General features: G+C 69.1%; 52 protein-coding genes and 4 tRNA genes (2 of these 56 only partly in view). 42 read left to right on the top strand and 14 right to left on the bottom strand.

Annotation, left to right across the window (positions count from 1 at the left end; genetic code table 11):
- The 17 genes from GDIA_RS15930 to GDIA_RS15850 form a co-directional block, all read left to right on the top strand.
- Positions 1-1,304, top strand: the 3' portion of a protein-coding gene (locus GDIA_RS15930) for a UDP-N-acetylmuramoyl-L-alanyl-D-glutamate--2,6-diaminopimelate ligase (protein ID WP_012227595.1). 160 nt of this gene lie to the left of the window's left edge; only the last 1,304 of its 1,464 coding nucleotides appear in the window; its start codon lies beyond the left edge, outside the window; its stop codon occupies positions 1,302-1,304.
- Positions 1,301-2,710 (top strand): UDP-N-acetylmuramoyl-tripeptide--D-alanyl-D-alanine ligase, encoded by a 1,410-nt coding sequence (locus tag GDIA_RS15925; RefSeq protein ID WP_012554800.1) that lies wholly within the window; start codon positions 1,301-1,303, stop codon positions 2,708-2,710. Before GDIA_RS15930 ends, GDIA_RS15925 begins: the two co-directional genes overlap by 4 nt.
- On the top strand, positions 2,710-3,801 hold the full coding sequence (gene mraY / locus GDIA_RS15920; RefSeq protein ID WP_012554799.1) for a phospho-N-acetylmuramoyl-pentapeptide-transferase: 1,092 nt from the start codon (positions 2,710-2,712) through the stop codon (positions 3,799-3,801). Before GDIA_RS15925 ends, mraY begins: the two co-directional genes overlap by 1 nt.
- Positions 3,798-5,195, top strand: coding sequence for a UDP-N-acetylmuramoyl-L-alanine--D-glutamate ligase (gene murD / locus GDIA_RS15915; RefSeq protein WP_012227599.1), 1,398 nt, complete (start codon positions 3,798-3,800; stop codon positions 5,193-5,195). The genes mraY and murD overlap by 4 nt, the downstream gene beginning before the upstream one ends.
- The gene (locus tag GDIA_RS15910; protein ID WP_012227600.1) at positions 5,195-6,358 is read left to right on the top strand and encodes an FtsW/RodA/SpoVE family cell cycle protein; all 1,164 of its coding nucleotides are present in this window, start codon (positions 5,195-5,197) and stop codon (positions 6,356-6,358) included. Before murD ends, GDIA_RS15910 begins: the two co-directional genes overlap by 1 nt.
- Positions 6,355-7,539 carry an undecaprenyldiphospho-muramoylpentapeptide beta-N-acetylglucosaminyltransferase gene (gene murG, locus GDIA_RS15905; protein ID WP_012554798.1) on the top strand — a complete coding sequence of 395 codons (1,185 nt, stop codon included), beginning with the start codon at positions 6,355-6,357 and terminating at the stop codon, positions 7,537-7,539. Before GDIA_RS15910 ends, murG begins: the two co-directional genes overlap by 4 nt.
- Positions 7,536-8,978 (top strand): UDP-N-acetylmuramate--L-alanine ligase, encoded by a 1,443-nt coding sequence (gene murC, locus GDIA_RS15900; protein WP_012227602.1) that lies wholly within the window; start codon positions 7,536-7,538, stop codon positions 8,976-8,978. The genes murG and murC overlap by 4 nt, the downstream gene beginning before the upstream one ends.
- Positions 8,975-9,967 carry a UDP-N-acetylmuramate dehydrogenase gene (murB, locus tag GDIA_RS15895; protein WP_043459454.1) on the top strand — a complete coding sequence of 331 codons (993 nt, stop codon included), beginning with the start codon at positions 8,975-8,977 and terminating at the stop codon, positions 9,965-9,967. Before murC ends, murB begins: the two co-directional genes overlap by 4 nt.
- Positions 9,964-10,911 (top strand): D-alanine--D-alanine ligase, encoded by a 948-nt coding sequence (locus GDIA_RS15890; RefSeq protein ID WP_012554796.1) that lies wholly within the window; start codon positions 9,964-9,966, stop codon positions 10,909-10,911. The genes murB and GDIA_RS15890 overlap by 4 nt, the downstream gene beginning before the upstream one ends.
- A complete protein-coding gene (locus GDIA_RS15885) occupies positions 10,912-12,060 on the top strand; it encodes a cell division protein FtsQ/DivIB (protein WP_012554795.1) in 1,149 nt (382 codons plus the stop codon).
- A complete protein-coding gene (gene ftsA / locus GDIA_RS15880) occupies positions 12,057-13,451 on the top strand; it encodes a cell division protein FtsA (RefSeq protein ID WP_012554794.1) in 1,395 nt (464 codons plus the stop codon). Before GDIA_RS15885 ends, ftsA begins: the two co-directional genes overlap by 4 nt.
- Positions 13,452-13,531: 80 nt before the next feature.
- Positions 13,532-14,971 carry a cell division protein FtsZ gene (gene ftsZ, locus GDIA_RS15875; protein WP_012554793.1) on the top strand — a complete coding sequence of 480 codons (1,440 nt, stop codon included), beginning with the start codon at positions 13,532-13,534 and terminating at the stop codon, positions 14,969-14,971.
- A gap of 197 nt (positions 14,972-15,168) precedes the next feature.
- Positions 15,169-16,194 (top strand): UDP-3-O-acyl-N-acetylglucosamine deacetylase, encoded by a 1,026-nt coding sequence (gene lpxC, locus GDIA_RS15870; RefSeq protein ID WP_012227610.1) that lies wholly within the window; start codon positions 15,169-15,171, stop codon positions 16,192-16,194.
- A 255-nt stretch (positions 16,195-16,449) separates the two neighbouring features.
- On the top strand, positions 16,450-17,409 hold the full coding sequence (locus GDIA_RS15865) for an outer membrane protein assembly factor BamD (protein WP_012554792.1): 960 nt from the start codon (positions 16,450-16,452) through the stop codon (positions 17,407-17,409).
- Positions 17,410-17,666: 257 nt separating this feature from the next.
- On the top strand, positions 17,667-19,379 hold the full coding sequence (gene recN, locus GDIA_RS15860) for a DNA repair protein RecN (protein ID WP_012554791.1): 1,713 nt from the start codon (positions 17,667-17,669) through the stop codon (positions 19,377-19,379).
- Positions 19,380-19,386: 7 nt separating this feature from the next.
- Positions 19,387-21,513 (top strand): NAD-dependent DNA ligase LigA, encoded by a 2,127-nt coding sequence (gene ligA, locus GDIA_RS15855; protein WP_012554790.1) that lies wholly within the window; start codon positions 19,387-19,389, stop codon positions 21,511-21,513.
- Positions 21,514-21,844: 331 nt separating this feature from the next.
- Complete coding sequence (locus GDIA_RS15850; RefSeq protein ID WP_012227616.1) at positions 21,845-23,182, top strand: hemolysin family protein; 1,338 nt, start codon at positions 21,845-21,847, stop codon at positions 23,180-23,182.
- A 108-nt stretch (positions 23,183-23,290) separates the two neighbouring features.
- Here GDIA_RS15850 and GDIA_RS15845 read toward each other — a convergent pair whose 3' ends face one another.
- The 5 genes from GDIA_RS15845 to GDIA_RS15825 form a co-directional block, all read right to left on the bottom strand.
- The gene (locus GDIA_RS15845; protein ID WP_012554789.1) at positions 23,291-24,199 is read right to left on the bottom strand and encodes an NAD-dependent epimerase/dehydratase family protein; all 909 of its coding nucleotides are present in this window, start codon (positions 24,197-24,199) and stop codon (positions 23,291-23,293) included.
- 18 nt (positions 24,200-24,217) lie between these two features.
- Positions 24,218-24,607: a cupin domain-containing protein gene (locus GDIA_RS15840; protein WP_012554788.1), complete on the bottom strand. Its 390-nt coding sequence runs from the start codon at positions 24,605-24,607 to the stop codon at positions 24,218-24,220.
- Positions 24,608-24,642: 35 nt separating this feature from the next.
- On the bottom strand, positions 24,643-25,185 hold the full coding sequence (locus GDIA_RS15835) for an RrF2 family transcriptional regulator (protein ID WP_012554787.1): 543 nt from the start codon (positions 25,183-25,185) through the stop codon (positions 24,643-24,645).
- 141 nt (positions 25,186-25,326) lie between these two features.
- Complete coding sequence (locus GDIA_RS15830; RefSeq protein ID WP_012554786.1) at positions 25,327-25,950, bottom strand: glutathione S-transferase family protein; 624 nt, start codon at positions 25,948-25,950, stop codon at positions 25,327-25,329.
- A complete protein-coding gene (locus GDIA_RS15825; protein WP_012554785.1) occupies positions 25,947-26,612 on the bottom strand; it encodes a Rieske 2Fe-2S domain-containing protein in 666 nt (221 codons plus the stop codon). Before GDIA_RS15825 ends, GDIA_RS15830 begins: the two co-directional genes overlap by 4 nt.
- A gap of 96 nt (positions 26,613-26,708) precedes the next feature.
- Here GDIA_RS15825 and pncA point away from each other — a divergent pair, with 96 nt between their 5' ends.
- The 6 genes from pncA (at position 26,709) to GDIA_RS15795 (ending at position 33,033) form a co-directional block, all read left to right on the top strand.
- Positions 26,709-27,299: a bifunctional nicotinamidase/pyrazinamidase gene (gene pncA / locus GDIA_RS15820; protein ID WP_012554784.1), complete on the top strand. Its 591-nt coding sequence runs from the start codon at positions 26,709-26,711 to the stop codon at positions 27,297-27,299.
- A 99-nt stretch (positions 27,300-27,398) separates the two neighbouring features.
- Entirely contained in the window at positions 27,399-28,541 is a 1,143-nt protein-coding gene (locus GDIA_RS15815; RefSeq protein WP_012227631.1) for a BMP family ABC transporter substrate-binding protein, read from the top strand.
- Complete coding sequence (locus GDIA_RS15810; RefSeq protein ID WP_012554783.1) at positions 28,534-30,135, top strand: ABC transporter ATP-binding protein; 1,602 nt, start codon at positions 28,534-28,536, stop codon at positions 30,133-30,135. Before GDIA_RS15815 ends, GDIA_RS15810 begins: the two co-directional genes overlap by 8 nt.
- On the top strand, positions 30,135-31,220 hold the full coding sequence (locus GDIA_RS15805) for an ABC transporter permease (RefSeq protein ID WP_012227633.1): 1,086 nt from the start codon (positions 30,135-30,137) through the stop codon (positions 31,218-31,220). Before GDIA_RS15810 ends, GDIA_RS15805 begins: the two co-directional genes overlap by 1 nt.
- Positions 31,217-32,155, top strand: a complete 939-nt coding sequence (locus tag GDIA_RS15800; protein ID WP_012554782.1) for an ABC transporter permease — start codon at positions 31,217-31,219, stop codon at positions 32,153-32,155. Before GDIA_RS15805 ends, GDIA_RS15800 begins: the two co-directional genes overlap by 4 nt.
- An 11-nt stretch (positions 32,156-32,166) precedes the next feature.
- Positions 32,167-33,033, top strand: a complete 867-nt coding sequence (locus tag GDIA_RS15795) for an aromatic ring-hydroxylating oxygenase subunit alpha (RefSeq protein WP_012554781.1) — start codon at positions 32,167-32,169, stop codon at positions 33,031-33,033.
- A gap of 9 nt (positions 33,034-33,042) precedes the next feature.
- Here the strand turns inward: GDIA_RS15795 and GDIA_RS15790 are convergent, their stop codons facing one another.
- On the bottom strand, positions 33,043-34,137 hold the full coding sequence (locus GDIA_RS15790; protein WP_012554780.1) for an ABC transporter substrate-binding protein: 1,095 nt from the start codon (positions 34,135-34,137) through the stop codon (positions 33,043-33,045).
- 142 nt (positions 34,138-34,279) lie between these two features.
- On the opposite strand from GDIA_RS15790, the gene GDIA_RS15785 reads away from it, so the two are divergent.
- A tRNA-Asn gene (locus GDIA_RS15785) sits at positions 34,280-34,355 on the top strand.
- Between the two features lie 204 nt (positions 34,356-34,559).
- On the opposite strand, the gene GDIA_RS15780 is transcribed toward GDIA_RS15785, so the two are convergent.
- Together GDIA_RS15780 and GDIA_RS15775 are read right to left on the bottom strand one after the other, a co-directional pair.
- Positions 34,560-35,966 (bottom strand): glycosyltransferase family 87 protein, encoded by a 1,407-nt coding sequence (locus GDIA_RS15780; RefSeq protein WP_012554779.1) that lies wholly within the window; start codon positions 35,964-35,966, stop codon positions 34,560-34,562.
- A 129-nt stretch (positions 35,967-36,095) separates the two neighbouring features.
- Entirely contained in the window at positions 36,096-37,376 is a 1,281-nt protein-coding gene (locus GDIA_RS15775; RefSeq protein ID WP_043459047.1) for an MFS transporter, read from the bottom strand.
- Between the two features lie 117 nt (positions 37,377-37,493).
- On the opposite strand from GDIA_RS15775, the gene GDIA_RS15770 reads away from it, so the two are divergent.
- The 10 genes from GDIA_RS15770 (at position 37,494) to GDIA_RS15725 (ending at position 43,763) form a co-directional block, all read left to right on the top strand.
- A complete protein-coding gene (locus GDIA_RS15770) occupies positions 37,494-37,859 on the top strand; it encodes a tRNA-binding protein (RefSeq protein WP_012227639.1) in 366 nt (121 codons plus the stop codon).
- Positions 37,859-38,341: a xanthine phosphoribosyltransferase gene (gpt, locus tag GDIA_RS15765; RefSeq protein ID WP_012554777.1), complete on the top strand. Its 483-nt coding sequence runs from the start codon at positions 37,859-37,861 to the stop codon at positions 38,339-38,341. Before GDIA_RS15770 ends, gpt begins: the two co-directional genes overlap by 1 nt.
- An 8-nt stretch (positions 38,342-38,349) precedes the next feature.
- Positions 38,350-39,300, top strand: coding sequence for an N-acetylmuramic acid 6-phosphate etherase (locus tag GDIA_RS15760; protein WP_012227642.1), 951 nt, complete (start codon positions 38,350-38,352; stop codon positions 39,298-39,300).
- Between the two features lie 14 nt (positions 39,301-39,314).
- A tRNA-Pro gene (locus GDIA_RS15755) sits at positions 39,315-39,391 on the top strand.
- Between the two features lie 26 nt (positions 39,392-39,417).
- A complete protein-coding gene (locus GDIA_RS15750) occupies positions 39,418-39,723 on the top strand; it encodes an ETC complex I subunit (RefSeq protein ID WP_012227644.1) in 306 nt (101 codons plus the stop codon).
- Positions 39,724-39,784: 61 nt separating this feature from the next.
- Positions 39,785-39,861 (top strand) — tRNA-Arg (locus tag GDIA_RS15745).
- 733 nt (positions 39,862-40,594) lie between these two features.
- Entirely contained in the window at positions 40,595-41,935 is a 1,341-nt protein-coding gene (locus GDIA_RS15740; RefSeq protein WP_012554776.1) for an MFS transporter, read from the top strand.
- A 121-nt stretch (positions 41,936-42,056) separates the two neighbouring features.
- Positions 42,057-42,146, top strand: a tRNA-Ser gene (locus tag GDIA_RS15735).
- Between the two features lie 60 nt (positions 42,147-42,206).
- Positions 42,207-43,007 carry an ABC transporter permease gene (locus GDIA_RS15730; protein WP_012227649.1) on the top strand — a complete coding sequence of 267 codons (801 nt, stop codon included), beginning with the start codon at positions 42,207-42,209 and terminating at the stop codon, positions 43,005-43,007.
- Between the two features lie 9 nt (positions 43,008-43,016).
- Positions 43,017-43,763: an ABC transporter ATP-binding protein gene (locus tag GDIA_RS15725; protein ID WP_012554775.1), complete on the top strand. Its 747-nt coding sequence runs from the start codon at positions 43,017-43,019 to the stop codon at positions 43,761-43,763.
- 42 nt (positions 43,764-43,805) lie between these two features.
- Here GDIA_RS15725 and GDIA_RS15720 read toward each other — a convergent pair whose 3' ends face one another.
- From GDIA_RS15720 to metX, 4 genes are all read right to left on the bottom strand, one after another.
- Positions 43,806-45,077 carry a DEAD/DEAH box helicase gene (locus GDIA_RS15720; protein WP_012227652.1) on the bottom strand — a complete coding sequence of 424 codons (1,272 nt, stop codon included), beginning with the start codon at positions 45,075-45,077 and terminating at the stop codon, positions 43,806-43,808.
- Positions 45,078-45,335: 258 nt separating this feature from the next.
- Positions 45,336-46,262 (bottom strand): glucosamine kinase nucleotide-binding domain-containing protein, encoded by a 927-nt coding sequence (locus GDIA_RS15715; RefSeq protein ID WP_012227657.1) that lies wholly within the window; start codon positions 46,260-46,262, stop codon positions 45,336-45,338.
- Positions 46,263-46,266: 4 nt separating this feature from the next.
- A complete protein-coding gene (gene metW, locus GDIA_RS15710) occupies positions 46,267-46,872 on the bottom strand; it encodes a methionine biosynthesis protein MetW (protein WP_012227659.1) in 606 nt (201 codons plus the stop codon).
- Between the two features lie 3 nt (positions 46,873-46,875).
- Positions 46,876-48,039 (bottom strand): homoserine O-acetyltransferase MetX, encoded by a 1,164-nt coding sequence (metX, locus tag GDIA_RS15705; RefSeq protein ID WP_012554774.1) that lies wholly within the window; start codon positions 48,037-48,039, stop codon positions 46,876-46,878.
- Between the two features lie 237 nt (positions 48,040-48,276).
- Between metX and GDIA_RS15700 the strand changes: the two genes are divergently transcribed.
- Positions 48,277-48,708, top strand: coding sequence for an OsmC family peroxiredoxin (locus GDIA_RS15700; protein ID WP_012554773.1), 432 nt, complete (start codon positions 48,277-48,279; stop codon positions 48,706-48,708).
- 34 nt (positions 48,709-48,742) lie between these two features.
- Here GDIA_RS15700 and aroC read toward each other — a convergent pair whose 3' ends face one another.
- Positions 48,743-49,816: a chorismate synthase gene (gene aroC / locus GDIA_RS15695; RefSeq protein ID WP_012227664.1), complete on the bottom strand. Its 1,074-nt coding sequence runs from the start codon at positions 49,814-49,816 to the stop codon at positions 48,743-48,745.
- 43 nt (positions 49,817-49,859) lie between these two features.
- On the bottom strand, positions 49,860-50,699 hold the full coding sequence (gene fabI, locus GDIA_RS15690; RefSeq protein WP_012554772.1) for an enoyl-ACP reductase FabI: 840 nt from the start codon (positions 50,697-50,699) through the stop codon (positions 49,860-49,862).
- Positions 50,700-50,846: 147 nt separating this feature from the next.
- Between fabI and pdxH the strand changes: the two genes are divergently transcribed.
- From pdxH to GDIA_RS15655, 7 genes are all read left to right on the top strand, one after another.
- The gene (gene pdxH / locus GDIA_RS15685) at positions 50,847-51,503 is read left to right on the top strand and encodes a pyridoxamine 5'-phosphate oxidase (RefSeq protein ID WP_012554771.1); all 657 of its coding nucleotides are present in this window, start codon (positions 50,847-50,849) and stop codon (positions 51,501-51,503) included.
- Between the two features lie 89 nt (positions 51,504-51,592).
- Positions 51,593-52,477, top strand: a complete 885-nt coding sequence (locus tag GDIA_RS15680; protein ID WP_012227668.1) for a universal stress protein — start codon at positions 51,593-51,595, stop codon at positions 52,475-52,477.
- A gap of 225 nt (positions 52,478-52,702) precedes the next feature.
- The gene (locus tag GDIA_RS15675; protein WP_407635503.1) at positions 52,703-53,311 is read left to right on the top strand and encodes a phosphoadenylyl-sulfate reductase; all 609 of its coding nucleotides are present in this window, start codon (positions 52,703-52,705) and stop codon (positions 53,309-53,311) included.
- Positions 53,312-53,356: 45 nt separating this feature from the next.
- Positions 53,357-54,151: a sulfate adenylyltransferase subunit CysD gene (gene cysD / locus GDIA_RS15670; protein ID WP_012227671.1), complete on the top strand. Its 795-nt coding sequence runs from the start codon at positions 53,357-53,359 to the stop codon at positions 54,149-54,151.
- A 23-nt stretch (positions 54,152-54,174) separates the two neighbouring features.
- Positions 54,175-56,055, top strand: a complete 1,881-nt coding sequence (gene cysC, locus GDIA_RS15665; protein WP_012554769.1) for an adenylyl-sulfate kinase — start codon at positions 54,175-54,177, stop codon at positions 56,053-56,055.
- A 194-nt stretch (positions 56,056-56,249) separates the two neighbouring features.
- Complete coding sequence (locus GDIA_RS15660; protein ID WP_012227673.1) at positions 56,250-56,588, top strand: DUF2849 domain-containing protein; 339 nt, start codon at positions 56,250-56,252, stop codon at positions 56,586-56,588.
- Positions 56,578-56,693, top strand: the beginning of a protein-coding gene (locus GDIA_RS15655; RefSeq protein ID WP_012554768.1) for a nitrite/sulfite reductase. The gene runs 1,579 nt beyond the window's last position; 116 of the gene's 1,695 nt are visible here — the first part of the coding sequence; its start codon is at positions 56,578-56,580; its stop codon lies off the right edge, out of view. The genes GDIA_RS15660 and GDIA_RS15655 overlap by 11 nt, the downstream gene beginning before the upstream one ends.

Genomic DNA, 56,693 nt, shown 5'->3' with positions numbered 1-56,693 from the left:
TCCCCGCCGCGATCGCCGCCGGCGCCGCCGCGATCGTCGCACCGCGCGGGACCCCCGCGCCCGGCGTCCCGGTCATCGGGGTGGACGAACCGCGCCGGGCGCTGGCCCTGCTGGCGGCGTTCCTCGCCGGGGCGCAGCCGGACCATGTCGTCGCCGTCACCGGCACCAACGGCAAGACCAGCACCGTCGATTTCCTGCGCCAGATATGGGGCCATCAGCACCGCCGCGCCGCCAGCATCGGCACGCTGGGGGTGATCGCGGACATCGACCTTCCCGATTGCGGGCCGGTCCTGACCACGCCGGACAGCGTGGGCCTGGCCACCCTGCTGGCCGCCATGGCGCGCGGCGGCGTCACCGACGTGGCCATCGAGGCATCGTCCCACGGGCTGGACCAGCACCGGCTGGACGGGCTGCGCCTGTCGGCGGCCGGCTTTACCAACCTGACCCGAGACCATCTGGACTATCACGGCACGCTGGACGCCTACCGCGCGGCCAAGCTGCGCCTGTTCGACACGCTGCTGCCGCCGGACGGGCTGATGGCGGCGAATGCGGACATGGACACCGCGACGCTGGACGCGCTACGCGATATTGCCGCGCGGCGGGGACTGGACCTGCGCCTGGTCGGCGAAGCGGGAGATGCGATCCGCCTGCTGGGCAGCACCCCGCTGCCCGAGGGCCAGCATCTGCGGATCGCGTCGGGCGGGGTTGCGCGCGACATCGTCCTGGCACTGCCCGGCCGCTTCCAGGCCGACAATGCGCTGCTGGCGGCGGCGCTGGCCGCGCCGGGCGCCGACGGGCTGGCCCGGGCGATCGACCTGCTGCCTGCGCTGCGCGGCGTGCGCGGACGGATGGAGCGCGCGGCGCTGCTGCCCAACGGGGCGGCGGCCTATGTCGATTACGCCCATACCCCGGACGCGCTGGCCCGCCTGCTGGACGCGCTGCGCCCGCACGCCTCGGGCCGGCTGATCGCCGTGTTCGGCGCCGGCGGCGACCGCGATCGCGGCAAGCGCCCGCTGATGGGGCAGGAAGCGACCCGCCGCGCCGACATCGCCATCGTCACCGACGACAACCCCCGCACCGAGGACCCCGCCTTCATCCGGGGCGAGGTCCTGGCCGGCGCGCCGGGCGCGATCGAAATCGGCGATCGCGCGCGGGCGATCGCCGAGGGCCTGTCGATGCTGCGGGCCGGCGACGTGCTGGTGGTGGCCGGCAAGGGCCACGAACAGGGCCAGACCATCGGCACCGCGACGCTGCCCTTCGATGACGCATCGGTCATTCGCGACCTGGCCGGGGTGCGGGCATGACGGTTCTGTGGACCCGCGCGGCACTGCAGGACGCGACCGGCGGCACGTTCACGGGGCAGGCGCCGGTTGCAGTCACCGGGGTGTCGATCGACACCCGCACGCTGGCCCCGGGCGACCTGTTCATCGCGCTGGCGGGCGAAAACAGCGATGGCCATGCCCACGTCCGCGCGGCCCTGGACCAGGGCGCCGCCGCCGCCATGATCCATGACCCGACTGTCCTGGGCACCGATTCCGACGATCCGCGCCTGCTGCGCGTGCCCGACACGATGGCGGCGCTGAACGCGCTGGGGCGCTATGCCCGCACCCGCTTCACCGGCCGGATGGTCGCCGTCACCGGCAGCGTGGGCAAGACCACGACCAAGGAGATGCTGCGCCTGGCGCTGGGCGCGATCGGGCCGACCCATTGCGCCGCCGCGTCCTACAACAACCATTGGGGCGTACCGCTGACGCTGGCCCGCCTGCCGATGGATGCCGCCTTCTGCGTCTGCGAGGTGGGCATGAACCACCCCGGAGAAATCGCGCCGCTGGCGGTGATGGTCCGGCCGCTTGTCGCCCTCGTCACCACCATCGCCGGCGCCCATCTGGGCCATATGGGCAGCCTGGAGGCCATCGCGAGGGAAAAATCCGACCTGATCGCGACCCTGCCGCCCGCCGGCATCGCCATTGTCCCCGATGACGCCACGGGCCAGCCGATCTTCGCCGAACAGGCGGCGCGGGCACGGGCCACATTGTGGCGGGCCGGCGAACGGACCGACAGCACGGTGGCCGTGTCGGACGTGGCGCTGGATGCCGAGGGCAGCAGCTTCACCGTCACCATCGACGGACGGTCCGTCCCCGTACGCCTGAACGCCCCGGGCCGCCACCTGGTCCGCAACGCCGCCACGGCGCTGGCGGCGGTGGCCGCCCTGGGCGCCGACATCGCGACCGCCGCCACGGCGCTGGCGGATTTCCGGCCCGGCGCCGGGCGCGGCGCGCTGAAGCCGATCCTGGGCGGCCGCGCCGCCCTGCTGGATGAAAGCTACAACGCCTCGGTCCTGTCCGTCCGCTCGTCCCTGGCGGTGCTGGGGCTGCTGCCCGCGACACGGCGCATGGCCGTGCTGGGCGATATCCGCGAACTCGGCGCCTTCGCGCGCGCCGAACATGAATCCCTCCTGTCCGCCGTGCTGGCGCATGCGGACCTCGTCTTCTGCTCCGGCCCCGATATGAAATATCTGTTCGACCTGCTTCCCCCCTCCCGACGCGGCGCATGGGCGCCGGACGCCGCCAGCCTGGCGCCGCTGGTGCGCGATGCCGTGGCCCAGGACGACGTGATCCTGGTCAAGGGCAGCTTCGGCAGCCGCATGCGCGATGTCGTCGCGGTGCTGACCGCGCCCGCGACGGCACCCTCCAAGGCGGGTGCGGCCTGATGCTCTACGACCTGATCCAGCATCACGGGGCGGCACACGTCACCGTCCTGAACCTGTTCCGCTACATCACCTTCCGCGCCGGGGCGGCGTGCCTCACGGCGCTGGCGATCTCGCTGCTGCTGGGCAACCCGCTGATCGCGCAACTGCGCCGCATCCAGCGCGAGGGTCAGCCGATCCGCGCCCTGGGCCCGGAACGCCACATCCTGGAAAAGGCCGGCACTCCCACCATGGGCGGCGTGCTGATCCTGGCGGCCCTGTTCGGTTCAACGCTGCTGTGGGCGGACCTGACCGACGGGTATGTCTGGGCCGTGCTGCTGACCACGCTGAGCTTCGGCGCGGTGGGGTTCGCCGACGATTACCTGAAGCTGTCGCGGCGCAACACCGCCGGCGTGTCCAAGCGCATGCGCCTGGGCTGCGAATTCGCGGCGTCGCTGGTCGGCGGCTACTGGATGCAGAGCCTGATGCCGGCGGACCTGGCCAATCACCTGGCCTTTCCGTTCCTCAAGGAATGGCTGCTGCCGCTGGGCTTCGCCTTCCCGCTGTTTGCCATGATCACGATCACCGGCTTCGGCAACGCCGTCAATTTCACCGACGGGCTGGACGGGCTGGCGATCGTGCCGGTCATCATCGCGGCGCTGGTCTTCGGGCTGATCTCGTATCTGGTCGGCAACCACGTCTTCGCCGACTACCTGCAACTGCACGCGGTGCCGGGCACGGGCGAGCTGTGCGTATTCTGTTCGGCCCTGGTCGGCGCGGGGCTGGGCTTCCTGTGGTTCAACGCCCCGCCGGCGGCGGTGTTCATGGGCGATACCGGGTCGCTGTCGCTGGGCGGCGCGCTGGGCGCGATCGCCGTCGCGGTGAAGCATGAACTGGTGCTGTGCATCGTCGGCGGCCTGTTCGTGGTCGAAACCCTGTCCGTGATCATCCAGGTCTTCTGGTTCCGCCGCACCGGGCGGCGGGTGTTCCTGATGGCGCCGCTGCACCATCATTTCGAAAAGAAAGGCTGGCAGGAGCCCAAGATCGTCATCCGCTTCTGGATCGTGTCCATCGTCCTGGGACTGTGTGGCCTGGCCACGCTGAAGCTGCGATGAGCGGCCCGGGCCTGTTCCCCCCCGGCCTGTTGGCCGGCAGCCGCTACGCGGTGCTGGGGCTGGGGCGCAACGGCGCCCCCGCCGTCCGCGCGCTGGCCGCGATGGGGGCGGACGTGCAGGCCTGGGATGACGGCGACGCCGCTCGTGCGGCGGTCGCGGACGTGCCGGGCGTCGCCATCGCGCCGTTCGACACGCTGGCGGGGTTCGACGCGCTGGTGCTCTCGCCCGGCATTCCGCACATCCTGCCCCACCCGCATCCTGTCGCCCGGATGGCGCACGCGGCGGGCGTTCCCATCCTGTCGGATGCCAACCTGCTGTTCCAGGCGGTGCGCCGGTCCGGGTCGCGCGCGCGCTTCGCCGGCATCACCGGAACCAACGGCAAATCGACCACCACCACCCTGCTGGCCCACATGCTCCACACCGCCGGCCTGCCGGTCGCGGCGGGCGGGAACCTGGGCCCGGCGGCGCTGGCGCTGCCGCTGCTGCCCGACACGGGCGTCTATGTGCTGGAAATGTCGTCCTACATGCTGGAACGGCTGCGGGACCTGCGCTTCGACGCCGCGTGCCTGCTGAACCTGACGCCCGACCACCTGGACCGCCATGGCGACATGGCAGGCTATCGACGGGCCAAGCAGCACGTCTTCGACCGCCAGGGACCGGGCGACCTGGCCGTGCTGGGCCAGTACGACGCCCCGGACGACGCGGCGCTGGCCCGCGACCTGGCGGCGCGCGGCATCCGGGTCGTCACCATATCCGGCACCCGTGCCGACGCCGGCCTGACCGGCGCCGGGGGTGTGCTGCGCGACGCGGACGGGCCGATCGCCACCCTGGCCGATGCCCCATCCCTGCCCGGCGCGCACAATGCCGAAAACGCGGCGGCGGCGGCGGCGATGGCCCTGGCGCTGGGCGTGCCGCGCGCCACGATCGCCGGCGCGCTGCGGACCTTCCCGGGCCTGGCCCACCGGCAGAAGCCGGTCGGCACCGTCGACGGCGTGCGCTTCATCGACGACAGCAAGGCGACGAACGCCGATGCCGCATCGCGGGCGCTGGGCTGCTACGACCGGCTGGTGTGGATCGCGGGCGGTGTGGCCAAGGCCGGCGGAATCGCGGACCTGGCGCCGTTCTTCCCGCGCGTGGCCCATGCTTTCCTGATCGGGCAGGACGCGCCGGCGCTGGCCGAAACCCTGGCCGCGCACGGCGTTGCCTTCACGCTGTCGGGCACGATGGACGCGGCGGTGCCCGCCGCCCTCGCCCTGGCGCGGCGGGACGGCGTGCCGGTGGTGCTGCTGTCCCCCGCCTGCGCCAGCTTTGATCAGTACGCCAGCTTCGAACATCGCGGCCGGCACTTCGCGGACCTGGTCCGCCTGCTGGCGCCCACATTGGGGACGGACTGATGGCCGGGATCTCACGCGTCGATGCATCCTACCTTGCGCGCTGGTGGCGCAATGTCGACCGGGTGACGCTGTCCTGCGTCGGCGTACTGATCGGCTTCGGCTATGTGCTGATGCTGGCGGCCAGCCCCGCCGTCGCCACGCGCATCGGCGCATCGCGCGACATGTTCATCCTGAAGCAGGTAATCTTCCTGTCGCTGGCGGGGCTGATCGTCACGGGCGCCTCGCTGCTCTCGCCCCGGGGGGTGAAGCGACTGGCGGCGGTGGGGTTCGTGCTGGCCATGGGCGCCACCGCGCTGACGCTGGTCCATGGCGTGGAAATCAAGGGCGCGCGGCGCTGGATCGCGCTGCCGCTGATGTCGGTCCAGCCGTCGGAATTCCTCAAGCCCTGCTTCGCGGTCGTGACGGCGTGGCTGCTGACCGAACGGCGGGCGCGGCGCCTGTTCCCGGGCATGCCGATCGCGCTGGGCCTGTTCGCGGTCATCCTCGTGCTGCTGAAATCGCAGCCGGATATCGGCATGCTCAGCGTGATCACCACCGTCTTCATGACGCAACTGTTCATCGACGGGCTGAACATCTTCTTCGTCGGCGCCGGGGTCGGCTGCATGATCGCGGCCTTCCTGGGCGCCTATGTGGCGTTCCCGCACGTGCGCTCGCGCGTGGAACGCTTCCTGCACCCCAATGTCGGCGACCATTACCAGATCGACACCGCCCTGCGCGCCTTCGGCAATGGCGGGCTGATGGGCCGTGGTCCCGGCGAGGGACGGGTCAAGGACCTGCTGCCCGACGCCCACGCCGATTTCGTCTTCGCCGTCGCGGGCGAGGAATTCGGCATGCTGGTCTGCCTGTTCATCATCGGCGTGTTCTGCGTGATCGTGGTGCGGACCTTGCTGAAGCTGCTGCGCGAGGACGACCCGTTCATCGTCGTCGCCAGCACGGGGCTGATCACCGGCTTCGGCCTGCAGGCCTTCGTCAACATGGGGTCCACCCTGCATTTGATCCCGACCAAGGGCATGACGCTGCCGTTCATTTCCTATGGCGGGTCGTCGGCGATGTCGGTGGCGCTGACCATCGGCATGGTCCTGGCCCTGACGCGCCACCGGGTGGGCGAAAGCCGCATCCCGCGCGGCCACGCCGCCTTCCGGTCGCGGAGGGCCGCGGCATGAGCACGAACCAGGACACCACCACGACCCTGAACCGCCCCATCGTCATCGCCGCCGGGGGCACCGGCGGCCATTTCATCCCCGCCGAGGCGCTGGCCCGCGTGCTGGCCGCGCGGGGGCACGCCATCGCGCTGATGACCGACCGCCGGGCCGGTACGCGCCTGCATGGCGTCTTCGCGGATGGCGCGCAATTCGTCCTGCCGGGCGCGGGCATCGCCGGGCATGGCCTGTCGCACCGCGCCCGCGCCGCCCTGGCGCTGGCGCGCGGCACGGCGCAGGCGCGCACCATCCTGCGCCGGCTGGATGCCGTGGCGGTGGTGGGGTTCGGCGGCTATCCCTCCGTCCCGCCGCTGCTGGGGGCCCGGTCGCTGGGTCACAAGCGCCCGCTGATCTTCATCCATGAAGGCAATGCCGTGCTGGGGCAGGCCAATGCGATGCTGGCGCGCTTCGCCGACGGCATCGCCACCTCGTTCGCCCAGGTCGCCCGCCTGCCGGCGGGGGCGCGGACGGTGCTGACCGGCATGCCGGTGCGCGACGAGATCGCGGCGCTGTACGGCACCGCCTACCAGCCGCCCGTGGACACCATCCGCCTGCTGGTCTGGGGCGGGTCGCTGGGCGCGCGCGTGTTCAGCGACGTGGTGCCCGACGCCATCGCCCGCCTGCCCGAAAGCCTGCGCGCGCGCCTGCACGTGACCCAGCAGGCGCGGGCCGAAGATGTCGAACGCGTCCGCCAGGCCTATGCCACGCTTGGGATTGCCGCCGAGATCTCGCCCTTCTTCTCGAACGTCGCGGAACTGCTGGGGGGTGCCCATCTGGTGATCGGCCGCGCGGGCGGGTCGTCGGTGGCGGAACTGACCGATGCCGGCCGGCCCGCGATCCTAGTGCCGCTGCCGATCGCGGCCAGCGACGAACAGGGGGCCAACGCCGCCGCCCTGGTCGAATCCGGTGCCGCCTGGATGATCCGCCAGCCCGATTTCACACCCCCTGCCCTGGCCGGATTGCTGGACTCCCTGCTATCCGACCCGGCACGCCTGACCGGGGCTGCGCGCGCCGCCCAGGGCCTGGCCCGACCCGACGCCGCAAGCCTGTTCGCCGACCTGATCACCGATACGATCGAAGGACGCTTGCGTCCGCCCCCCCGCCCCGCCTATCCGACAGCCGCGAAGACGGAGACCCACGCATGAGAGCCCTGCCCCTATCCATCGGCACCATCCACTTCGTCGGGATCGGCGGCATCGGCATGTCCGGCATTGCCGAGGTGCTGCACATGCTGGGCTATGCCGTGCAGGGTTCGGACATCGCCGAGAACGCGAACGTGCAGCGCCTGCGCGCCGCCGGCATCACGGTGGCGATCGGCCATGACGCCGCCAACCTGGGCGCGGCGCAGGTCGTGGTGACATCGACCGCCGTCCGCCGCGACAATCCGGAAGTGGTGGCCGCCCGCGCGCGGCTGATCCCCGTCGTCCGGCGGGCCGAGATGCTGGCCGAGCTGATGCGCCTGCGCTGGGCCGTCGCGGTCGGCGGCACGCACGGCAAGACCACGACCACCAGCCTGATCGCGGCGGTGCTGGAAGCGGCGCGCCTGGACCCCACGGTCATCAATGGCGGCATCATCGAGGCCTACGGCACCAACACCCGCATGGGATCGGGCGACTGGATGGTGGTCGAGGCCGACGAATCCGACGGATCGTTCCTGCGCCTGCCCTCGGTCATCACCGTCGTGACCAACATGGACCCCGAGCATCTGGACCATTGGGGCACCGCCGAGGCGATGCAGGCGGCGTACGACCAGTTCGTCTCCAACATTCCGTTCTACGGCTTCGCGGTGCTGTGCATCGACCATCCGGCGGTGCAGCAGATGATCCCGCGCCTGTCGGACCACCGGATCGTGACCTATGGCTTTTCGCCCCAGGCCGACATCCGGGCCGAGAAGGTCATCACCGACAAGCTGGGCGCGACGTTCGAGGTCGTGGTGACCAACCGCAACCGCAACCGCACGCGCCGCGCCGGTCCGTTCCGCCTGCCGATGCTGGGCCACCACAACGTGCAGAACGCGCTGGCCGCGATCGCCGTCGGGGTCGAGATGGATATCGACGACGCCACCCTGCGCTCGGCCTTCGCGGGATTCCGTGGGGTCAAGCGCCGCTTCACCCGCACCGGCGAGACCGGCGGCATCACCGTGATCGACGATTACGGCCACCACCCGGTGGAAATCGCCGCCGTGCTGAAGGCCGCGCGCCAGGCCGGCGCGCGCGACGTCATCGCCGTGGTCCAGCCGCACCGCTATTCCCGGCTGCAGACGCTGTTCGGCGAATTCTGCACCTGCATGAACGATGCCGGCACCGTCATCGTGGCCGACGTCTATGCCGCGGGCGAGGCCCCGATCCCGGGTGTGGACCGCGACGCGCTGGTCGAGGGCCTGCGCGAGCGCGGCCACCGTTCGGTGGTGCCGCTGCCCGACCCGGAACACCTGGCGGAAATGGTCCACGCCATCGCCCGCCCCGGCGACTTCGTCGTCTGCCTGGGGGCCGGCAGCATCACCAACTGGGCGCAGGCCCTGCCCGGCCAACTGGCGGCGTTGCAGAACCCGGCCGCGGCGCGAAAGGGCGAATGCGCGGCATGACCACGCCCCCCGCCCCTTCGGATGCATCCTGGACCGCCGAGGTACGCGCAATGCTGGCCGGCCTGCGCGGACGGCTGACCCAGGGTGCGCCGCTGGGCCCGCGCACCTGGTTCCGCGTCGGCGGCCCGGCGGAAATCCTGCTGCAGCCGGCCGATACGCAGGACCTGGCGGACGCGCTGCACCGCCTGCCGCCGGACGTGCCGGTCACGGTGCTGGGCGCGTGCTCGAACGTGATCATCCGCGACGGCGGGATCGACGGGGTGGTGATCCGGCTGGGCGGCGGCTTTGCCGACATCGTGGCGGAACCGGACGGGCTGGTGGTCGGCGCGGCCTGCCTGGACATGGTCGTGGCCGAACGCGCGGCCGAGGCGGGGCTGAAGGGGCTGGAATTCCTGGCCGGCATTCCCGGTTCGATCGGCGGCGCGGTCGCCATGAACGCGGGCGCCCACGGGTCCGACGTCGCGACGGTGCTGGACTGGGCCGACATCATCACCCGCGACGGCAACAGCGTGCGCCTGTCCGGGCCGGCGCTGGGGTTCGGCTATCGCCGGTCGGCGCTGCCGGCTGGCGCGGTGGTGGTGCGCGCGCGCCTGCGCGCCGCGCCCGCGGCCCCCGCCGACATCCGCCAGGCCATCGCGGCCATCCGCCAGTCGCGCGAGGAGTCGCAGCCCACGCGGGCCCGCACCGGCGGATCGACCTTCCGCAACCCCGACCCGTCGGTGACGGACCGCAAGGCGTGGGAACTGATCGACAGCGCCGGCTGCCGGGGCCTGACCATGGACGGCGCACAGGTCAGCACGAAGCACTGCAATTTCATCCTGAACACCGGCGACGCCACCGCCGCCGCCCTGGAACGCCTGGGCGAGAGCGTGCGCAAGCGGGTGCGCGTCCATACCGGCGTCACGCTGGAGTGGGAAATCAAGCGGATCGGCCGTCCCGCCACCCCATCCCCGACCGAGACAGCCATTGGGGCAGGAGAACCGTCATGACCCGTCCGCGCACCATCACGGTGCTGACCGGCGGCCTGTCCGCCGAGCGCACCGTCAGCCTGTCCAGCGGCGCCGGCATCAGCGCCGCCCTGCGCGAGGAAGGATTCGACGTCCGCGTGCTGGATGCCGGGCCGGACCTCGGCGCCATCGTCGCGGACCTGACGGCGCACCGGCCCGACGTGGTGTTCAACGCCCTGCACGGCCGCTTCGGCGAGGACGGGTCAATCCAGGGCGTGCTGGACTGGATGAACATCCCCTACACCCATTCCGGCGTCCGCGCGTCGGCCATGGCGATGGACAAGGCGGCGGCCCGCTCGGCCTTCCGCGCCGCGGGCCTGCCGGTGGCGCAGGGCGGGGTCATCGCCATCGCCGACTTTCCCGCCGCCGACCCGCTGCCCGCCCCCTATGTCATCAAGCCGCTGAACGAAGGATCGTCGGTGGGTGTCGAGATCGTACGGCCGGGCACCAACCGCCGCGCCGCGATCGCCGACGCATGGACCTACGGCCCCCTGGCGCTGGTCGAGGAATTCATCCCCGGGCGCGAACTGACGGTGGGGGTAATGGGCGACCGCGCCCTGACCGTGACCGACATCACCCCCAATCCCGATGCCGGGCATGAATTCTACGACTACGCCGCCAAGTACCAGAATGGCGGATCGCGGCACATCCTGCCCGCGCGTATCCACCCGGACGCGTTCGCCCAGGCGCTGGACCTGGCGGTGGCCGCCCACCGCGCGCTGGGCTGCGCCGGCGCGTCGCGCACCGATTTCCGTTACGACGACACGCAGTGCGGCGACGGGCCGGGGCGACTGGTGATCCTGGAGGTCAATACCCAGCCCGGCATGACCCCGACCTCGCTGCTGCCCGAACAGGCGGGGGCCTGCGGCATCCCCTATGGCGCGCTGTGCCGGTGGATGGTCGAACACGCGGCGTGCCGGACCTAGATGCGACGGACGCGGGACAATCGAAGCGACCGGCCGTCACGGCTGTCGATCTTCATGCGGCGGCAACGCCGCATGGCGCGGCCGGTCGCGCTTGCCCTCGTCTTCCTGATTGTAATCGCCGGGGGCGCGGCCGTGCTGCGCGACATGCGGTCCGAGGAACGGTTCGCGCCGATCCGCGCCCGCCTGGTCAGCCTGCTGCCGCTGCGCGTGACCGACATCCAGGTCAGCGGCCGCACGCTGACCGACGAGGCCGCGCTGCGCGATGCCCTGGGCGTGCGCATCGGCGACCCGGTGCTGGGCTTTTCGGTCGAAGCCGCCCGCCAGCGGATCGACGCGCTGCCCTTCGTGGACCATTCGGTGGTCGAACGCCACCTGCCGGGCACCATCGTGGTGCGCCTGACCGAACGCCGTCCCTTCGCGGTCTGGCAGAACCAGGGCCGCTTCATGCTGATCGACCGCGCCGGCAACCCGGTCCAGGACCAGGGCCCCGGACAGGCGGGCCTGAGCGGCAAGGACGCCCAGGCCTTCCTGCAACTGCCCCTGGTGGTTGGGCCGGACGCCAACCTTGCCGCCGCCCCGCTGATGGACATGCTGGCCGGCCAGCCGGTGGTGCTGGCCCACATGGCCGCCGCCGTGCGCGTGGGCCAGCGGCGGTGGAACCTGCTGCTGCATGACGGCACAACCGTCCTGCTGCCCGAGGGCGAGGAAATTCCGGCACTGAAGCGGCTGGCCGAACTGCAGGACAGCATGAAGCTGCTGGACCGCCCCGTGATCAGCATCGACCTGCGCCTGCCCGACCGGCTGGTGGTCCAGCAACCGCCGCCGACGGCCGCCGACCCCGTCGCGCCGAACGGGGCGGCACAGGATGGCAAGGCGCCGAACGCAGGCCCGCCGGGCGCCGACGCCGGCACGCCACCCGCCCCGCACCCGGCCGCGCACCGGCCGAACCCGGCCGGCCCGGCGACCAGCCATGGCGAGTCCCGGCCGGCGGCGTCCGCCATGTCCGCGCCCCTGGCCGCCCCCGTGCCGGCGCCGGCACCTGCACCGGTCCGGCCCCGCACGTCGCTTCCGGCGTCCGCACCGCTTCCGCCCCCCGTCCCCAACCTGCCGCCGATGGGCGGCGAGCCCGCCCAACGGAACCGCGCATGAACGACCTGGTCGTGACCCCACAGGACGAAGACGCGCCCCCCGACCGGCCGGCCCGCCGCCGCCGCGCCCGGCGGCGCGCCACGCCCGCCGCCCCGTCCGTGACCGGCGGACGCGTCATCGCGCTGCCGCCGCCCGACGCGCCCGCGCCGCCGCGCGCCTGGCGGCCCGGAACGTTCGGCGTGCTGGATATCGGCTCGACCAAGATCATGTGCCTGATCGGGCGGGGCGAACCCGACGGCACGCTGCGGGTGCTGGGCCATGGCTGGCGCCGGTCGCATGGCGTGAAATCCGGCGGCATCGTGAACCTGCACGAGGCCGAGGCCGCGATCCGCGCCGCCGTGGGCCAGGCCGAGGACGCGGCCGAACGCCGGCTGGACACGGTCTATGTCAACCTGTCCTGCGGCCACCCCGAAAGCCGCCTGTTCAACGTCCGCTGGCCCGTGGGCGGGCGCGAGATCACGGATTCCGACGTCCGCCGCGTGGTGACCGAGGGCCGGATGCGCGCGATGTCCGAGGGCCGGTCGACCATCCACACGCTGCCGCTGGATTTCGCGGTGGACGAAACGGCGGGCGTGGCCGATCCGCGCGGGCATCTGTGCGACCAGCTGACGTCGCGCCTGCATGTCATCGATGCCTCGACCACCGCGCTGCGCAACCTGGAAACCGTGCTGACGCGCGCGGAACTGAAGATCAGCGAACTGGTCTCGGCCCCGCTGGCGTCGGGCCTGTCGGTGCTGGACGAAAACGAGCGCGAACTGGGCGTCACCGTGGTGGACATGGGCGGCGGCACGACCTCGATCGCCGTGTTCGGCGAGGGCCAGCTTCTGCACACCGCCTGCCTGCCGGTGGGCGGCATGCATGTCACGCGCGACATCGCCCACGTGCTGTCCACGCCGATCGACAGCGCCGAATGGCTGAAGACCATGTACGGCTCGGCGGAACTGTCGGCCGACGACGACATGGACCTGCTGCCCGTGCAGCTGATCGGCGACGATCACCATCAATTCGTCAATATTTCCCGCTCCAAGGTGGTCTCGATCATCCGGCCACGAATCGAGGAAACGCTGGAAATGGTGCGTGACAGGCTGGAATCGGCCGGGGTGGGCCGCGCCGCCGACGGGCGGGTCGTGCTGACGGGCGGGGCATCGCTGCTGGATGGCGTGGGCAACATGGCCGCGCGCATCCTCAACCGCCAGGTCCGGCTGGGCCGCCCCACGGGCATTCGCGGCCTGCCGGACGACGCGGCGGCCTGGCCGTCCTTCGCCACGTCCGCCGGATTGCTGGCGTGGGCGGCCGGGGGCAGCGGCGCGCTGGGCGATCTGGATCTTTCCGAGCCCAGACCGGCCGGATTCCTCCGTCGCCTCGTGGAATTCATACGCGACAGGGTGTAATGAATTGATTCAGAATAACCCCTGAAAACCCATACGCGAATCGGTACGCATATCATTACGACTCGTCCCGGGAGACGCCCATGACCCTCAACCTCAGCATTCCGCAGCAGCTTCATTCCGACTTCACGCCGCGGATCACCGTGATCGGCGTGGGCGGGGGCGGCACGAACGCGGTCGACAACATGATCCAGTCCCAGTTGCAGGGCGTGGAATTCGTCGTCGCGAATACCGACGCGCAACAATTGTCGCACAGCAAGGCCGACCGCCGCGTCCAGCTTGGCCCGCACCTGACGCAGGGCCTGGGCGCGGGCGCCAAGCCCGAGATCGGGCGCGCGGCGGCCGAGGAAGCGGCCGATGAGCTGGCCCGCCACATGGACGGCGCGCACATGGTGTTCATCACCGCCGGCATGGGCGGCGGCACGGGCACGGGGGCGGCGCCGGTGATCGCGCGCATGGCGCGCGAACGCGGCATCCTGACCGTGGGCGTCGTCACCAAGCCGTTTACCTTCGAGGGCGCGCGCCGGTCGAAATCCGCCGATGCCGGCATCGCGGAACTGCAGCAGTACGTCGATACGCTGATCGTCATCCCCAACCAGAACCTGTTCCGCCTGGCCACCGAGCGGACGAGCTGGAAGGACGCGTTCAAGATGGCCGACAACGTCCTGTACATGGGCGTACGCGGCGTGACCGACCTGATGATGGCGCCGGGCCTGGTCAACCTGGATTTCGCCGACATCCGCACCGTCATGGCCGAAATGGGCAAGGCGATGATGGGCACCGGCGAGGCCGATGGCGACAACCGCGCCATTTCCGCGGCCGAGGACGCGATTTCCAACCCGCTGCTGGAAGACACGTCGATGGCCGGCGCGCGCGGCCTGCTGATCAACATCACCGGCGGCGAGGACATGACGCTGTACGAAGTCGATCAGGCCGCCAACCGCATCCGCGAGGAAGTGGCCGACGACGCGAACATCATCTTCGGCTCGGCGATCGACGAATCGCTGAACGGGCGCATCCGGGTGTCGGTCGTCGCCACCGGCATCGACACCCCGCCGGTCCGCGTTGCCGAACCGGTGCAGGCCGAAGCCGCCCCCCAACCGGACGCGGCAACGGACCGCGCCCCGGTGCAGGAAGCCGTGGCGCCCGATCCGGCAGCGGCCCATGCCGGGGGGCAGCCCGCCCCGCGCCACCCCACCCCGAACTTCATGAACACCGGGCCCGTGCCCGCGCCGTCGCCCCATTCCACGCCGCAGCACGTGGCGCCGGGCGCCCGGCCCTCGCCCCGCTCGCCGCTGTTCTCGGAACCGCCGCGCCCGCAGGACGCATCGCCGGCCGGCCAGCGGGGCAACAGCCTGTTCAACATCGTCACCGGCGTGCTGCGCCGCGGGGCCGCCCCCGCGCCGGCCCCCCAGCGTGCCGAGCCCGTGCTGCCGGAACAGGAGCCCACCGCCACCGTCCGCCAGGCCACGGCCGACGAGGTCGGTCTGGACATCCCGGCCTTCCTGCGCCGCCAGTCCTGACAGCAGCAGCCGGCGCCGGTCCTGATGGCGATCCGCCACGATGCCCCAGGCATCGTGGCTTTTTTTCATTTTGTTTCAGGTTCTTAACCCGTAACAGTCGGCAACAAACATTGACTCGCCTGTCCACCACCCCGACGCTACAAATTAGGCTGTCGTTCTTTTAGCGACTGAATAAAGAACAACGCGAGGGACACGCGATGGACGGTATGCTGGCAATTCCGGGGCATGATACTGTGTCCTCTGTCGGTGTATCTTCTGGCAGCGCCCCCTCGGGTGCCACCTCGTCCGGCAGCCCCGCCCCCGCGCGCGCGGCGGTACGCACGGCGCGGCAGCATACGCTGGGCAATTCCATTTCCTCCATCGGCGTCGGGCTGCATACCGGGCGGCGCATTCGCCTGACGCTGCATCCGGCGGCGGAAAATACCGGCATCGTCTTCCGGCGCACCGACCTGGACGACCGCACCATTCCGGCCCGGTTCGACCATGTCGTCGATACGCGGCTGAGCACCGTCATCGGCGATGCCACGGACCCCGCGCTGCGCATCGCCACCATCGAACATCTGATGTCCGCCCTGTCGGGAAGCGGCGTCGACAATGTGCTGATCGATGTCGACGGGCCGGAAATCCCGGTCTTCGACGGCTCGGCGGCCGATTTCATCTTCCTGCTGGATTGCGCGGGCCTGGCGGAACAGGCCGCCCCGCGCACCGCGATCGACGTCCTGCGCCCCGTTCGCGTGACCGAGGGTGACGCCTTCGCCGAACTGCGCCCGGGCCGCGAGGGCGGGTTGTCGCTGACCCTGTCCATCGACTTCCCCGCCGCCGCGATCGGCGAGCAGACGTTTGCGACCCGTCTGGACCGTCAGGGCTACCGTGCCGAAATCGCCAATTGTCGGACCTTCACCCTGCGCCAGGAAATCGAGGCCCTGCACCGGGCGGGCCTGGCGCGCGGCGGCTCGCTGGACAATGCGATCGTGGTGGACGGCGCCAGCGTTCTGAACCCGTCCGGCCTGCGCCGGCCCGACGAATTCGTCCGTCACAAGATGATCGACGCGGTGGGTGACCTGTACCTGGCCGGCGGCGCGATCAACGGCCTGTTCACCGGCCACAAATCCGGCCACGCGCTGAACAACCGGCTGCTGCGCGCGCTGTTCGCCGACCGTGCGGCCTGGCGCATGCACACCCGCGCGCAGCGTGCCCAGGCCGCACTGCGTGCGGCGGCCTAGAGTCGGCCTGTAAACGCGCGCTGGTGGCGACCCGACGCGCATCCGCTGTGCTTCGATGCTCACGGCCGACACGGCCGCTTCGCTGCTCGCAGACACACGCCGGGCGTGCCGCTGCGCGGCACTCTCGCTCACCAGACCACGTTTCCAGGCCGGCTCTACCGGGCCGTATCACCCCGGATTGCATTGAAAACGACGCCATGGCCTTCACCACGGCCCGCCGCATGATATAAGGCAGACCGAACTGGAAGAGCCGGCATGTCCCTGCGCAGAATTCGATATCATTTCGCTGACCGTTCGAACGGCCTCCGTGCCGCCCGATTCGCATCACTGGCCCTGATCCTGTCGGTGGCGGCCTGCGGCGGCGACAAGAAGGCGATCAACGACATGGAATCCCATGTCCCGCCTGTCGAAACGCTCTACAATAACGGCATCGACGCCCTGCGCGACCAGCGCTATGCCCTGGCCGCCGCGGAATTCGAGGTCCTGCAGCAGAATTATCCCTATTCCGGCTATGTCGCGAACGCGCAGCTCATGGAAGGCTACGCGAACTACCTGCAGGACAAATACGCCGACGCGGTGCAGCAGTTGGACCGCTTCCTGGAACTGCACCCGACCAGCGCCGACGCGGCCTATGCCTTCTACCTGCGGGCCCTGTGCTATTACGAGCAGGTGGCCGAGGTGCAGCGCGACCAGCAGGGCACGGTCGAGGCCATGAACGCGCTGGAAGAGGTGATCACCCGCTTCCCGCAATCGCCCTATGCCCGCGATGCGCAATTGAAGGTCGATCTGTGCCGCGACCATCTGGCCGGCAAGGAAATGCTGGTCGGCCGGTTCTACGAGGAACAGCGGAATTACGAAGGCGCGGTCAACCGCTACCAGCGCGTGGTGCAGGATTTCCAGACCACCAACCACGTGCCCGAGGCGCTGGAGCGTCTGGTCGAGGTGTATCTGGATCTGGGCCTGACGGACCAGGCGCGCCGCACGGCCTCGGTGCTGTCCTATAACTATCCGGGCAGCAAATGGTACCGCTTCAGCTACAACATGCTGCGCAGCAAGAACCTGCTGGACCCCCACGCCCCGCTGCCCGGCTCGGTCCCCGACACCACGCCGGCCACGCCCGTTGACGACACGCACGCGAAAAATGCCCCGCCGCCGCCCGGCGCCACGCCGGCCAGACGCGGCTTCTTCTCGCGCATGTGGCACTCGGTCTTCTAAGCGCCTGTCCGGAAGCATAGGCCGGTGAACAAGAACGGAACTCAGGAAACGCGCCTCGGATTGCCGCCGGCGCGCGTTTACGGTGTTCCAGGCGTCCGCCCGGAAACGTGGGCTGACGAGCGAGAGCGGAACGCAGTGGAGCGCCCGGCGTGCGTTTCCGAGCACCGGAGCGGAGCGGCCGTGTGGGCCGTGAGCACCGGAGCACAGGAAAGGCGCCTCGGATCGCCGCCAGCGCGCGTTTACGGGCGGACGACGTTGTGCTGACTCATCTCTCGATCCGCGACGTGGTCCTGATCGAACGGCTGGACCTGCCGTTTTCGCCCGGCCTGACGGTGCTGACGGGGGAAACCGGGGCGGGCAAATCCATCCTGCTGGACAGTTTGGGCCTGACATTGGGCGAGCGCGCCAGCGCGGGGCTGGTCCGCGCCGGGGCCGAGCAGGCCAGCGTCACCGCCTGCTTCGAACTCGCCCCCGGCCATCCGCTGCCCGGCCTGCTGGCCGAACAGGGTATCCTGATCGACGACCCGCGCGACCCGCTGGTGCTGCGCCGGATCGTGACGGTGGATGGACGGTCCCGCGCCTATATCAACGACCAGCCGGCCGGCGTGACCCTGCTGCGCCGCGCGGCGTCGCTGCTGGTCGAAATCCAGGGGCAGCACGAACAGATGGGGCTGGCGGACCAGTCCACGCATCTGGACCTGCTGGATGCCTTCGGCGTGCCGGCCGACCTGCGGGCCGATACCGCCGCCGCCTATCGCGCATGGATGGAGGCCACGGCCGAACTGGCCGCCGCCCAGGCCGCGATGGAAAACGCGGCGCGCGAGGAAGACTGGCTGCGCCAGTCGGTCGAGGATCTGTCCAGCCTGGCCCCGCAGGAGGACGAGGAAACGCATCTGGCCGGCCTGCGCCAGTCGCTGCAACAGGGCGAACGGCGTGGCGAGGCCATTGCGGCGGCGCTGGCCGAACTGTCGCCGCGCGACCGCCGCGCCACCGGCCCCGCCGCCGCCCTGCGCGGCGCCAGCCGGACCCTGCAGCGCCTGCTGCCCGCCGCCGGCGAGGACGATGCGGCGGCCGGCGGCGCCGACCGGCTGGCCCATGACGCGCTGGCGGCCCTGGAACGCGCCGAGGAAGCCCTGGGCGAGGCCGAAACCCTGCTCTCGCGCCTGGCCGCCGACGCGGAATCCGACCCCCACCTGCTGGAACAGACCGAGGAACGGCTGTTCGCCCTGCGCGCCGCCGCGCGCAAGCATGGCGTGTCGGTGCCCGAACTGCCGGGCCTGCTGGCGGCCTTCGCCGACCGGCTGGCGGCGCTGGATTCCGGCAACGCCCGGATCGGCGCCCTGCAGGAGGCGGTCCGCACCCGGCGCGCACGCTTCGAGGACACGGCGGGCCGGCTGTCCGCCGCGCGTGAGACGACGGCGCGGCGCCTGGAACAGGCAGTGACCGCCGAACTGCGCCCGCTGCGGCTGGAACGCGCCCGCTTCTTCGTCTCGCTGCCCCCGTTGCCGCCCGAAGCGTGGACCGCGCGCGGGCGCGAACAGGCGGCGTTCCAGATCGCCGCCAATCCCGGCCAGCCCCCCGGCCCGCTGGCCAAGGTCGCATCGGGCGGCGAGCTGTCGCGCCTGATGCTGGCGCTGAAGGTCGTGCTGGCCGGCCGGTCCGCCGTACCGACCCTGGTGTTCGACGAGGTCGATTCGGGCGTGGGGGGCGCCACCGCCTCGGCCATCGGGGACCGGCTGGCCCGCGTCGGGCATGACGTGCAGGTGCTGGTCGTCACCCACAGCCCGCAGGTCGCGGCCCGGGGCGACGCGCACCTGCGCATCAGCAAATCGGTGACCAAGGGCCGAACCGAAACCCGGGCCGAGCCGTTGTCGGCGGCACAGCGGCGCGAGGAAATTGCCCGGATGCTGGCCGGCGACACGATCACCGAGGCCGCGCGGGCGGCGGCGGACAGTCTTCTGCAAGGTTAATATCGCCATGTCCCGCGCACACGATCCCGCCCCCGATCTCGCCAGGCTGGACCCGTCCGAACTGACCGAACCCCAGGCCATGGTGGAACTGGAGCGTCTGGCCCAGCAGATCCGCGCCCTGGACCGCGCCTATTACGAGGACGACGCCCCCACCGTCACCGACGCCGAATATGACGCGCTACGCCAGCGCAACCTGGCGATCGAGGCCCGCTTCCCCGATCTGCGCCGCGCGGACAGCCCTTCGCTGCACGTCAGCGGCGCGCCCTCCGCCGCGTTCGGCCGGCATCGCCACCTGGTGCCGATGCTCTCGCTGGACAACGTGTTCGGCCGCGAGGATTTCGAATCCTTCGTGACCCGCGCCGCCCGCTTCCTCGGCCTGAACGACGATCAGGCCCGCGCCCTGCGCTTCGTCGCGGAACCCAAGATCGACGGCCTGTCGATCAGCCTGACCTACGAGCACGGCCGCTTCGTGCGCGGCACCACGCGCGGCGACGGGACGGAGGGCGAGGACGTCACCGCCAACCTGCGCACGCTGCGCGACGTGCCGCTGCGGCTGAAGGGCCCGGCCCCCGCGCTGATCGAAATCAGGGGCGAGGTCTTCCTGTCCAAGCCCGCCTTCCTGTCGATCAACGCCGCCCAGGCCGAAGCCGGACAGAAACCCTTCGCCAATCCGCGCAATGCGGCGGCGGGGTCGCTGCGCCAGCTCGATCCCAACATCACCGCCCGCCGGCCGCTGTCGCTGTTCGCCTATGCCCAGGGGTTTTCGTCGGACCGGGTGGCCGACACCCACTGGGATTATCTGGAGCGGCTGCGGCAGTGGGGATTCACGGTCAATCCACTGTCCTGCGTCGTCGAAAGCGCCGAGGCGGCGGAAGCGTTCATGGATCGCATCGCCCGCGAACGCTCGGGGCTGGAATACGATATCGACGGCGTGGTCTATAAGGTCGACGACCTGGCCCTGCAGGACCGGCTGGGCTTCGTCGGCCGGGCGCCGCGCTGGGCGATCGCGTGGAAGTTCCCCGCCGAACAGGCCATCACCCGCCTGACCCGGATCAACATCCAGGTCGGCCGCACGGGCGCGCTGACCCCGGTGGCGATCCTGGAACCGGTCAATGTCGGCGGCGTCATCGTCACCCGTGCGACGTTGCACAACGAGGACGAGATCGCCCGCAAGGACGTCCGCGTCGGCGACCTGGTCCAGATCCAGCGCGCGGGCGACGTCATTCCGCAGATCCTGGGCGTGGTGCCGCCCGGCGCGGATGCCCCGCCGCGCGGCGAGGCGTTCATCTTCCCCCACACCTGCCCGATCTGCGGCGCCCGCGCCGAGCGGCCGCCGGGCGAGGTGGTGTGGCGCTGTACCGGCGGCCTGACCTGCCCGGCGCAGGTCGTCGAACGGCTGATCCATTTCGTCTCGCGCGACGCGTTCGACATCGACGGGCTGGGCGAACGCACGATCACCGAATTCCATGCCGACGGGCTGCTGAAGACCCCGGCCGACATCTTCCGCCTGCCGGACCACGAGGCCGACATCGCGACGCGCGAGGGCTGGGGCACGGTCTCGGCCCGCAACCTGACCGCGTCGGTCCGCGCCCGCCAGACCATCCCGCTGGCGCGCTTCATCTACGCGCTGGGCATCCGCCGCATCGGCACCAGCAATGCACGCCTGCTGGCCCGGCATTACGGATCGTACACGCATTGGCGCGAACAGATGCTGCGCGCCACCACCATCGGGTCCGACGAACGGCTGGCGCTGGGCTCGATCACCGGGATCGGCGGCGCCATCGCGGACGAACTGGCCGCCTTCTTCATGGAGGCGCACAATCTGGAAACCCTGGACGACCTGACGGCGATGCTGACGGCGATCGAGGACGAGGACCTGCCGGCCCAGGGCCATCTGTCGGGCAAGACCGTCGTCTTCACCGGCACACTGACGACCATGACCCGGCCCGAGGCCAAGGCCATCGCCGAACGGCTGGGCGCCCGCGTCACCGACAGCGTCTCGAAGAAGACCGATCTGGTGGTGCTGGGCGCCGATGCGGGCTCCAAGGCCCGCAAGGCCGCCGAACTGGGAATCGACACGCTGGATGAGGAAGGCTGGCGCGAACTGGCCGGTATCGGCCCTGTCGGTCCGTAAACGCGCTCTGGTGGCGATCCGACGCGCGTCCGCTGCGCTCCGGTGCTCACGGCCATCAAGGCCGCTCCGCTCCGGTGCTCGCAGACACACGCCGGACGTGCCGCTTCGCGGCACTCTCACCCACCAGACCACGTTTACGGACCGACAGCGGGATCTGCGTTCCTCTCATCCCCGATTTCCCGCCATGCCTCGGCTGGCCTAAGGTGCTGGATTTGCGCTAGACTGCGCGGTGCATGAAATATTCTGTCGCCGGGGCCAGCCGTCCCCTTCCCCCGTCCGGGCCTGCCGCGCCGTGCGGGATGCATCGTGACGCGCGCGTAGGGGGCCGGTCGTGATTCTTCTGGCCGGCCTGATCGCCATCATCGCGCTGATCGCCGTCAGCATCCTGATCTCGCTGTCGGAAATCTCGTTCGCCGCCGCGCGTGATGTCAGGCTGCGCACCCGGGCCGAGGCCGGGGACACCAGGGCGGTGAATTTCCTGCGCCTGCGCCGCAACAGCGGGCAGGTCATCACGGTGCTGCAGATCTGCCTGAACGCCGTCGGCGTGCTGGGCGGCGTCATCAGCAGCGAACTGATCACCCCGCCCCTGGCGCTGATCCTGCATTCGGCCGGCCTGGCGGCGGGGCTGGCGGCGGACGTGGCCTCCACCGCGTCCTTCCTGCTGGTGACGGGCCTGTTCGTGCTGTTCGCCGACCTGCTGCCCAAGCGGATCGCGATGAACGCGCCGGACCGCGTGGCGCTGGCCATCGGCTGGTTCCCCGCCATCGCCCTGCGGGTGCTGTTTCCCGCCGTCTGGATCTTCTCGAAAATCTCCGACGTCATCCTGCGCGCGCTGAGGATCCCGGCGGCCTCGGCCGTGGAACCGGTCACGCCCGAGGACCTGCGCGCGATCCTGGCCGCCGGCACCGCATCGGGAATCCTGCTGGAGCAGGAACACCAGATGATCCAGAACGTCCTGGGGTTGCAGGACCGGTCCGTGACCTCGGCCATGACCCCGCGCGACGAAATCGTCTTCCTCGACGTGCAGGAAAGCACCGAGAGCCAGCGCGACAAGGTCCGCGCCAAGCCCTATTCGCGCTATCCGCTGTGCAATGGCGGGCTGGACAACGTCATCGGCTCGATCCGCGCCGAGGACGTGCTGGCCGCCGTGGTCGAGGACGCGCCGACCGCCACCCCCGGCACGGTCCTGCCGGCCGCGCGCCAGATCTCGCGCATGCGGCGCGACGTGCTGTCGCTGCCCGATACGCTGAATCTGTGGGACACGCTGGCCCAGTTCGACACGCACGGCGCGGGCTTCGCGCTGATCGTGAACGAATACGGGCTGGTGGTCGGGCTGATCACGTTCAAGGACATCATGGGCGCGCTGATGGACGGGCTGGCCAACCCGTTCGAGGAACAGGCCATCGTGCGCCGCGACGAAAATTCGTGGCTGATCGACGGCGCGGCCCCGATCGGCGACGTGATCCGCGAACTCGGGATCGCGACGCTGCCCGACAGCCACAATTTCGATACGATCGGCGGCTTCATCATGCACCGCCTGCGCCGCATGGCCCGCAAGGCCGACCGCGTCGAGGCCGCGAACTTCCTGTTCGAAGTGGTCGACGTCGAAGGCTTCCGCATCAATCAGCTCCTGGTCACGCGGCGCCCGAGGCGCGCCGAGGCCGACTGAATCCTGTCCGGAAAGACGCTTATCCTATCTAAAAATATGATTGATCCCGGCAAGTCGAATGCCATCGCGTCGAATACGTTGCTGACGTGACAGGGAATATCCTTCGATCTACCTGTCGAGCCAGGGGAGTCTCCGCGGCATGAAGCCCAATACCTCCAGGGCTTTCCGATTGCATGCACCCGTCAGGCTGTTCTGGTAATAGACGCTTTCCTCGCCCATCAGGCGCAGGGCCTCTTGCTCGCCCAGATCGGAGGGCGCCTCTGCTCCGATCCAGTTTGCGTAGGCCGGCAACCATTCGGCCATTTTTGTTGGCTGGCTATCGACGACGTTATAGAGCCCGGCTGCCGCCGTTAAAGCCGCCACGGTAGCCTGTGCGGCATCATCCACATGAATGAACGAAAATGTGCTGCTTCCTGCGCCGACAAGGGAGATTTCGCCCCGGGAAAGGTGCGTGCTGAATGCACCATCCGGCCAGTACCAGGTTCCGGGTCCGTAGAAAAATCCATATCGCAGCCCTACACCTTCCATTGAATGCGCACCCAGGACCCGATTTTCCAAGGCCGCATACATACGGGCGCTCTCTCCGATATTGCCGGGCGCACCGATTCTCAGGGGCGATGCTTCCGTCGCCAGGCCGCCGTCACCGTCCAGATAGAAACCGCAGGATTGCTGGATGTAGCGCCGTACCTGGCATGCATGAGCGGCATCAAACAGGTTGCCGCCACCTTCAAGACGCAGCTTACGGTCGGCGGGAAGGCGCCTGGGCAAATCGAAGGGGCTGGCGGGAAGAGAGGTGAGCTGGTCAATCACCGCTTCCGGACGGATCTGCTCAAGAAGTGTGAACATGCCGGACCGGTCGAGCGCATCGCCCTTCACGGGACGGGCACCGAGCATCTCGACGGCCTTGAGGCTCTCGGGGCGGTGAGCCAGCCCCCAGACCTCGTGCCCTGCGTTTCGCAGACGCGTCATCAGCGGACGGCCCAGCGCTCCGCTGGCACCGGCGACAAGAACTTTCATGGCCTGATTCCCCATGGGTCAGTGTACGGGAAAGACGAAGGGCGCTGTCTTGTCCTTGACAAAAAACGCAAGGAAACGGGCAGGCTCCGTCTGGCTGGCATTGCGCCCTACGAGATGAACGTCGTTCGGTCCTTCAAAGAAGGTCTGCCCTTCCTTCAGGGTGACGGGAGCGCCACCTTCGACCTGCATGGTGATGCTTCCCTTCAGCACGTAGACGAATACCGAAGCATTATGCCTGTGGATCGGGTCCGAACCTCCGGGCGCATAGTCGACCGTCAGCATGGCGCCTTCCTTGCCGGGGATGCCTGGCAGATCATGGACGAGCAGGGGCGTGACCGTCGTCGCCGCATGGAGGGGAGAGGCCCAGAGGCTTGCTGCCATAGCGGCAAGAGCGATGAACTTGCGCATATTCGATTGTCCTGTTGCAGGAGAATGGCCGCGGGTCAGGGCGTGTCCGGCCGCCTTCGTTGTCTGACCTTGCTGGTGCGGCGGGTCTGCACGCGTTCGTCGAACCATGATTGTGCGTCTCCCAGAAACGGAAGCGGCGCCTTGTCCCGAACGGATCTGGCCAGATCGGCGAGCGAGGTCCGAGCCATTTCCTGCCGCATGGCCTGCTCGGCCCGCAGCATGACGGCGTGAATGCCGCAAACGCCCTGCGTCGCCCATCGTGGCGGCCGCTCGTCGAACAGGGCGCAGCGTCCGCGGATTTCCTGACAGTTGAAAAGGCTCTTTCTGCCTTCAACGGCGTCGACGACGGCCAGCACGCTGATGTCCTCGGCGGGTCTGGCCAGCCTGTATCCACCCCTCAACCCTTCGGAAGCTTCAAGAAGGCCGGCCTTTTCGAGCCTGGGAAGAAGCTTGGCGACAAACGCCGCGGGAATGTTCTGCAGGTCCGCCAGATCGAGGCTGCTGACAGGCTCGGGATTGCCGACGAGCCAGAGAAGGCTGTGCAGGACATATTCGGTGCTTGCGCCATAAAGTGACATACGCGGACGTTATGATTCGCAAGACCTGGAGTGACGAATCTGTCGTCCTGATGAGATTGCTTTTACGAGGGGCACAGGCGCGAAGTGGAACGCAGGAAACACACGGCGGATCGCTGGCAGCGGGGCTTTTGAAACAGCCTTTTAGGCATATTCGGGGATGCCGGACATACCGACGAATCCCGGCACCGTCCGCACCGCGCGCATCCAGCGCCGCAGCGCGGGGTAGAAGGCGTGGTCCACGCCCCAGTCGCGGCTGAGGGCGAAGGACGGGAACAGGGCGATATCGGCCACGCTGGGCGTGTCGCCCACGAACCAGGCCCCGCCATCCAGCCGTCGATGGGCCATATGGTCCTCCATGATCCGCAGCGCGGCCTCGCCCTGCCGCTGTAGCGCGGCATCGGGTTCGCCGCCGCCGAACAGGCTGGCCCGCCGGGCCGCGATCGCGGGGCGCAGCGGGCCCGACGCGAAATGCAGCCAGTGCGCGACCTGCGCGAAGGCGGCCGGGTCGTCCGGCAGCCAGTTTCCGCGCTTGTGCGCCAGCGCCAGCAGCACCGCGCCGGCACCGCAGATTTCCTGCCCCTCGATCCGCAGCACAGGCAGCAGCCCCGCCGGACTGACGGCACGAAAGGACGGGGAATCCTGCAGGCCGCCCGGCACCACATCCACCGCCACAATGCGTGCCTTCAGCCCCAGCAGCGAGAGGAACAGCCGGGCCCGATAGCACTCCTCGTCCAGTTCATCGTCATGCAGCACCAGCGCACTCATGCCGTTTCCTCCATCCGCCGGCACACATCCTGCGCCCAGTCGGCCAGATCGTGCAGCCGGCCCCGGTCGCCGCCCCGGTCGGCCGGACCACCCGCCAGCAGGTGCAGCATGCAGCGCGTGCCATCCACCGGCAGGATCGCGGCCAGCACGGGCCCAGCGACGTCACGGTCCAGCACCGCCACCCGGCATCCGTCCGGCATCCCGATCGCCGTCGCCACGTTCCCCCAGGGGGCGTCGATGCGCAGCGAACGCACGGGCGTCCACTCCACGGCGTCCATCGCCGGATCGTCCTGCGGGGCGCTGCTTTCGCCGTCCTCCGGCGCCGTCCAGACCAGGCCGTGACGTTCCACCGCCCGCAACGGCGCGGCACGGATCGTGGCGGCGGGCGTCAGGTCGGGATGGGCGGGGATATGCACGCAGCGCCCCCCGGCCCCGAAGCGCCAGCCGTGATACAGGCAGGCCAGCGTGCCCTCGCGCACGAATCCCAGGCTCAGCCGCATGCCGCGATGCGGGCAGCGATCGTCCCAGACATGCGCCTGCCCCGCCCCGTCCCGCCAGACCGCCAGTTCACGGCCCCGCAGGATGCAGCCGGCCACGGTGCCGGGCTCCAGATCCGCCGACAGCATCAGCGGATACCATCCGCCGCCCCGATCCCCCGCCATGCGCATGCCTCTCCATCCCCTTTATCTTCCGATAGCCCGGCGGGCGGGATCGTGCCATCCCTGTCTCGAAACCGCCCCGCGCGAGGAGGCCCGACCGTGATCCACGTGACCGCGCATGATGCCCTTCTGGTCATCGACCTGCAGAACGATTTCCTGCCCGGCGGCGCGCTGCCGGTGCCCGAGGGGGACGCCGTCATTCCCGTCATCAACCACCTGACGCGCCTGCCCTTCGGCCAGCAGGCGGCCAGCCAGGACTGGCACCCGCACGGTCATGCATCCTTCGCCACCGCCCGGCCGCCCGGCCCCTGGCGGCAGCATTGCGTCGCCGGCACCCCGGGCGCGGAGCTGGCGGCGTCGCTGGACCAGACGCGGATCGGCCTGGTGATCCGCAAGGGCCGCGCGCAGGACGTCGACAGCTATTCCGCTTTCCTCGACAACGACCGGACCACCCGTACGGGGCTGGAGGACTGGCTGAGGGGGCTGGGGATCACGCGAATCTTCATCGCCGGCCTGGCGCTGGATTATTGCGTGGCCTTCACCGCCATCGACGCGAAAGCCCTTGGTTTTGAAACGATCGTGGTCGAAGATGCCTGCCGTGGGATCGATCCCGACCCCGACGCCACATGGCAGGCCCTGGCGCGGCACGATATCCTGCGTGTCCGGTCCGCCGAACTGGCGGGACAGTAAGGGGGGGATCGACCATACCGGGGGAACGCCCGGCGCCGGGTGGGACCGGCCCGGGCATCGAGTGGGGGAAGACGAAGACATGACCGTTCCAGGTCAGGTATGACCACGCACGGGCCGCGGGGGCGGCATCCGGCGACGCGACACCATCTGCGACGACATTTCCTGGGGCTGGCGGCCGGCGCGGCGGGCACAGGGCTGCTGCGCCCGCCGGCCCTGCTGGCGCAATCCCGCCCGCCCCTTCTGCCGCCCATCGCCGAGGTCGATGCGCTGGTCGCATTCGGCCATACCGGTCCGGTTACGGACGGGGGCTGGACGGCGGCGCACGACCAGGGGGTGCAGGCCGTGCGCGCCGCCTTCCCGCGCCTGCGGACCGTGTATGTCGAGAGCATTCCCTATTCCGCCGACGCCACGCGCATCTTCCGCCAGTTCGTGGCCGAGGGCGCGCAGATGGTCATCGCGACCTCGGACTACGGTGATTTCATCCGTGATGTCTCGGACCGCGCGCCCGGCGTCGCCTTCATGGAATGCGACGGGCACAACGTCACCGGCAACCTGGGCTGGTATTACCTGACCCACTGGTATGCCAGCTACGTCATCGGCATCGCCGCCGGGCTGATGACCAGGACGAACCGGCTGGGCTTCGTGGGGTCGTTTCCCATTCCCTCGGTCTATGCCGGGGCCAACGCCGTGCTGCTGGGCGCGCGCTCGGTCAACCCTGCCGCGACATTGCAGGCGATTTCGATCAACGCCTGGTTCGACCCGCAGGCCGCCACCCAGGCCGGCACCGCGCTGGTCGAAAATGGCTGCGACTTCCTGTGCGGCATCATGGACGACCCCGGATATCTGCGCGTGGCGCAGCAGCGCGGCATCAAGGCGGCGATGTGGAACACCGACATGCGCCAGTACGGGCCCGATGCCTATATCAGCTCGGTGATGCTGGATTTCCGCGCCTATTATGTGGAACAGGTCCGCGCGCGCCTGGCCGGCACCTGGCAGCCGCAGGGGCATTTCCTGACGCTGGGCCAGGGCGTGGACCGCGACGCCTGGGGGCGGACCGTCCCACCCGCCGTCGCCGCCCAGGCCGATGCGATGCGCGCGCGGATCATGGCGGGGTACAACCCGTTCCGCGGCCCGATCCGCGATGCCGCCGGACGGCTGCGCGTGCCGGCCGGCACGGTGATGGACGATGCGCTGATCTATCAGTGGGACTGGTCGGTGGAAGGAGTCAGCGGCCTTGACTGACTCCCTGCTTGCCGACGGACCGCCGCCGGTCGCGCCCGGCACACCGCCGATCCTGCAATTGCAGGGCATTTCCAAGTATTTTCCCGGCGTGATCGCGAACCAGGATGTCAGCCTGGATGTCCGGCCCGGCGAAATCCATGCCCTGCTGGGCGAAAACGGCGCGGGCAAGTCCACGCTGATGAACGTCGTCACCGGCATCTACCAACCCGATGCGGGCGAAATCGTGCTGGATGGCTACGGTCAGCATTTCGCCTCGCCGCAGGATGCGATCCGGGCGGGAATCGGCATGGTTCACCAGCATTTCAAGCTGGTCCCGGCCTTCACGGTCGCGGAAAACATCCATCTGGGCTGGCGGGACACGCCGGCCCGCGCCTCGGCCGCCATCCTGGAATCGCGCACCCGCGCGCTGTCGGACCGGTTCGGCGTTCCCGTGCGGCCCGACGCGCGGGTGGGCGACCTGTCGGCGGGCGAGCAGCAGCGGGTGGAAATCCTGCGCGTGCTGGCCCGCCAGGCCCGGCTGCTGATCCTGGACGAACCGACCGCCGTACTGACGCCGGCCGAGGCGCGGGACCTGTTCCGCGCGCTGCGCGCCTTCCGCGCCCAGGGCAACGCCGTCATCCTGATCAGCCACAAGCTGGACGAGGTCATGGACATCTCGGACCGGATCAGCATCCTGCGCGCCGGGCGCAGGATCGGCACGTACCCGACAGCGGAGTGCACCCCGGCGGGACTGGCCGCCACCATGGTCGGGCGCGACATCGTACGCCGTGACATGCGGGCCCGCCCACCCGGCGGCGCCGCGATCGCCCCTGCCCCGGTGCTGCGCCTGCGCGGCGTCACCTGCCGCGACGCGCGTGGCATCGAGACCCTTCGCGACGTGACGCTGGACCTGCATGGCGGCGAGATCCTGGGCATTGCCGGCGTCGCCGGCAACGGCCAGCGCGAACTGACCCAGGTGCTGACCGGCATGCTGCCGCCCACGGCGGGCGAGATCCTGCTGGACGGCGCACCGGTCCGCGCGGCCGACGCCGCCGCCTTCGCCCACGCGGGCATCGGCCATATCCCCGAGGACCGGCTGCGCAGCGGCCTGGCACCGTCGCTGGGCATCACCGACAACATGGCGCTGCGCGAATATGACCGCCCGCCGATCGGGCGACGCGGGCTGTACGACCCGCGCGCCGCCGAAGCCCTGGCGCGGGACCTGGCCGGGGCGGCGGAGGTGCGCATTCCCGATTATGCCATGCCGATCCGCAACCTGTCCGGCGGCAACCAGCAGCGCCTGGTGGCCCGGCGGGAAATCCGCATCGCCCGCCGGGTGCTGGTGGCGGCCTATCCCAGCCGGGGCCTGGATATCGGGGCGATCGCGACCGTGCTGCGCTACCTGACCGACCTGCGCGACCAGGGGGTGGCCATCGTGCTGGTGTCCGAGGATCTGGAGGAACTGCTGAACGTGGCCGACCGCATCGGCGTGCTGTTCCACGGCCGCCTGATGGCGACCATCGACGCCGCGACGGCGGACATGGAAACGCTGGGGCTGCTGATGGGCGGCCGCGCGGGCCGGCCGGATTCCGCACCAAAGGGAGGAACCGCCTGATGGCCGGCAAGCTGCAACGCCTGCCCACCGTGGCGCCCGGGCGCCTGCTGGCCTGGCGCGCGGGCGCGGTCGTCGCCGCGCTGCTGGTCACCACCCTGTTCCTGGCCCTGTCGGGGCGCGACCCGCGTCTGCTGGCCGACCTGGTGGTGCGCTCCACCGTGGGGTCGCGCTTCGGGCTGGAGGACCTGGCCCTGTTCATGACCCCGCTGGTGCTGACCGGCGCCGCCGTCACCGTCACCGGGCGCATCGGCATCTGGAATATCGGGGCCGAGGGCCAGTTCTATGCCGGCGCCATCGGGGCGGCGGGAATCGGCCTTTTCGTGCCCGGGCCCGCGATCATCATCCTGCCGCTGATGACGGTATGCGGCATCCTGTGCGGCATGGCGTGGATCCTGGTCCCGACCCTGGCCCGGGCCTATGCCGGCGTGAACGAGATCATCACCACCCTGCTGCTGAATTTCGTCGCCGGATTGCTGACCACCTATCTGGCGGTCGGGCCGTGGCATGACCGGGTGACCGGCGCGCTGGCCTCCACGGGACGGCTGCCGGTGCAGGTCCCCGAATTGTGGGGCGTCGTGCATTGGGGCTTTCCGGTGGCGCTGGCCATCGTCCTGGTGCTGGCGGCGGTCATGGCGCGCACACGCTGGGGCTATCAGGTCACGATCAGCGGCGCGAACGAACAGGCCGCGCGTTATGCCGGCATCCCGGTCCGGGCGCGCATCGTGGCGGTCATGCTGCTCTCGGGCGGGTTGGCCGCCCTGGCGGGGGTGTTCGAGGTCGCGGGCACCGTCCATCGGCTTCAGGGGGGACTGGCCAACAATTTCGGCTATTTCGGCATCGTGGTCGCGGTGCTGGCACGGGGATCGTGCCTGAACGTGCTGCCGGCGGCGCTGCTGATGGCCTTCATCCTGGATTCCGGCATCGTGCTGCAGACGCAGCAACTGACGGCATCGGCGGTGCTGGCCATCACCGGGCTGGTTCTGTTCGCCATCGCCATCGGCGACGAACTGGCCCATTACCGCCCCGTCTCCAGCCGCCCGGCCGCCGCTCCTGCCGGCCCCACCCGTGCGGAGTCCACGCCATGATCGCGCTGCTGACCGGCATGCTGACCACCGCGGTCCTGGCCGGGGGCGTCCTGGCCCTGGCGGCGCTGGGCGAGGTCCTGGCCGAACGGGTGGGCGTCACCAACCTGGGGGTCGAGGGGCTGATGTCCCTGGGCGCCGTCGTCGCCATCATCACGGTGGTGGCCACGCCGCATCCCTGGCTGGGCCTGCTGGCCGCCACCCTGGCCGGGGCGGCGGGGGGCATGGTCTTCGCCTTCGGCGCCGTCGTCATCCGCGCCAACCAGGTGCTGTGCGGACTGGCGGTCACCTTCCTGGGGCTGGGCCTGTCCGCGACCATCGGGCACGATTACGCCGGCATTCCGTCCCCCGCCACGTTCGGCCGCGCGCCGGTGCCGGGCCTGTCGTCCCTGCCGGTGATCGGGCCGGCCTTCTTCGGGCAGAACCTGCCGGTCTACCTGATCTATCTGGTCCTGCCGGCGCTGGCGCACTGGGTGATGTTCCATACCCGGCACGGGCTGAACATGCGGGCGGTGGGCGAAAACCCGGCGGCGGCGGACGCGGCGGGCATTCCCGTCACCGCCATGCGCTTCTGGTACGTCACGCTGGGCGCCGCCCTGGCCGGGGCGGCGGGCGGCTACCTGACCCTGACCTATATTCCCGTCTGGTCCGAGGGCCTGGTCGCGGGCCGGGGCTGGATCGCCCTGGCGCTGGTCATCTTCGCCGGCTACCGGCCGTTCAGCGCCACGCTGTCCGGCCTGCTGTTCGGGCTGATCACCGCGCTGTCCTATGTGGGGCAGGCGCGGAACTGGCCGGTCGCGCCGGCCTTCCTGAACATGCTGCCCTATCTGGGCACGATCGCGTTCATCATCGTCCCGGTCCTGGCCTGGCATCGCATGCGCCGCATCATGGCGGCCCCGGCGGCGCTGGGCGTCCCCTACCACCGCGACGTGCGATAACGGAGGACTTGATGACGTCACGCTCGTTCCCTGACGTGGACGCCGACGACCGCGCGGTGCTGGACGCCTGGTACGCCATCGGCTTCCTGGACGCACCGCCCCCGCGCACCACCCTGCTGGGCACGGCGCTTGCGATCCATCGCGGGGCCGACGGCGCGATCCAGGTACGGGCCGAGGGTCGGGACGCGCCCCTGCCGGTCGCCGAACGCCATGGCTGCCTGTGGACCAGCCTGGGCACGCCGCCCGACGCACCGGTCGCCATCCCCGAGACCAGGGAATCCGACCGCCGACTGGTGTGCTGCGGCTCGGTCGATGTCGGGGCCTCGGGCCTGCGCGTGGTCGAGAACTTCCTCGACCTGGCGCATTTTCCCTTCGTCCACACCAACATCCTGGGGGCCGAACCGCAGACCGAGGTCGCGCGCTACCACACCGAATGGCGCCGCGACGTGGACGAGGTCTGGGCCACCGACTGCGCGTTCCACCAGCCCCGGGCCGCCCTGTCCGCCCTGACGGGGCTGGAGACGCGCTATATCTACCGCGTCGCCTCGCCCTTCGTGACGCTGCTGTACAAGACGTGCCCCAACGATCCGGTGCGCCCCGACGTCATCGCCCTGTTCGTCCAGCCCACGGCGCCCGATCGATGCCGCGCGCACCCGGTCATGTTCCTGATCGACGAGACCTCGCCCCAGGCGGACCTGATCCAGTTCCAGCAGCGGATCTTCCTGCAGGACCGGATCATCCTGGAAAACCAGCGCCCCCGCCTGCTGCCGCTGGACCCCCGCGCGGAAATCCCGACCCGGGCGGATTCGCTCTCGGTCGCCTATCGCAGATGGCTGAAGGAAAAACGCGTCCGCTACGGCACCACGGATAGTCTGTAATATCCCGCCCTATGTGGGCCCGACCGCCTGCGGCCACAGCGCGGCGGGCGTATCGGTGACCAGGGCATTGGCGCAGACCCGCCTGGCATAGGCCGACGATCCGACCGTATCGGGCACGCGGCCCAGCAGCTTCATTTCATCCACATATTGCGCCACCTGCACCCGCAGGTCGTTCCCCACGGGGCTGATGCCCAATGTCTCGTGCCGCAGCATGGACAGGATGTCGCCGGTCTCCATGCCCGGAATCTGCCCCGTCATCAGGCTGGCCGCCTGGTCGGGATGGGCCTTGATCCAGTCCGACGCCGCGCGCAGGGCCATGACCAATGCCGCCGCCGCCGCCGGATCGGACTGCAGCAGCGAATCCGACAGGCCCAGCGCCAGGTTGGCACGCTCGCCGTAATGACCCGTCGTGCTGTTGGCCAGTTCGAAGAACGGCGAATCCGTCCCGTGCAGCAACTGCCACGCCAGCGGGTCGTGCGCGGCCACGGCGTCGATCTCGCCCGCCCGGGCGGCATCCATCGCCTGTTCGGGTGGCAGGGTGACCCAGCGCACCGATGCCTCGGGGTCGATTCCCTTGCGCCGCATCATGACCGAGAAGAACAGCCGGTCGGCCATGTCCTGATCCACTACCGCGATTCGCAGCCCCGCGATGCCGTCCAGCCGCACGACCTTGAGCTTGCGCCGGACCAGCAAACGGAAGGTGCCGGATTGCAGGCCGCTGACCAGACGAGCCTGGACTCCCCCCAGCCGCATCACGTCCAGCCAGGTCAGGATCGGGGATGCCGCGCCCACCGCCCGGCCGGCAACCATGTCGGCAATGGCGGCCCGCCCGCTGCGCGCACCGCCGACCAGCGCCACGTCCAGATTGTAGGCGGCAAAGAAATGCTGCCGCGCCACCGCGAAGACCAGCATGTTCGAGGACGGCCAGGACAGCGCCAGCCGGCGGAAACGCCCGTCGGGCAGCACCTTGTGATGAGTGACCGCCTGATGATGCAGCCGGTGGCGCACCGCCAGCCCGCCCGCCAGCGCGGCCGCGCCCCCCGCGCCCGCCCCTGCGATCAGCACCCGGCGGCGCGACAATCCCCACGCGGATCGACTGCCCATCTGATCCATGCGTGCGCTTCGACCCCCGTGTTTCCTGATGCCGCCCCATGGTGGGCACCTGCTCTCCTACCCGTCAAAAAAAACATCGGATAGGGGGTTTACCTGCAAACCGGAGGTCCGCTATACGGTGCCCCGGCGCTGATCCCGAATAGCTCAGTCGGTAGAGCAAGCGACTGTTAATCGCTGGGTCGTAGGTTCGAGTCCTACTTCGGGAGCCATCTTCCTCACTGCCTGATAGTCATATCAATCAGTTGGAATTGGGCGCGCCAATCCTGACCAATGATCAGACCGCGCAGATGCGCAGGTCGGCATGAATGCCTGCGAACAATCGTCAGGCTGCGATCTTCCCCATACATCGATAGGCGGACGTCCGGGCCGACAGCGCGATCGACCCGCAACGCGAGGGGGAGACGGCGGCGCGATCAGACGCGCGCGGCCCAGCCCAGGTCGCGACGGCAGAGGAAGACAAGGGCAAGGGCGCCGAGCGCTGCGAAGAAGATGTAGGATTGCAGGAACGCGAACGGTGTCGCCGCCAGCACATTCACCGGCGACAACGTATTGGCGGACAGCGCAAAGGTGACGCACAGCAGGCTCCATCGCCCGAAGGCAGGGCGCGGATCGGCCAGCAGCGACAGGAACAGCAGCGAGAACAGCGGCAGCAGGATGCCGTAATGATGTTCCCACGCCACCGGCGAGGACGCCGTAAAGCATAGGGCCGCCACCATCAGCGAAGCCACCGCGGACAGTCGGGTGGTCGCGGTCCGCGCCCCCCACAGGCCGGCCACGACCAGCATCACCATCGACAGCAGCGTCAGGTAATGGACGGGCGGGTCGTAGGGGGCGAAACGCCAGCGGTCCCAGACGAGGTCCGGCCCATTGCCGAGCATATGGTTGAGCAGCCCGTTGACCGACTGGTTGGCGTAGAGGCTTTCGCCACGCCGGTCGATAAACGCCAGGACCCGCAGATAGGCGAGCGGCCACGCCCATCCATACAGCGATGCCGAGAGCGCATAGCCCACGGCCAGGCAGGCCGCCATTGCCCCGACGAACGGCCTGTCTCGGCGCAGGGCGCCCCAGATCAGGAACAGCGCCATCTGCGGCTTCACCAGGGCGGAAAGGCCGATCAGCAGGCCGGCCGGCGCCGAGCGGCCCCTGACCAAAGCATAGCAGGCGAAGACGAAGATGGCGTCGAGAAAGATCTGGATCTGGCCGAGATAGACGGCCCGGATCAGGGGAAAGAAGCAGAAGGTGGCGATCACGGTTGCGGCGGCCAGCCAGAACCGGCTGGCCCCACCGTCCGGGGCGGCCGGCAACCGGACAAGCCTGGCGAGTTCCCGGTTCAGCAGGACCATCCCGACCGCCACCGTGATCCAGGCCGCGATGTCGAGACTGTCGAGGACCTGGATCGCCGTGTCGCCGTCGAACGGTAGCCAGCGGATCGCCAGCAGCGACGACAGGGGGTACTGGAACTTGATCCCCAGCGCGAAGAAGAAGTGATCATAGGCATCGCCGCCGGGATGGGCCGCCAGCCAGTCGCGCACGACCAGCATCGGCCCCCAGGAATCGGACCTGGTCAGTTCATGGAGGTGCCACAGGAAATTGATATTATTGGCGAAGCACACATCGTCATGGGGCAAGGGGACGCCGGTGTGGACCAGGTGCCGATGGACGAGCATGATCACGGCACTGATCACCGCCATCAGGAGCGGGATGGCCAGGCAGGCCCGGCGCAGTAACTGCTCGGACCGCCCGCCCACGGAAATGGCTTCGGTGTACGCCAATGCGGGATCGGCCACGGAGTCGAGGAGGGAATCGCCGGACACTGACATGTCTGGACCTCGGGACAAGCAGGGTGTTCCGACGCGCTGAACCCGCAGGCTCGATCCCCGGTTTCATCACAAAGATACAAAAAGATACAAACCGGTCACGGGGACATGGCACCCGGACGGCGCGCGGTTTCATTTTGCCGGTCGAATATCGTCCAGCCGGTCCAGCCGGCGCAGGGCAGGGAACATCCGCATCCACAGCAGCGTGACGACGATCGTCCCGATCCCGCCCAGCACCACGGCCTCGACCGGGCCGATCAGGCTGGCCAGCATGCCGCTTTCGAACTCGCCAAGCTGGTTCGACGACCCGATGAACAGCATGTTCACCGCCGATACCCGGCCGCGCATTTCGTCGGGCGTGCGCAACTGCACCAGCGCGCCGCGCACCACCACGCTGATCACGTCCGCACCCCCCAGGACCGCCAGCGCCAGGATCGACACCGGCAGCGACCGCGACAGGCCGAACACGATGGTCGCCAGGCCGAAGACCGCCACGGCGGCGAACATCGCATGCCCCGCCCGGCGGTTCAGCGGCCAGCGCGCGAACGCCGTGGCGCACAGCAGCGCCCCCAGCCCCGGGGCGGTCCGCAGCAGGCCCAGGCCGAGCGGCCCGGCATGCAGGATGTCGTTGGCATAGAGCGGCAGCATCGCCGTCGCGCCGCCCAGCAGCACCGCGAACAGGTCCAGCGAAATCGCGCCCAGCATCTCGGGCTGCGCGCGGATGAAATGCAGGCCGCCCAGCACGGTCGCGATCGTCATGGGGCGCCGGACCCGCGTGGGCGCCTCCAGACGCATGTTGAAGGTGGCCACGGTCGCCATGCCGAAGCCCACGGCGCATACGCTGTAGGAAAATCCGGCCCCGACCCCGTAAAGCAACCCGCCCAGGGACGGGCCCATGATCGACGCGACCTGGAACAGGGACGCCGACAGGGCGCTGGCACGCGGAAACAGCGTGGCCGGCACCAGCGCGGGCAGGAATGTCTGCTGGCTGGGCATTTCGAACGTGCGGGCCGTGCCGAACAGCGCGACCATGCCGTAGATCATCGGCGGGGTCAGCCAATGATTGAACGATCCCACCGCCATGACCAGGGCGCCGCAGGCCTCCAGCGCTTGGCAGGTCGTGACGACCAGCCGCCGGTCGAAATGATCGGCCACGTGCCCCGCCACCAGCGTCAGGCAGAACATCGGCAGGAACTGCGCCAGCCCCACCCAGGCCAGGGCCCGCGCGCTGTGCGTCAGCATGTAGATCTGCCACCCCACCGCCACGGCCTGCACCTGCGACGAGAACGCGGACAGGGTCCGCGCCGACAGGAAGGCCATGAAGCCGGGATGGTCGAGCAGCCGGGCCGGACCCTGTGGAAGACTTTCGGCCGGCTCGTCGAGCGGGGCCCGTGTGTCGGAATGATCGGACATGGTGCCGAGACCATAGCGGGGTACTGTGCCTTTTCCAGCCATCGGAGCGCGAATCCGCCCCGCGCGCGGCCGCACGCACGGTTTGCAAAACCGCCGCCGCGCGGGCAAAACCGTCCCATGACAGACATCGCCCCATCCACGCCGCTGCCCATGACGGATATCGAGACGTTCTCGCGCCTCGATATCCGCGTCGGCACCATCGTGGAGGCCAGGCCCTTTCCCGCGGCGCGCAAGCCGGCCTGGCAGCTCTGGATCGATTTCGGCCCCCGGATCGGCATCAAGCAGTCGTCGGCCCAGATCACGGTCCATTACACGCCCGATACGCTGGTCGGGCGCCAGGTCTGCGCCGTGGTCAATTTTCCGCCGCGCCAGATCGGCCCCTTCCGCAGCGAAGTCCTGACCCTGGGCATGCCCGACGCAAGGGGCGACGTCGTCCTGATCAAACCCGACCTGACCGTGCCTGACGGAGGAAAGCTGTTCTGATGGCCACCAACTACGCAACCGTCACCTGGGACCAGCTTCACCGCGACGCCCGCCTGCTGGCCGAAACCCTGATCCCGCGCGGGCCGTTCAAGGGCATCGTGGCGGTCACGCGCGGGGGCCTGATCCCGGCCGCCATCATCGCCCGCGAAATCGACTGCCGCCTGATCGAAACGATCTCGGTCGTGACGTACGACGAGGAAGAACAGGGCAAGCCCACCGTCCTGAAGGCCCCGGCGGCCGCGGGTGACGGCGAGGGCTTCCTGATCATCGACGACCTGGTCGATTCCGGCGTGACGGCACAGATCGTGCGCCAGCTCCTGCCCAAGGCGCTGTTAGCCTGCCTGTACGCCAAGCCGTCGGGCCGGCCGCTGACCGACCTGTTCGTGGTCGAGGTCCCGCAGGACACCTGGGTGCTGTTCCCCTGGGACACCGCGCCCCTGTTCATCCCGCCCCTGGCCCGCAAGTCCGGCACGCCGGGCTGATCCGCCCGATGCCCCCCGCCCCGCCGCCGTTCGTTCCCGGGACCGAAGCCTTCAACCCGGCGACCGAGGCCCTGGATACGTGGCCGGTCCCGGTCCAGGTCGCGACGTTGTGGGAGGGACAGATGAACGCGGTGGCGGCCATCCGTCCGGCACTGGCCGCCATCGCGGCGGCGGTCGAGGCCGCCCTGCCCCGCCTGCGCGCGGGCGGGCGGCTGGCCTATGCCGGCGCCGGCAGTTCGGGCCGGCTGGCGGCGCAGGACGGCGCGGAACTGGAACCGACCTTCGACTGGCCCGCCGCGCGCACGATCCTGCTGGTTGCCGGCGGCCCCCGCGCCCTGACCGAAGCCGTGGAAAACGCCGAGGACGATACCGACGCCGCGCGACGGGACGTCGACGCGGCACGGCTGGGCCCGGATGACGTGCTGATCGCGCTGGCGGCCAGCGGGCGCACCCCCTACACGCTGGCCTGCGTCGATGCGGCGCGGGCGGCCGGCGCGCTTGCGATCGGCATCGCCAACAGCGCGGAGGCCCCGCTGCTGGCACGCAGCACCTGCCCGGTCCTGGTCGAGACCGGGGCCGAGGCCATCGCGGGTTCGACGCGCATGAAGGCCGGCACGGCGCAGAAGATCGTGCTGAACCTGCTGTCCACCGCGATGATGATCGGGCTGGGCCGCGTGCATGCCGGCCGGATGGTGGACATGCGCGCGCGCAACGAGAAACTGCGCCACCGCGCGGTGCGCATGGTACAGGACGTGACCGGCTGCACGGCACCGGAGGCCGCCGACGCGCTGGCCCGCACCGATGGACGGGTCAAGCCCGCGATCCTGGTGGCGCTGGGCCTGACGCCGGACGAGGCCGCGGGCGCTCTGGCCCGCCATGACGGCCGCCTGCGCGGGGCTCTCGGCTCCGTGACGGAAAAATTCCGCCCGGTGCTTGCCAGCGCGCGCAAGGACTCATAGCTTCCCCGCAGGTTCGGGGCGTGGCGCAGCCTGGTAGCGCGCGTGTTTTGGGTACACGAGGCCCCCGGTTCGAGTCCGGGCGCCCCGACCAGCCGGAAGAAAGGGGAGCTTCATTCCATGCGGGCCCGAATCTACAAGGAACCGAAAACCGCGACCCAGTCCGGTCAGGCGAACACCCACGAATGGGTCCTGGAATACGGCCAGACGCAGCCGCGCCAGCAGGACCCGCTGATGGGCTGGACCGGCAGCCGCGACACGCGCTCGCAGGTCCGCCTGCGTTTTCCGAATCGCGAAACCGCGGTCGCCTACGCCGAACGCCACGCCGTGCCCTACGACCTGGAACTGCCGGTTGCACGCGTCCGCAAGCCCAAACTCTATGCCGACAATTTTCGGTACGACCGGGTCCAGAACTGGACGCACTGAGTCCGCTCTGGCACAAGACCCCCCTGGCACCGGCCCCTTTGGCACCTGCCTTCCGTCTCGCGCGCCCTTAGCTCAGTTGGATAGAGCAACAGCCTTCTAAGCTGTGGGTCGCTGGTTCGAATCCAGCAGGGCGCGCCAGAGCCGGCGACCAGCGGCAACGGCAGACTTCGACGGGCGGCAAATGCCCCTGCCCCGGTGGTTTCCCCCCAATGTCACCCCGCCTTGTTCCGCCACGGCCATGCCGGCGGACCCACGCGCACGCGTCACCGGGGCGCCGGGGCGCCGGGGCGCCTTTCTTTATTTCGTGAATACTTCGCGAAATAAAGAAAGAAATGGCGACAAAATTCACGATTAAGATAGAAAATATATTTTTACAGTAAATAATATATCAATACAAGAAAGCGCTTCCGATTTTTAATTGATATTTATTTGTGCACATCAAATAAAATTGCACGCAGCCGTTCTGAGTTTCGTCGGAAATCGTGGCATTTTTTCTACCCAATCACGATATTTTCATATATTGTGATCAACAACCGCACAGGAATGAAAGGAGTTTCGCTCCATACCTCCGTCTATTCACGCGATATTCCGCGTGGCTCGACGCGTTCTCTTCCGGATCGGGGTCCCTGATTCCGGATTTCCATTCGTGTTCGATACATGGATGGCCGTTCCTGTGCCTATACCTGTTCTGACGGGGTCGTCAGGGCACGGGACCCGCTTCAGCGCCATCGGCGCGCATCCCTACATGATGATTTCGAGATGTCACGTCTCGCCAGACCGCATCATCGAACGCAGCTTGCATCGATGCTTCGTAATGAGGCGAAGCCCCTCACCGTTATGTTGGCTGCCTGTTAAAGAGGAGTATCTCCCCTTGACGCAGACAGACGTTCTGTCCGCCCGCCCCTCCTTTGCCGAGAAGCTCGGCATTCCGCGACCGCTCCTGTGGGGGTTCGTGGGATTGCTGCTGTTCATGGTCGGCGATGGGGTCGAGGCCGGCTATCTGGCCCCCTATCTTGAAAACCACGGCATGTCGTCGCGCGACGTCGCGTTCCTCTTTACCGTCTATGGCGTCGCGGTCTCGCTCTCCTCGTGGCTGTCCGGCCCGCTGTCCGACCTGTGGGGCCCCAAGCGGGTCATGTGGATCGGCCTGGCGATCTGGAGCGTCTTCGAGGTGGTGTTCCTGCTGCTGGGCGTGCAGGTCAATTCCTACCGGATGATGCTGATCGCCTATACGCTGCGCGGCCTGGGCTATCCGCTGTTCGCCTACGGCTTCCTGGTCTGGATCGCCGCCGCCACCCCGCCCCGGCAACTGGGATCGGCGGCGGGCTGGTTCTGGTTCGCATTTTCGGGCGGCCTTCCGACCCTGGGTTCGCTGTTCGCCAGCTTCACCATCCCGGTGATCGGCGAAATGGCCACCTTCTGGTCCTCGCTGGGGCTGGTCGTCGCCGGCGGACTGGTGGCGCTGCTGCTGACGCATGAAAAGCGGGGTTCGGCGCGCCTGGCGCCGCGCGACGTTTCGGTGCGCGGCATCTTCTTCGGGTCGATCAGCATCCTGTGGCGCGAGCCCAAGACGTTCGTGGCCATGGTCGTGCGCACCATCGACACGGCGTCGGAATATGCCTTCCTGGTGATCATGCCCAGCTTCTTCACCAAGGTCGTGGGCTTCACGCTGTCGCAATGGCTGCAATTGCTGTCCATCGTGTTCCTCAGCAACATCCTGTTCAACCTGGCGTCCGGCATGCTGGCGGACCGGCTGGGCCACCGCACCGTGGTTTCCATCGCGGGCTGCCTGGGGGCCGCGGTTTCGGTGCCGGTGTTCTACTACGTGCCGCTGGCCCATCACGGCGACTTCCTGCTGGCCGCCCTGGCCGGCATCTTCTACGGCGCGACCGTCGCGGCCTTCGTGCCGCTGTCGGGCCTGGTGCCGCAGATCTGCCCGCAGGAAAAGGCGGCGGCCCTGTCGGCGCTGGGACTGGGTGCCGGCGCCAGCACCTGGGTCGGTCCGGCCATCGTGACCTGGTTCGAATCCTGGCACGGGCTGGAAGGCATCATCTGGATCTTCTCGGGCCTGTACGCCTTCGCCGGCCTGCTGACCCTGTACCTGTCGATCCCGGAACACGCCCGCGACTACGCCCGCAAGGCCGCCGCCAAGGCCAAGGCCCAGCGCGCGCATGGCCAGGACATCTACGAAGGCCGCCCGGCGCTGCACTGACCGCCACCCCCGGCCGGAAACAGGGCCCGGTCCCCCACGGGGGCCGGGCCCTTTTCACGTGCGCCCCCGCCCCCCGCCACCTCTGGACACCCGCGGGAAACCACGATAATCCCGATCCGAAGGAGAGGTGGCCGAGCGGTTTAAGGCAGCGGTCTTGAAAACCGCCGTGCGTGCAAGCGTACCGTGGGTTCGAATCCCACCCTCTCCGCCATGAAATGGCTCCAGCCGCTTCCTGAGAACATCCGGTTTTCAATCCGCCCCAGGACAGTCTATGCCCAATAATGTCTATTTACGTCCTGCGCTGACAGATATTGTTCACAGCCTTTCCCAATGGCAGATATCCTGGCTTCTCGGCATCGGCGACATCAAGCAGCGTTATTCGCGCTCCAAGCTGGGGCAGTTCTGGATCACCATGAGCATGGTGGTCTTTATTGTTGCGATCGGCGTCGTCTACAGCTTCCTGTTCCATCAGTCGATCCACGACTTCCTGCCTTACGTGGCCTGCAATTACGTCGTCTGGAACCTGATTTCGGGCGGGGTGATGGACAGTTCGACCGCCTTCGTGCAGGCGCAGGATTATATCCGGCAGACGAAGATCCCCCGCTCCGTTTTCGCGTTACGGGTATTGGTCAGGAATTGCATATTCTTCCTGCATAATTTCCTGATCATTCCCGTCGTTTTTATTGTCATGATGCATCCTGTTTCCTGGACTGTCCTGCTGGCGATCCCCGGTGTGATGTTCATCATGGGGTGCGGATTTTTCACCTGTCTTTCCATCGGCGTGATCTGCACGCGCTTCCGCGATCTGCCCCAGATCGTCCAGAGCCTGATGCAGTTGCTGATGTTCGTGACCCCGGTGATGTGGCCGGAAAGCTCGCTCGCGCCGCAGGTGCGGGCCATGATGGCCTACAATCCGTTCACGGCGATCATGCACATGGCGACCGAGCCCCTGCTGGGAACCGTGCCGAGCCTGCAGGAGTACATGGTCGCCACCCTGGCCTTCCTTCTTCTGATGGTCGGGGGTCTTTGCATTTTCGCCCGCTTCCGGGCGCGGATCGTCTACTGGCTGTAACGGTGATCGATGGCTGAAATCATACTGGACCACGCGTGTGTCGAATTTTCGATCTACAACGCACGCAGCCGCTCCCTGCGCAACGACCTGATGAAGCGGGTGGGCGGCCATCTCGGCGGGTCCCCCAAGGATGACCGGGTCGTGGTCCACGCCCTGCGCGACATCAACCTGCATCTGCAGGCCGGAACGCGCCTGGCCCTTGTCGGGCATAACGGCGCGGGCAAATCGACCATGCTGCGCCTGCTCAGCGGCGTGTACGAGCCCTCGGCCGGGCGGGCCGTCATCACGGGGAAGGTGTCGTCGCTGCTGGACCTGTCGATGGGCATGGACGTCGAGCAGACCGGGCGCGACAACATCATCCTGCGCGCGGTCTTCCTGGGCATGACCTTCACCCAGGCCAAGGCGCTGGTCCCTGAAATCGCTGAATTTTCGGAATTGGGTCCCTATCTGGACCTGCCGATGCGGACCTATTCCAGCGGCATGGCCATGCGGCTGGGGTTCGGGGTGTCGACGGCGATCCAGCCCGACATCCTGCTGATGGATGAAATGATATCGGTCGGCGACGTCCGCTTCGCCGCCAAGGCGAAGGCCCGGCTGCAGAAGCTGATGGAACAGGCGCGGATCCTGGTCATCGCCTCGCACCATTCCGAGACGCTGCGGGAATATTGCGACCGGGCGGTATGGCTCCAGGAGGGCCGCATCGTCGCGGACGGCCCGCTGGAAGACATCCTGGCGCGCGCCCACGCGCCGGACTGAAGGGGGCGTGACCGGGCCCGAGGGCCCGGTCACGCCGGTCCGTCAGGCGACGCGGCGTGCCCCGCCGCGATGACCGCCACCCTGGCGCTGCTGGTGGCGTCCGCCACCGCCGCCGCCCCGGCCACGGCCGCCACCGCCGCCCAGCACCGGCGGGCGCAGGGTGGAATTCTCGGCGGCTTCGGAGTGGTAGGGATGTTCCTGCACCACCGGAATCTTCTTGCCGATCGCCTTTTCGATGTCGCGCAGCCACGCCCGCTGCTCGGCATCGCACAGCGACACCGCCCAGCCGTCGCGCCCGGCGCGCGCCGTGCGGCCGATGCGGTGCACATAGCTTTCCGGGACGTTCGGCAGGTCGTAGTTGAAGACATGCGTCACGTCGTCGACGTCGATGCCGCGCGCCGCGATGTCGGTCGCCACCAGCACCTTGACCGCGCCGGAGCGGAAGCCCGCCATCGCGCGTTCGCGCGCGCCCTGCGACTTGTTGCCGTGAATCGCCTCGGCGATGATGCCGTGGTCGTTCAGGAATGCAGCGACCTTGTTCGCCTCATGCTTCATCAGGGTGAACACCACGGCGCGCTCGACCTTGGGCGAGTCCACCAGCAGTTGCAGCGCCGCGCGCTTGTTGTCGGTATCGACGAACATCACCGCCTGGCGGATACGATCGACCGTGCTGGACGGCGGCGTGACCTGGACGGTCGCCGGATCGCGCAGCAGGCCGTGGGCCAGGTCGGCGATGCTCTTGGGCATGGTGGCGGAGAACAGCAGCGTCTGCCGGTCGCGCGGCAGTTCCGCGACGATGCGGCGGATGTCGCGGACGAAACCCATGTCCAGCATCCGGTCGGCCTCGTCCAGCACCAGCACTTCCAGGCCCGACAGGTCGATATGCCCCTGGCCCATCAGGTCCAGCAGGCGGCCCGGGGCCGCGACCAGCACGTCGACGCCGCGGCGCATGGCCTCGACCTGCCGCCCCTGGCCGACGCCGCCGAAGATCACCGTATGGCTCAGGCGCATATGGCGGGCGTAGGATTTGAAGCTCTCGTCGATCTGCGACGCCAGTTCGCGCGTCGGCGCCAGGACCAGGACGCGCGCGCCCTTGGGGTTGGCGCGGCGATGATGGGTCAGCAGCCGCTGCAGGATCGGCAGGGCGAAGGCCGCCGTCTTGCCGGTTCCGGTCTGCGCCAGGCCCAGCAGGTCACGACCGGCCAGCAGGTGCGGGATGGCACCGGCCTGAATGGGGGTGGGGGTGGTGTACCCTTCCTCATTCAGCGCACGCAGCAACGGTTCGGCAAGCTGAAGGTCGGCAAATGTGGTCATGAAGCGCCTCCGGGCACCTGAAAATGGCCGGATTCCCCACGACAGGATGAGCATCCGGAACAGACTTGAAAGAAAATACGAATCACGGCTCGCAATCCCGCATCGCAGGTCGCGCTGTCATTCACCGTGGAAAGCGGGTCAGAAGGGATGTCTTGTCCGTCCAATCCGTGCCCCCCGCATCAAAAGGCACGTGCGTACAAGTCAGCATGCGGGACAGGCGGGGTCCGTCCACCGGCGGCCTTCTACCCGCTTGTCGCCTCATCCGCAAGCCTTTTCCCCATGCAGGCGACGGGCCAGCGCCAGCGCACCCGCGACGGCATCCCCCCGCGCCGCCGCCAGGCAGGCCCGGCCGGGCGGCGGCAGATAAGGCAGCAGGACCGGCGCCAGCCCGCCCAGCAGGCAGCACGACAGGGTCCGGAAGCCCTCGGCATCCCGCAGCGCGGCCAGCAGGTCGCCCAGTTCCGCCCCGGCCCGGGCCAGCAGGGTGCGCGCCTGCGCGTCGCCTTCGGCCGCCATGGCCACGACCAGCGGCGTCAGGCGGGCGAAGTCGGCGGGACGGGCACCGACCGCCCAGACCATCGGGTCCGTGCCCCGTTCGGCCGTGCCCTCCTGCACCAGCCGCGCATGAATGGCGTCGGTCAGGGCCGTGCGCGGCGCGCGTCCGTCCCCGGCGCGCAGCATCAGGCGCACCGCCTCCAGCCCGATCCAGGCGCCGCCACCCTCGTCGCCCTGCGGGAACCCCCAGCCGCCGACCCGGCGCGTCCGCCCGCCGGCGACGGCGAATCCCACCGTCCCGGTGCCGGCGGCAATGATGGCGCCGTCATCGCCGCCATGGGCCCCCAGGCACGAGGTATAGGCATCGGTCACGATGTCGATCCGTGCGAACAGCGCCGGCAGGGCCAGGAAGCGCGCGACCGCCCCCGCGACCTCGGCCCCCGCCAGGCCCGCCCCCGCCACCAGATGGCAGGATGACGGCGGCAGTCCGGCCCGGACCATCGCCTGGTCCAGCGCGTCGCGCACCGACCGCCAGCCCTGTTCGGCATCGGTCGCGATATTGGCCGGGCCGCCGTCCCCTTCCCCCAGGACGACCCCGTGGGGCGTGGTCAGGCGCAGGCGCGTCCGCGTGCCCCCGCCGTCGATCCCGGCCAGGACGACGCGGGGCACCGCCCCGCCGGCACGCTCCACCGCGTCAGCCTCCCTGGCGCCGCAGCAGGAACAGCGCCTGTTCGCCGAAGATGTTGGCCAGGCGGATCGACCGGCGCCAGGGGGCGCGCTCGCCGTCCTCGTCCACCGCCATCCATTCCTCGACCACGTATCCTTCCTCACGGCACAGCATCAGGAAATCGAGGATGGTGCAGGGATGGATGTTGGGCGTCTTGTACCACGGCGTGCTCCAGACCGTGGTCATCGGCATCCGCCCGGTGGTCAGCAATTTCAGCCGCAACTGCCAGTGACCGAAATTGGGAAAGGACACGATGGCGTGCCGTCCGATGCGCAGCATCTGGCGCAGCACCTCGCGCGGGCGTTCGACGGCCTGCAGCGTGCGCTGCAGGACGACGTAGTCGAAGGCATGGTCGGGATAGTGCGCCAGGTCGTGGTCGGCGTCGCCGTGCATCACCGGCAGGCCGTGCGCGACCGACCGCGTGACCTCCTGCATGTCGATCTCGATGCCCTGCGCGTCGCAGCGGCGGGTGCGGAACAGGTAATCCAGCAGCGCGCCGTCACCGCTGCCGATATCGAGAACCCGGGTGCCGGGCTGGATCATGTCGGCGATCAGCCGCTGGTCGAGACGCATGGTTCAGCCGATCCGCGCATGTTCGGCGGCGCCGGACAGGAAGCCGCGCACCGTGCGATCGAAATCCGGCTCGTCCAGCAGGAAGGCGTCATGGCCCTTGTCGCTCTCGATCTCGACGAACGACACGTTGGCGGCGGCGCGGTTCAGCGCGCGCGCCAGCAGCCGCGCCTGCGAGGTCGGGAACAGCCAGTCGGACGAGAACGAGACGATGCAGAAACGCGTGCGCGTTCCCTGGAACGGCCGCGACAGGTCGCCGTCATGATCGGCTCCCAGGTCGAAATAATCCATGGCCCGCGTGATGGTCAGGTAGGAATTGGCGTCGAAGCGCCGCACGAAGGACGAGCCCTGGTGCCGCAGATAGCTCTCGACCTCGAACATCTCGCCGAACAGGGACAGCGGGTTGGCCGGACCGTACGGGTCGCGCCGCACCCGCCGGCCGAATTTCCGCGTCAGCGCCTCTTCGGACAGATAGGTGATGTGCGCCATCATCCGCGCGACCGCCAGCCCCCGCGCCGGGACGGCCTCGCGTTCCCAGTAGCGGCCACCATGCCAGTCGGGATCGGCGAAGATGGCCTGGCGGCTGACCTCGTTGAACGCGATGTTCTGGGCCGAATGGAACGGCGAGGTCGCGATCGGCATCGCCGCGAACACCATGTCGGGGAAGGTCGCGGCCCATTCCAGCACCTGCATCCCGCCCATCGACCCGCCGACGACGGCGAACAGCCGCCGGATGCCCAGATGGTCGACGACCAGCTTCTGCGCGCGGACCATGTCGCGGATGGTAATCGGCGGAAAATCGGTGCCCCACGGCTCCGCCCCCTCGCCTTCCATTCCGGTGCGCGAGGACCGCGGCCCGGTCGAGCCCATGCACCCGCCCAGCACGTTCATGCAGATGACGAAGAACCGGTCGGTGTCGATCGGCAACCCGGGCCCCACCATGCGGCTCCACCAGCCGGGCTTGCCGGTCAGGGGCTGGGTATCGGCCAGGTACTGGTCGCCCGTCAGGGCATGGCAGACGACGATCGCGTTATCGCGCGCCGCCGACAGGGTGCCGTAGGTCCGGTAGGCGACCCGCACCGGCGCCAGGCGGAATCCGCATTCCAGCGCCAAACCTTCGGGAAACAGCAGATGGTCGTGTTCCAGCGGGGTGGGAAGGGTCTGATCCATTGCGTGGGCCGGCATTCCGTCGCGAACGATTGCAGGGCACGGACAGGCCGGCGGCGCAGGCAATGTCCCTGTCACGATTGGCTCGTCCTATGGCACCAGCGCCCGCCGCACGCAACAGTTGGATCGGCATCCCGGCCGCGGCGCTTCACCGGATCGTGTGCGGCCCGCCCGCATCACCCCGCACGGCGGGGCGTTATGGTCTGACGCGCAAGCGGCAACCATGAAGGATTCCAGACCATGACCATCAAGAAATACGGCACCGCCCAGTGGCAGGGCGGACTGAAGGACGGCAAGGGCACCGTTTCGACCGAAAGCGGCGCGCTGTCGGCCCACCCGTACGGCTTCAACACCCGCTTCGGGGACGTCAAGGGCACGAACCCCGAGGAACTGGTCGGCGCCGCCCATGCCGCCTGCTTCGCCATGGCGCTGTCCAACATCCTGGGCGAGGCCGGGCTGACCGCCAGCGCGCTGGACGCCAAATCGGTCGTTTCCCTGGACAAGCAGCCCAACGGCTTCGCGGTCACGGCGGCGCACCTGACGCTGACGGCGACGATCCCCGGCACGACCGACGCCCAGTTCCAGGAACTGGCCGCCAAGGCCAAGGCCGGCTGCCCGATTTCCAAGCTGCTGAAGGCCGAAATCACGCTGGAAGCGACGCTGAAATCCTGAATCCGGCCTTCCGCGCGTCGCCTCCGGCGCGCGTTTACGGACCGACCTGCGCGCGATGGCGGAGGAAATGGTCGGCGAGCACGCACGCCATCATCGCCTCGCCCACCGGTACCGCGCGGATGCCCACGCAGGGATCGTGCCGGCCCCGGGTCGAGACCTCGACATTCTCCCCGCCACGCGTCACCGAGTCGACCGGGGCCAGGATCGAACTGGTCGGCTTGACCGCGAACCGCGCCACCAGCGGCTGGCCGGTGGAAATGCCACCCAGCACGCCGCCCGCGTGGTTCGCGCCGAAGGTCAGGCGACCGTCCACCATGCGCATCGGGTCGGCATTCTCCTCGCCCGTCAGTTCGGCGGCGGCGAACCCGTCGCCGATCTCGATGCCCTTGACGGCATTGATGCTCATCAGCGCCATGGCCAGGTCGGAATCGAGCTTGCCGTAGACCGGCGCCCCCCACCCGGCCGGCACGCCCTCGGCCACGATTTCGATCACCGCGCCGATCGACGACCCGGCCTTGCGCACGGCGCCCAGATATTCTTCCCACACCGGCACCATCGCCGGATCGGGACAGAAGAACGGGTTGGTGTCCACCGCGTCCCAGTCCCAGCGCGCACGATCGACCCGATGGGCCCCGATCTGCGTCAGCGCGCCGCGAATCCGTACGCCCTCGCCCAGGACACGGCGCGCGACGGCGCCCGCCGCCACCCGCATCGCGGTTTCCCGCGCCGAGGACCGGCCGCCCCCGCGATAGTCGCGAATGCCGTATTTCAGGTCATAGGCCACGTCGGCATGGCCCGGCCGGTAGCGTTCGGCAATGTCGCCGTAATCGCGCGAGCGCTGGTCGGTATTGCGGATCAGCAGGGAAATCGGGGTGCCGGTGGTCTGCCCCTCGAACACCCCCGACAGGATTTCCACCGCGTCGGGTTCCTGGCGCTGGGTGGTGAATTTCGACTGGCCGGGGCGGCGGCGGTCCAGCCAGGGCTGGATGTCGGCCTCGGACAGGGGCAAGCGCGGCGGACAGCCGTCGACGACGCAGCCGATCGCGGGGCCGTGGCTCTCGCCCCAGGTCGTGACGCGAAACAGATGGCCGAAACTATTGTGCGACATGACCCGACGCTCCCCGCTTTTCCCCGGCGCCCCGGGTGCCTTCTCAGTCGCCCGAAACGCTGATGTCGGGCGCCGTGGGGTTCTTCATGCCCACGATATGGTAGCCGGAATCGACGTGGTGGATTTCGCCGGTCACGCCGCCCGACAGGTCGGACAGCATATACAGCCCCGCGCCCCCGACCTCGTCCAGCGCCACGTTACGTTCCAGCGGCGAGTTGTACTGGTTCCACCTCAGGATGTAGCGGAAATCGCCGATCCCGTTGGCGGCCAGCGTCTTCATCGGTCCGGCCGAAATGCCGTTCACGCGAATCCCGTCGCGGCCCAGGTCGGCGGCCATGTAGCGCACCGAGGCCTCCAGCGCCGCCTTGGCCACGCCCATGACGTTGTAGTGCGGCATGACCCGTTCCGCCCCCAGATAGGACAGGGTCAGCATCGATCCGCCCGCCTTCATCAGCCGCGCCGCCCGCTGCGCCACGGCGGTGAAGGAATAGCAGGAGATGTCCAGCGCCGTCAGGAAGGCATCGCGCGGGGTATCGACATAGCGCCCGCGCAGATACTGCTTGTCCGCCCAGCCGATGGCGTGGACCAGGAAGTCCAGCCCCCCCCACTCTTCCTCGATCCGGGCGAAGGTCGCATCGATCGCGGTGTCGTCGCCCACGTCGCAGGGCAGCACCAGCGACGATCCCACGCGTTCGGCCAGCGGGCGGACCCGCTTGCCCAGCGCCTCGCCCTGATAGGTGAAGGCCAGTTCCCCGCCCTGTGCCGCAACCGCGCTGGCGATCCCCCAGGCGATCGAATGGTCATTGGCGACACCCATCACAAGCCCGCGCTTGCCCTTCATGAGGGTGCCGGTGAGCGGGGCTTTGGGCGTGCCGTCTGACATGATAGGATCCTCAGAATGGAATATGGCATGATCGGATTGGCGCCGTGGTTGCACAAGCAGGCGCGTGGGACAAGATCCGAGCATGACTAGGTACCCTGTTTCGCGGGCATCGTGGCAAGCGGGCCAGGCAGGAATGGAACGGATGGCATGACGACCCCGCACGGCGACCCTGGGCAAAGCGACCTCGGCCCGCAGGCCCATCTGGGGCCGCTGATCGATCTGGGCGCGGACCCCTTCGCCCTGTTCGCGGCATGGATGCGCGACGCCGAGGCCGCGGAACCGGTCGATCCCAACGCGATGGCCCTGGCCACCGCCACGCCGGACGGCCGCCCCTCGGTGCGGATGATCCTGCTGAAGGGCGCGGACCGGCGGGGCTTCGTCTTCTATACCAACCTCGAAAGCCGCAAGGCCGGGGAACTGACGGAAAACCCGCACGCCGCGTTGCTGTTCCACTGGAAGAGCGTGGCGCGCCAGATCCGCATCGAGGGATCGGTCGAACGCGTCAGCGACGCCGAGGCCGATGCCTATTTCGCCAGCCGTTCGCGCATGTCCCGACTGGGCGCCATCGCATCCGACCAGTCGCGCCCCCTACCCGACCGCGCGATCTTCGAACATCGCCTGGCGGACCTGGAAGAGCGCTACCCCGACGGGGACGGCGCCATTCCGCGCCCGGCGAACTGGTCGGGTTTCCGGCTGGTTCCGGACCGAATCGAGTTCTGGCAGAACCGCCCGCATCGGTTGCATGATCGGGCCGTCTGGCGCCGCGCCGAAACGGGATGGGAGACGACGCGTCTCTATCCCTAGTTGGGCCCTGGTTGGGCGGGAGAGACGGCCCGATCCTCGCGAATTGCACCATCGAACGGCGACGTTCTTCGGAGTCTGGAGAAAAGAATTTGAAAAACATACAGAAAGTCCTCCTGCCGCTGAGTGGAACGTCCAATGCCGAGGCCGCGCTGGCCACCGGCCTGCTGTTCGCCCGTCAGTTCGGCGGCCATGTCGCGGCGCTGCATGTCCGCGCCGACAGCCGCGACGTGGCCCCCCTGGCGGGCGAGGGCCTGTCCGGCGCGATGGTCGAGGAAATGATGTCGGCGGCCGAGCGCGAGGGCGCGCGCCGGTCGCTGGCCGTCCGCGAACTGTTCGACCATTTCACCGCCGGGAACGAGGTCACCGTCACCGGCCCCATTCCGCCCTTCCACACCAACCCGGTAGGCAGCGCCACCGCCAGCTTCGTCACCATGACGGGCCGCGAGCACGAGGTCATTACCTTCCGCGCCCGGCTGTGCGACGTCACGGTGGTCCCGCACCCCGATTCCGGCGATGAAGTGTCGTCGTCCGAAACCCTGCACGCCATCCTGTTTGACAGCGGCCGGCCCGTGGTCATCGCCCCGCGCCGGGCGCCCGCCACCGCCGGACGGCGGATCTGCATCGCCTGGAACGGCACGGCCGAGGCCACGGCGGCGCTGCACCATATCCTGCCCTGGGCGGCCGAGGCCGAGGCCGTGCGCATCCTGTATTCCGGCGACTACCAGCGCCGGGGCCCCGAGGCCCGCCACGCCGCCGACTACCTGGCCATCCACGGCATTCATGCCGACCTGCTGGAATTCGGCAATACCGGGGAAACCGTGGGTGCCTCCCTGCTGTCCGCCTGCCGCGAGTTCAACGCCGACATGCTGGCCATGGGCGCCTATTCCCATTCCCGGCTGCGCCAGCTGATCCTGGGCGGCGTGACGCGCCACGTGCTGGAAAATGCCGAACTGCCGGTGTTGATGAGCCGTTAATACCGCCCATAATCCAGCCCGTCATGGGTGGCATGCGAATATACTACATTACCTTTGCGTATATTTCGCTTGAACCTCGCGCCGGAAATGATTAAGTCCCTCTTCAAAGCACGATCATCGATCGTGCATTGAGGGATGTGGATCTGAACCGTGCGCATAGACCCAGCGATCAGGCAATCCATCGAGACCGCCGGTGAGTCCGCGCCGGCCATCCTGCGCGCCGTGATGACCGGCGGGCTGCATGGCCGGGTCGGCATCGTGTCGTCTTTCGGCTCGGAATCGGCGGTGCTGCTGGCGCTGGCGGCCGAGGTCGATCCCGCCATTCCGGTCCTGTTCCTGGAGACCGGGCAGCATTTCCCTGAAACCCTGGCCTATCGTGACCGGCTGGCCGCCCGCCTGGGCCTGACCGACGTGCGCAGCATCCAGCCGCAGCCCCGGCAGATCCGCGAGCGCGACCCCGACGGGCAACTCTGGGCCTTCGATCCCGATGCCTGCTGCGCGCTGCGCAAGGTCGAGCCGCTGGACGAGGCGATCATTCCCTTCGACGCCTGGATGACGGGCCGCAAGCGTTCGCAGGCCGCGACGCGCGCCCAGTTGCCGGTCGTCGAGGACGCCGCCGACGGCCGCATCAAGATCAATCCCCTGGCGCGCTGGACGCCGGCCGAACTGGACGCGGAAATGACGCGCCGCGACCTGCCGCGCCATCCGCTGGCCCTGCGGGGCTACAAGTCGATCGGCTGCGCCCCCTGCACCCGTCCGGTGGCGGAAGGCGAGGACCCGCGCGCCGGACGCTGGGCCGGCCTGTCGAAGACCGAATGCGGCATCCACGTCTGAACCCACCCCGTAGAGCCCGAAACCCTGTAAGGTAGCGCCCCCGTCATGGACGATCTCGACCAACTCGAAGCCCAGAGCGTGTATATCCTGCGCGAAGCGTACCGGAAGCTGAAGCCGCTGGCGATGCTGTGGTCGCTGGGCAAGGATTCCAACGTCATGCTGTGGCTGGCGCGCAAGGCGTTCCTGGGCCGCGTGCCGTTCCCGGTGATGCATGTCGATACCGGCAAGAAATTCCCCGAGATGTACCGGTTCCGCGACGAATATGTCCGCAAATGGAACCTGGAACTGCTGCTGGGCGACTGCCCGCCGGTCGAGGAGATCGACCCGACCCTGCCGCCGGCCGCCCGCTCCGCCGCGCGCAAGACCGCCGGCCTGGCCACGATGATCGAGAAATACAAGCTGGAAGGGGTGATCGCCGGCATCCGCCGCGACGAACAGGCGACCCGCGCCAAGGAGCGCGTCTTCAGCCCCCGCGGGTCCAGCCACAAGTGGGATGTCCGCAACCAGCCGCCGGAATTCTGGGACCAGTACGCCACCCCGCATGAGGAAGGCGTGCATATCCGCGTCCATCCCCTGCTGTCATGGCGCGAGATCGATATCTGGCGCTATATCGAGCGCGAGGGCATTCCGCTGGTGGATTTGTATTTCTCGAAGAACGGCAAGCGCTATCGCTCGCTGGGCGACCAGGACATCACCAGCCCGATCGAAAGCGAGGCCGCCACGGTGGCCGAGGTGATCGCGGAACTGCAGACCACCCGCACGTCCGAGCGCGCCGGCCGCGCCATGGACCATGAATCCGAAGACGCGTTCGAGCGGCTGCGCGTCGCCGGCTATCTGTGACCCCGGACGGATCGAGACCCGCCATGACTTATGATTCCGCCGCCCGTCAGGACGCGGCCACCCCCATCGTCATCGTCGGCCATGTCGACCACGGCAAATCCACGCTGATCGGCCGTCTGCTGCATGACACCGACAACCTGCCCGAGGGCCGCGTCGCGCAGATCATCGAATCCAGCCGGAAGCGCGGGCTGGCCGTCGAATGGAGCTTCCTGCTCGACAGCCTGCAGATCGAGCGCGATCAGGGCGTGACGGTCGATTCGACGCGCATCCCGTTCCTGCTGGGCAACCGCCAGTTCGTGATCGTGGATGCGCCGGGCCACCGGCAGTTCCTGCGCAACATGATCACCGGCGCCGCCGACGCCGAGGCCGCCGTGCTGGTCGTGGACGCCGCCGAAGGCGCGCAGGAGCAGACGCGCCGCCACGCCATGCTGCTGCGCCTGATCGGCATCCGCCATGTCATCGTCCTGATGAACAAGGTGGACCTGCTGGGATACGACCAGGCGCGGATCGCGGAATCCGAGCGCGCGGTCGCCGCCCTGCTGAAGCAGCTTGAGATCGAACCCAGCCTGTTCGTCCCCGCCTCGGCCCGCGAAGGCGACAATATCGCCAGTCGTTCGCCCAACATGCCCTGGTACAAGGGCCCGACCCTGACCGACGCGCTGATGCTGGTGCCGGCCCCGGCGGGCCGCGCCGACCTGCCGCTGCGCCTGCCGGTGCAGGATGTCTACCGCTTCGATTCCAAGCGCGTCGTCGCCGGGCGGATCGAACGCGGCCGCGTCAGCGTGGGCGACCATCTGGTGATCGGCACCCACGGCACCACGGCCCGCGTCGCGTCGATCGAAAGCTGGCATACCGCGCCGCAGATTTCCGCCGTCGCCGGCCAGTCGGTGGCGATCACGCTGGAACCCGACGTGATCCCGGACCGGGGCGACCTGCTGCATCGCGCGGACGAGGCCCCGGTGCGCGCCGCGCGCATCCGTTCGCGCCTGTTCTGGCTGCGGCAGGAACCGCTGCGGGTGGGCGAAAGCTTCCGCCTGCGCCTGGGCACCGCCGAACATCAGGTCACCGTGGCCTCGATCGATTCCGTCGTGCGGCTGGATGACCTGACCGAACATGCGGCCGACCACGTCCCGCCCGAGGGCTTTGCCGAAATCACCCTGGCGGCGTCCGAAAGCATCCTGTTCGATCCGTTCGCCCCCGGCACCACGGACGGGCGGGGCGTGCTGGTCGATCTGCACCAGCGCATCGTGGCCGGCGCGCCGCTGATCGGCCCCGCCGCGATTGCCAGCGGCACGAAGGCGATTCACCCGACCGGCAGCACGGTGTCGCTGTGGGACCGGGCGCAGGCGCGCGGCCATCGCGGCGGCGTCTTCTGGATGACCGGCCTGCCCGGCGCGGGCAAGAGCACGATCGCCCGCGCCGCCGAAAGCCGCCTGTTCGCCCAGGGAATCGACATCTCGGTCCTGGACGGCGACACGCTGCGGGCCGGCCTGTGCGCCGATCTGGGATTCTCGGAGGCCGATCGGACCGAGAACGTGCGCCGTGCCGCCGCCGTGGCGCGCATCCTGGCCGAAACCGGCCAGGTGGTGCTGGTCGCGCTGATCTCGCCGCGCACCGCCGACCGCGACCTGGCCCGCCAGATCGTGGGCGACGGGTTCCGGGAAATCTTCATCGACGCCGACCAGGAAACCTGCGAGGCCCGGGACCCCAAGGGCCTGTACGCGGCAGCCCGCGCCGGGCGGATCAGCGGCTTCACCGGCATCGACGCCCCGTACGATGTCCCGGCCACGCCCGACCTGCGCCTGGCGACCGGCCTGGACAGCGTCGCGGACGTCGCGGGACGGCTGGCCGCCTACGTGACCGACAGCGTCGCGCTGGGCGATACCGCGCGCCGCCGGTCCTGATCCCGCCGCCCGGGTGCGTATCCCGCACCCGAGCAGGTGCCCCGGGCCTGTGCACGACGCTTATTGCACGATAATGAATCGTGCATTACCCTTGTATACGCCCGATGACTCCCCCTAATGACCCTGTGAAACAGGGGATGCCGCCTGGACGATGCCGCTTGGACCGGGCCGGCTGAAAAAGGACTGATCAGAGCATGGATGTCAGGAGCAACCGCCGCGAAGCGGGCGGTTCGAGCGTGGTGACCGCCAACCGGCTGCTGGACGGGCGCATCGTCTGGCTGGCGGCGGACGGCCTGTGGTCCGAACGGATCGACGCCGCGCGGGTTATCTCCAACGACGCCGTCGAAGCCGCGATCGCCGAGACCGCCGGCCGTCAGCAGCAGGACGGCGTGGTCGGCGTCTACGGCGTGCAGATCAATCCCGAGGCCGCGACCCCCGTCCCGGTCACGGTCCGCGAACGGATCCGCGCCTTCGGCCCGACCGTCCATCCCGATTTCGCCACCCCCGCCGGGAGTGCCGCCCATGCAAGCTGACACCACAGCCCCCACGCTGCCGGTCGGGCATTACGCCTACGACCAGGTGGACCGCGCCTTCCTCGCCGACCGGGTGGAGCAGTTCCGCGACCAGGTGGCCCGCCG

The organism is Gluconacetobacter diazotrophicus PA1 5 (assembly GCF_000021325.1).
Lineage (GTDB): Bacteria > Pseudomonadota > Alphaproteobacteria > Acetobacterales > Acetobacteraceae > Gluconacetobacter > Gluconacetobacter diazotrophicus.
The sequence above is the reverse complement of the archived record's forward strand: the minus strand, read 5'-3'. Positions and strand labels throughout refer to the sequence as shown.

What these genes read in the sequence shown, in the direction of transcription:
- GDIA_RS15840 (WP_012554788.1), bottom strand. Translation starts at nt 24,607, where the DNA reads ATGCGCAAGTTCATCGCTCTTGCCGCTATGGCAGCAAGCCTCTGGGCC.
- ftsA (WP_012554794.1), top strand. Translation starts at nt 12,057, where the DNA reads ATGAACGACCTGGTCGTGACCCCACAGGACGAAGACGCGCCCCCCGAC.
- GDIA_RS15775 (WP_043459047.1), bottom strand. Translation starts at nt 37,376, where the DNA reads ATGTCCGATCATTCCGACACACGGGCCCCGCTCGACGAGCCGGCCGAA.
- GDIA_RS15925 (WP_012554800.1), top strand. Translation starts at nt 1,301, where the DNA reads ATGACGGTTCTGTGGACCCGCGCGGCACTGCAGGACGCGACCGGCGGC.
- GDIA_RS15910 (WP_012227600.1), top strand. Translation starts at nt 5,195, where the DNA reads ATGGCCGGGATCTCACGCGTCGATGCATCCTACCTTGCGCGCTGGTGG.
- GDIA_RS15835 (WP_012554787.1), bottom strand. Translation starts at nt 25,185, where the DNA reads ATGTCACTTTATGGCGCAAGCACCGAATATGTCCTGCACAGCCTTCTC.
- GDIA_RS15700 (WP_012554773.1), top strand. Translation starts at nt 48,277, where the DNA reads ATGACCATCAAGAAATACGGCACCGCCCAGTGGCAGGGCGGACTGAAG.
- gpt (WP_012554777.1), top strand. Translation starts at nt 37,859, where the DNA reads ATGGCCACCAACTACGCAACCGTCACCTGGGACCAGCTTCACCGCGAC.
- ftsZ (WP_012554793.1), top strand. Translation starts at nt 13,532, where the DNA reads ATGACCCTCAACCTCAGCATTCCGCAGCAGCTTCATTCCGACTTCACG.
- GDIA_RS15865 (WP_012554792.1), top strand. Translation starts at nt 16,450, where the DNA reads ATGTCCCTGCGCAGAATTCGATATCATTTCGCTGACCGTTCGAACGGC.
- GDIA_RS15845 (WP_012554789.1), bottom strand. Translation starts at nt 24,199, where the DNA reads ATGAAAGTTCTTGTCGCCGGTGCCAGCGGAGCGCTGGGCCGTCCGCTG.
- GDIA_RS15885 (WP_012554795.1), top strand. Translation starts at nt 10,912, where the DNA reads ATGCGACGGACGCGGGACAATCGAAGCGACCGGCCGTCACGGCTGTCG.
- murC (WP_012227602.1), top strand. Translation starts at nt 7,536, where the DNA reads ATGAGAGCCCTGCCCCTATCCATCGGCACCATCCACTTCGTCGGGATC.
- cysD (WP_012227671.1), top strand. Translation starts at nt 53,357, where the DNA reads ATGGACGATCTCGACCAACTCGAAGCCCAGAGCGTGTATATCCTGCGC.
- lpxC (WP_012227610.1), top strand. Translation starts at nt 15,169, where the DNA reads ATGGACGGTATGCTGGCAATTCCGGGGCATGATACTGTGTCCTCTGTC.
- metW (WP_012227659.1), bottom strand. Translation starts at nt 46,872, where the DNA reads ATGCGTCTCGACCAGCGGCTGATCGCCGACATGATCCAGCCCGGCACC.
- GDIA_RS15815 (WP_012227631.1), top strand. Translation starts at nt 27,399, where the DNA reads ATGACCACGCACGGGCCGCGGGGGCGGCATCCGGCGACGCGACACCAT.
- metX (WP_012554774.1), bottom strand. Translation starts at nt 48,039, where the DNA reads ATGGATCAGACCCTTCCCACCCCGCTGGAACACGACCATCTGCTGTTT.
- pdxH (WP_012554771.1), top strand. Translation starts at nt 50,847, where the DNA reads ATGACGACCCCGCACGGCGACCCTGGGCAAAGCGACCTCGGCCCGCAG.
- GDIA_RS15675 (WP_407635503.1), top strand. Translation starts at nt 52,703, where the DNA reads ATGACCGGCGGGCTGCATGGCCGGGTCGGCATCGTGTCGTCTTTCGGC.
- GDIA_RS15800 (WP_012554782.1), top strand. Translation starts at nt 31,217, where the DNA reads ATGATCGCGCTGCTGACCGGCATGCTGACCACCGCGGTCCTGGCCGGG.
- ligA (WP_012554790.1), top strand. Translation starts at nt 19,387, where the DNA reads ATGTCCCGCGCACACGATCCCGCCCCCGATCTCGCCAGGCTGGACCCG.
- GDIA_RS15730 (WP_012227649.1), top strand. Translation starts at nt 42,207, where the DNA reads ATGCCCAATAATGTCTATTTACGTCCTGCGCTGACAGATATTGTTCAC.
- GDIA_RS15720 (WP_012227652.1), bottom strand. Translation starts at nt 45,077, where the DNA reads ATGACCACATTTGCCGACCTTCAGCTTGCCGAACCGTTGCTGCGTGCG.
- GDIA_RS15725 (WP_012554775.1), top strand. Translation starts at nt 43,017, where the DNA reads ATGGCTGAAATCATACTGGACCACGCGTGTGTCGAATTTTCGATCTAC.
- cysC (WP_012554769.1), top strand. Translation starts at nt 54,175, where the DNA reads ATGACTTATGATTCCGCCGCCCGTCAGGACGCGGCCACCCCCATCGTC.
- GDIA_RS15830 (WP_012554786.1), bottom strand. Translation starts at nt 25,950, where the DNA reads ATGAGTGCGCTGGTGCTGCATGACGATGAACTGGACGAGGAGTGCTAT.
- mraY (WP_012554799.1), top strand. Translation starts at nt 2,710, where the DNA reads ATGCTCTACGACCTGATCCAGCATCACGGGGCGGCACACGTCACCGTC.
- murG (WP_012554798.1), top strand. Translation starts at nt 6,355, where the DNA reads ATGAGCACGAACCAGGACACCACCACGACCCTGAACCGCCCCATCGTC.
- GDIA_RS15660 (WP_012227673.1), top strand. Translation starts at nt 56,250, where the DNA reads ATGGATGTCAGGAGCAACCGCCGCGAAGCGGGCGGTTCGAGCGTGGTG.
- GDIA_RS15805 (WP_012227633.1), top strand. Translation starts at nt 30,135, where the DNA reads ATGGCCGGCAAGCTGCAACGCCTGCCCACCGTGGCGCCCGGGCGCCTG.
- GDIA_RS15890 (WP_012554796.1), top strand. Translation starts at nt 9,964, where the DNA reads ATGACCCGTCCGCGCACCATCACGGTGCTGACCGGCGGCCTGTCCGCC.
- GDIA_RS15825 (WP_012554785.1), bottom strand. Translation starts at nt 26,612, where the DNA reads ATGGCGGGGGATCGGGGCGGCGGATGGTATCCGCTGATGCTGTCGGCG.
- GDIA_RS15790 (WP_012554780.1), bottom strand. Translation starts at nt 34,137, where the DNA reads ATGGGCAGTCGATCCGCGTGGGGATTGTCGCGCCGCCGGGTGCTGATC.
- murB (WP_043459454.1), top strand. Translation starts at nt 8,975, where the DNA reads ATGACCACGCCCCCCGCCCCTTCGGATGCATCCTGGACCGCCGAGGTA.
- murD (WP_012227599.1), top strand. Translation starts at nt 3,798, where the DNA reads ATGAGCGGCCCGGGCCTGTTCCCCCCCGGCCTGTTGGCCGGCAGCCGC.
- GDIA_RS15780 (WP_012554779.1), bottom strand. Translation starts at nt 35,966, where the DNA reads ATGTCAGTGTCCGGCGATTCCCTCCTCGACTCCGTGGCCGATCCCGCA.
- aroC (WP_012227664.1), bottom strand. Translation starts at nt 49,816, where the DNA reads ATGTCGCACAATAGTTTCGGCCATCTGTTTCGCGTCACGACCTGGGGC.
- GDIA_RS15770 (WP_012227639.1), top strand. Translation starts at nt 37,494, where the DNA reads ATGACAGACATCGCCCCATCCACGCCGCTGCCCATGACGGATATCGAG.
- GDIA_RS15750 (WP_012227644.1), top strand. Translation starts at nt 39,418, where the DNA reads ATGCGGGCCCGAATCTACAAGGAACCGAAAACCGCGACCCAGTCCGGT.
- fabI (WP_012554772.1), bottom strand. Translation starts at nt 50,699, where the DNA reads ATGTCAGACGGCACGCCCAAAGCCCCGCTCACCGGCACCCTCATGAAG.
- GDIA_RS15795 (WP_012554781.1), top strand. Translation starts at nt 32,167, where the DNA reads ATGACGTCACGCTCGTTCCCTGACGTGGACGCCGACGACCGCGCGGTG.
- GDIA_RS15760 (WP_012227642.1), top strand. Translation starts at nt 38,350, where the DNA reads ATGCCCCCCGCCCCGCCGCCGTTCGTTCCCGGGACCGAAGCCTTCAAC.